At 72.3% G+C, this 57,671-nt stretch carries 48 protein-coding genes (2 of these 48 running past the window's edge); 17 read left to right on the top strand and 31 right to left on the bottom strand.

Annotation, left to right across the window (positions count from 1 at the left end):
• From ABD841_RS03775 to ABD841_RS03755, 5 genes are all read right to left on the bottom strand, one after another.
• Window positions 1–830: part of a thiamine pyrophosphate-binding protein coding region (locus ABD841_RS03775; protein WP_344967845.1), annotated on the bottom strand (this coding region is incomplete at its 3' end). The annotated region extends 316 nt beyond the left edge of the window; the window shows 830 of its 1,146 annotated nt.
• A complete protein-coding gene (locus ABD841_RS03770) occupies window positions 827–1,591 on the bottom strand; it encodes an ABC transporter ATP-binding protein (RefSeq protein WP_344967869.1) in 765 nt (254 codons plus the stop codon). The genes ABD841_RS03775 and ABD841_RS03770, both read right to left, overlap by 4 nt.
• Window positions 1,584–2,429 (bottom strand): ABC transporter permease, encoded by an 846-nt coding sequence (locus ABD841_RS03765; protein WP_425581941.1) that lies wholly within the window; start codon window positions 2,427–2,429, stop codon window positions 1,584–1,586. The genes ABD841_RS03770 and ABD841_RS03765 overlap by 8 nt, the downstream gene beginning before the upstream one ends.
• The gene (locus tag ABD841_RS03760; protein WP_344967843.1) at window positions 2,426–3,235 is read right to left on the bottom strand and encodes an ABC transporter permease; all 810 of its coding nucleotides are present in this window, start codon (window positions 3,233–3,235) and stop codon (window positions 2,426–2,428) included. Before ABD841_RS03760 ends, ABD841_RS03765 begins: the two co-directional genes overlap by 4 nt.
• Window positions 3,232–4,173 (bottom strand): ABC transporter substrate-binding protein, encoded by a 942-nt coding sequence (locus tag ABD841_RS03755; RefSeq protein WP_344967841.1) that lies wholly within the window; start codon window positions 4,171–4,173, stop codon window positions 3,232–3,234. Before ABD841_RS03755 ends, ABD841_RS03760 begins: the two co-directional genes overlap by 4 nt.
• A 235-nt stretch (window positions 4,174–4,408) precedes the next feature.
• Between ABD841_RS03755 and ABD841_RS03750 the strand changes: the two genes are divergently transcribed.
• The 5 genes from ABD841_RS03750 to ABD841_RS03730 all read left to right on the top strand — a co-directional run bounded on the left by ABD841_RS03750 (window position 4,409) and on the right by ABD841_RS03730 (window position 9,330).
• Window positions 4,409–5,590, top strand: a complete 1,182-nt coding sequence (locus ABD841_RS03750) for a thiolase family protein (RefSeq protein WP_344967839.1) — start codon at window positions 4,409–4,411, stop codon at window positions 5,588–5,590.
• A 149-nt stretch (window positions 5,591–5,739) separates the two neighbouring features.
• A complete protein-coding gene (pcaB, locus tag ABD841_RS03745; RefSeq protein WP_344967837.1) occupies window positions 5,740–7,083 on the top strand; it encodes a 3-carboxy-cis,cis-muconate cycloisomerase in 1,344 nt (447 codons plus the stop codon).
• Window positions 7,080–7,478 carry a 4-carboxymuconolactone decarboxylase gene (pcaC, locus tag ABD841_RS03740; RefSeq protein ID WP_344967835.1) on the top strand — a complete coding sequence of 133 codons (399 nt, stop codon included), beginning with the start codon at window positions 7,080–7,082 and terminating at the stop codon, window positions 7,476–7,478. The genes pcaB and pcaC overlap by 4 nt, the downstream gene beginning before the upstream one ends.
• The gene (locus ABD841_RS03735) at window positions 7,462–8,268 is read left to right on the top strand and encodes an IclR family transcriptional regulator (RefSeq protein ID WP_344967833.1); all 807 of its coding nucleotides are present in this window, start codon (window positions 7,462–7,464) and stop codon (window positions 8,266–8,268) included. The genes pcaC and ABD841_RS03735 overlap by 17 nt, the downstream gene beginning before the upstream one ends.
• A 72-nt stretch (window positions 8,269–8,340) precedes the next feature.
• Window positions 8,341–9,330 carry a LacI family DNA-binding transcriptional regulator gene (locus tag ABD841_RS03730; protein ID WP_344967831.1) on the top strand — a complete coding sequence of 330 codons (990 nt, stop codon included), beginning with the start codon at window positions 8,341–8,343 and terminating at the stop codon, window positions 9,328–9,330.
• Window positions 9,331–9,375: 45 nt separating this feature from the next.
• On the opposite strand, the gene ABD841_RS03725 is transcribed toward ABD841_RS03730, so the two are convergent.
• Window positions 9,376–11,469: a hypothetical protein gene (locus ABD841_RS03725; protein WP_344967829.1), complete on the bottom strand. Its 2,094-nt coding sequence runs from the start codon at window positions 11,467–11,469 to the stop codon at window positions 9,376–9,378.
• Window positions 11,470–11,762: 293 nt separating this feature from the next.
• Window positions 11,763–13,040 carry an MFS transporter gene (locus ABD841_RS03720; RefSeq protein WP_344967827.1) on the bottom strand — a complete coding sequence of 426 codons (1,278 nt, stop codon included), beginning with the start codon at window positions 13,038–13,040 and terminating at the stop codon, window positions 11,763–11,765.
• Between the two features lie 66 nt (window positions 13,041–13,106).
• Between ABD841_RS03720 and ABD841_RS03715 the strand changes: the two genes are divergently transcribed.
• Complete coding sequence (locus tag ABD841_RS03715) at window positions 13,107–14,093, top strand: ArsR/SmtB family transcription factor (RefSeq protein ID WP_344967825.1); 987 nt, start codon at window positions 13,107–13,109, stop codon at window positions 14,091–14,093.
• On the opposite strand, the gene ABD841_RS03710 is transcribed toward ABD841_RS03715, so the two are convergent.
• The 5 genes from ABD841_RS03710 to ABD841_RS03690 all read right to left on the bottom strand — a co-directional run bounded on the left by ABD841_RS03710 (window position 14,068) and on the right by ABD841_RS03690 (window position 21,348).
• Window positions 14,068–14,985, bottom strand: a complete 918-nt coding sequence (locus ABD841_RS03710) for a carbohydrate ABC transporter permease (protein ID WP_344967823.1) — start codon at window positions 14,983–14,985, stop codon at window positions 14,068–14,070. The genes ABD841_RS03715 and ABD841_RS03710 overlap by 26 nt on opposite strands.
• Entirely contained in the window at window positions 14,982–15,860 is an 879-nt protein-coding gene (locus ABD841_RS03705) for a carbohydrate ABC transporter permease (RefSeq protein ID WP_344967865.1), read from the bottom strand. The genes ABD841_RS03710 and ABD841_RS03705 overlap by 4 nt, the downstream gene beginning before the upstream one ends.
• A gap of 68 nt (window positions 15,861–15,928) precedes the next feature.
• The gene (locus tag ABD841_RS03700; protein ID WP_344967821.1) at window positions 15,929–17,224 is read right to left on the bottom strand and encodes an ABC transporter substrate-binding protein; all 1,296 of its coding nucleotides are present in this window, start codon (window positions 17,222–17,224) and stop codon (window positions 15,929–15,931) included.
• 261 nt (window positions 17,225–17,485) lie between these two features.
• A complete protein-coding gene (locus ABD841_RS03695) occupies window positions 17,486–18,262 on the bottom strand; it encodes an AMP-binding protein (protein ID WP_344967819.1) in 777 nt (258 codons plus the stop codon).
• 614 nt (window positions 18,263–18,876) lie between these two features.
• Entirely contained in the window at window positions 18,877–21,348 is a 2,472-nt protein-coding gene (locus ABD841_RS03690; RefSeq protein ID WP_344967817.1) for a tetratricopeptide repeat protein, read from the bottom strand.
• A gap of 335 nt (window positions 21,349–21,683) precedes the next feature.
• On the opposite strand from ABD841_RS03690, the gene ABD841_RS03685 reads away from it, so the two are divergent.
• Window positions 21,684–21,902: a hypothetical protein gene (locus ABD841_RS03685; protein WP_425581940.1), complete on the top strand. Its 219-nt coding sequence runs from the start codon at window positions 21,684–21,686 to the stop codon at window positions 21,900–21,902.
• Here ABD841_RS03685 and ABD841_RS03680 read toward each other — a convergent pair.
• The 3 genes from ABD841_RS03680 to ABD841_RS03670 all read right to left on the bottom strand — a co-directional run bounded on the left by ABD841_RS03680 (window position 21,890) and on the right by ABD841_RS03670 (window position 24,854).
• Window positions 21,890–23,329 (bottom strand): peptidoglycan D,D-transpeptidase FtsI family protein, encoded by a 1,440-nt coding sequence (locus tag ABD841_RS03680; RefSeq protein ID WP_344967815.1) that lies wholly within the window; start codon window positions 23,327–23,329, stop codon window positions 21,890–21,892. The two genes, ABD841_RS03685 and ABD841_RS03680, sit on opposite strands and share 13 nt — an antisense overlap.
• A 306-nt stretch (window positions 23,330–23,635) precedes the next feature.
• On the bottom strand, window positions 23,636–24,037 hold the full coding sequence (locus tag ABD841_RS03675) for a MerR family transcriptional regulator (protein WP_344967813.1): 402 nt from the start codon (window positions 24,035–24,037) through the stop codon (window positions 23,636–23,638).
• A gap of 160 nt (window positions 24,038–24,197) precedes the next feature.
• Window positions 24,198–24,854, bottom strand: coding sequence for a TetR/AcrR family transcriptional regulator (locus ABD841_RS03670; RefSeq protein WP_344967811.1), 657 nt, complete (start codon window positions 24,852–24,854; stop codon window positions 24,198–24,200).
• Window positions 24,855–24,949: 95 nt separating this feature from the next.
• On the opposite strand from ABD841_RS03670, the gene ABD841_RS03665 reads away from it, so the two are divergent.
• Complete coding sequence (locus tag ABD841_RS03665) at window positions 24,950–26,251, top strand: GH1 family beta-glucosidase (protein ID WP_344967863.1); 1,302 nt, start codon at window positions 24,950–24,952, stop codon at window positions 26,249–26,251.
• A 158-nt stretch (window positions 26,252–26,409) separates the two neighbouring features.
• On the opposite strand, the gene ABD841_RS03660 is transcribed toward ABD841_RS03665, so the two are convergent.
• Together ABD841_RS03660 and ABD841_RS03655 are read right to left on the bottom strand one after the other, a co-directional pair.
• A complete protein-coding gene (locus ABD841_RS03660; RefSeq protein ID WP_344967809.1) occupies window positions 26,410–26,982 on the bottom strand; it encodes a Pycsar system effector family protein in 573 nt (190 codons plus the stop codon).
• Between the two features lie 254 nt (window positions 26,983–27,236).
• Entirely contained in the window at window positions 27,237–28,049 is an 813-nt protein-coding gene (locus ABD841_RS03655; protein WP_344967807.1) for an aldo/keto reductase, read from the bottom strand.
• Between the two features lie 577 nt (window positions 28,050–28,626).
• On the opposite strand from ABD841_RS03655, the gene erm reads away from it, so the two are divergent.
• Complete coding sequence (gene erm, locus ABD841_RS03650; protein WP_425581943.1) at window positions 28,627–29,373, top strand: ErmE/ErmH/ErmO/ErmR family 23S rRNA (adenine(2058)-N(6))-methyltransferase; 747 nt, start codon at window positions 28,627–28,629, stop codon at window positions 29,371–29,373.
• A 91-nt stretch (window positions 29,374–29,464) separates the two neighbouring features.
• Here the strand turns inward: erm and ABD841_RS03645 are convergent, their stop codons facing one another.
• The 6 genes from ABD841_RS03645 to ABD841_RS03620 form a co-directional block, all read right to left on the bottom strand.
• Window positions 29,465–29,905 (bottom strand): hypothetical protein, encoded by a 441-nt coding sequence (locus ABD841_RS03645; RefSeq protein WP_344967802.1) that lies wholly within the window; start codon window positions 29,903–29,905, stop codon window positions 29,465–29,467.
• Window positions 29,906–29,998: 93 nt separating this feature from the next.
• Entirely contained in the window at window positions 29,999–30,847 is an 849-nt protein-coding gene (locus ABD841_RS03640; RefSeq protein ID WP_344967799.1) for an ABC transporter ATP-binding protein, read from the bottom strand.
• A complete protein-coding gene (locus tag ABD841_RS03635; protein ID WP_344967797.1) occupies window positions 30,844–31,863 on the bottom strand; it encodes a FecCD family ABC transporter permease in 1,020 nt (339 codons plus the stop codon). Before ABD841_RS03635 ends, ABD841_RS03640 begins: the two co-directional genes overlap by 4 nt.
• A complete protein-coding gene (locus ABD841_RS03630; protein ID WP_344967795.1) occupies window positions 31,860–32,849 on the bottom strand; it encodes a FecCD family ABC transporter permease in 990 nt (329 codons plus the stop codon). The genes ABD841_RS03635 and ABD841_RS03630 overlap by 4 nt, the downstream gene beginning before the upstream one ends.
• Complete coding sequence (locus ABD841_RS03625) at window positions 32,839–33,675, bottom strand: siderophore-interacting protein (RefSeq protein WP_344967793.1); 837 nt, start codon at window positions 33,673–33,675, stop codon at window positions 32,839–32,841. The genes ABD841_RS03630 and ABD841_RS03625 overlap by 11 nt, the downstream gene beginning before the upstream one ends.
• Complete coding sequence (locus ABD841_RS03620) at window positions 33,672–34,670, bottom strand: ABC transporter substrate-binding protein (RefSeq protein WP_344967791.1); 999 nt, start codon at window positions 34,668–34,670, stop codon at window positions 33,672–33,674. Before ABD841_RS03620 ends, ABD841_RS03625 begins: the two co-directional genes overlap by 4 nt.
• Before the next feature lie 155 nt (window positions 34,671–34,825).
• Between ABD841_RS03620 and ABD841_RS03615 the strand changes: the two genes are divergently transcribed.
• The 4 genes from ABD841_RS03615 to ABD841_RS03600 all read left to right on the top strand — a co-directional run bounded on the left by ABD841_RS03615 (window position 34,826) and on the right by ABD841_RS03600 (window position 39,030).
• Window positions 34,826–35,632, top strand: a complete 807-nt coding sequence (locus ABD841_RS03615; protein WP_344967789.1) for a helix-turn-helix transcriptional regulator — start codon at window positions 34,826–34,828, stop codon at window positions 35,630–35,632.
• Window positions 35,633–35,753: 121 nt separating this feature from the next.
• Entirely contained in the window at window positions 35,754–36,398 is a 645-nt protein-coding gene (locus ABD841_RS03610; RefSeq protein ID WP_344967787.1) for a TetR/AcrR family transcriptional regulator, read from the top strand.
• 135 nt (window positions 36,399–36,533) lie between these two features.
• Window positions 36,534–38,291 (top strand): serine/threonine protein kinase, encoded by a 1,758-nt coding sequence (locus ABD841_RS03605; RefSeq protein ID WP_344967785.1) that lies wholly within the window; start codon window positions 36,534–36,536, stop codon window positions 38,289–38,291.
• Between the two features lie 376 nt (window positions 38,292–38,667).
• Entirely contained in the window at window positions 38,668–39,030 is a 363-nt protein-coding gene (locus ABD841_RS03600) for a nuclear transport factor 2 family protein (protein ID WP_344967783.1), read from the top strand.
• 122 nt (window positions 39,031–39,152) lie between these two features.
• Here the strand turns inward: ABD841_RS03600 and ABD841_RS03595 are convergent, their stop codons facing one another.
• Window positions 39,153–40,064 carry a coiled-coil domain-containing protein gene (locus ABD841_RS03595; protein WP_344967781.1) on the bottom strand — a complete coding sequence of 304 codons (912 nt, stop codon included), beginning with the start codon at window positions 40,062–40,064 and terminating at the stop codon, window positions 39,153–39,155.
• Window positions 40,065–40,490: 426 nt separating this feature from the next.
• Between ABD841_RS03595 and ABD841_RS03590 the strand changes: the two genes are divergently transcribed.
• The gene (locus tag ABD841_RS03590; RefSeq protein WP_344967779.1) at window positions 40,491–41,924 is read left to right on the top strand and encodes an aldehyde dehydrogenase; all 1,434 of its coding nucleotides are present in this window, start codon (window positions 40,491–40,493) and stop codon (window positions 41,922–41,924) included.
• A 222-nt stretch (window positions 41,925–42,146) separates the two neighbouring features.
• On the opposite strand, the gene ABD841_RS03585 is transcribed toward ABD841_RS03590, so the two are convergent.
• From ABD841_RS03585 to ABD841_RS03575, 3 genes are all read right to left on the bottom strand, one after another.
• Entirely contained in the window at window positions 42,147–43,307 is a 1,161-nt protein-coding gene (locus ABD841_RS03585; RefSeq protein ID WP_344967777.1) for an acetate/propionate family kinase, read from the bottom strand.
• On the bottom strand, window positions 43,304–45,349 hold the full coding sequence (gene pta / locus ABD841_RS03580) for a phosphate acetyltransferase (protein ID WP_344967775.1): 2,046 nt from the start codon (window positions 45,347–45,349) through the stop codon (window positions 43,304–43,306). Before pta ends, ABD841_RS03585 begins: the two co-directional genes overlap by 4 nt.
• Window positions 45,350–45,425: 76 nt before the next feature.
• On the bottom strand, window positions 45,426–46,196 hold the full coding sequence (locus tag ABD841_RS03575) for an alpha/beta hydrolase (protein WP_344967773.1): 771 nt from the start codon (window positions 46,194–46,196) through the stop codon (window positions 45,426–45,428).
• Between the two features lie 364 nt (window positions 46,197–46,560).
• Between ABD841_RS03575 and typA the strand changes: the two genes are divergently transcribed.
• Window positions 46,561–48,414, top strand: coding sequence for a translational GTPase TypA (gene typA / locus ABD841_RS03570; protein ID WP_344967771.1), 1,854 nt, complete (start codon window positions 46,561–46,563; stop codon window positions 48,412–48,414).
• A gap of 174 nt (window positions 48,415–48,588) precedes the next feature.
• Window positions 48,589–49,305 carry a superoxide dismutase family protein gene (locus tag ABD841_RS03565; RefSeq protein ID WP_344967769.1) on the top strand — a complete coding sequence of 239 codons (717 nt, stop codon included), beginning with the start codon at window positions 48,589–48,591 and terminating at the stop codon, window positions 49,303–49,305.
• Window positions 49,306–49,355: 50 nt separating this feature from the next.
• Here ABD841_RS03565 and ABD841_RS03560 read toward each other — a convergent pair whose 3' ends face one another.
• Window positions 49,356–52,040, bottom strand: a complete 2,685-nt coding sequence (locus ABD841_RS03560) for a LuxR C-terminal-related transcriptional regulator (protein WP_344967767.1) — start codon at window positions 52,038–52,040, stop codon at window positions 49,356–49,358.
• A 217-nt stretch (window positions 52,041–52,257) separates the two neighbouring features.
• Between ABD841_RS03560 and ABD841_RS03555 the strand changes: the two genes are divergently transcribed.
• Entirely contained in the window at window positions 52,258–55,059 is a 2,802-nt protein-coding gene (locus ABD841_RS03555) for a LuxR C-terminal-related transcriptional regulator (RefSeq protein ID WP_344967765.1), read from the top strand.
• 5 nt (window positions 55,060–55,064) lie between these two features.
• Here ABD841_RS03555 and ABD841_RS03550 read toward each other — a convergent pair whose 3' ends face one another.
• The 3 genes from ABD841_RS03550 to ABD841_RS03540 all read right to left on the bottom strand — a co-directional run.
• The gene (locus ABD841_RS03550; protein ID WP_344967763.1) at window positions 55,065–56,063 is read right to left on the bottom strand and encodes a TolB family protein; all 999 of its coding nucleotides are present in this window, start codon (window positions 56,061–56,063) and stop codon (window positions 55,065–55,067) included.
• A complete protein-coding gene (locus tag ABD841_RS03545; RefSeq protein WP_344967761.1) occupies window positions 56,060–57,277 on the bottom strand; it encodes an MFS transporter in 1,218 nt (405 codons plus the stop codon). The genes ABD841_RS03550 and ABD841_RS03545 overlap by 4 nt, the downstream gene beginning before the upstream one ends.
• Before the next feature lie 133 nt (window positions 57,278–57,410).
• Window positions 57,411–57,671 carry the 3' portion of a discoidin domain-containing protein gene (locus ABD841_RS03540; RefSeq protein WP_344967758.1) on the bottom strand. Its footprint extends 1,071 nt past the window's final position, so the window shows 261 of its 1,332 coding nt (coding positions 1,072–1,332); the start codon falls outside the window, past its right edge; the stop codon is at window positions 57,411–57,413.

Here is a 57,671-nt window from a genome sequence, read left to right as displayed (position 1 = left end):
GGGTGGTCCTGGGGGAACCCCGCACGGGCGCCGAAGGACTCCTGCCAGACCGGGCAGCGCAGCAGCTCCGCGAGCGCGGTCAGCGCCTCCCACGCCGCGGCCGAGTCGGCGCCCGCGCCCACGACCAGGACGGGTGAGCGGGCCGCGGCGAGCCGGTCGACGAGCGGGGCCAGGTCGGTGTCGGCGACGGCCACCGGCCGGACGACCCGCGCCGCCGCCGCGAGCACCTCGCCTTCCGCGCCGTTCCCGGCGGGGGCCGCCCGGCCGGGAACGGCGCGGGAGGACGAGTCCGGGCCGGGGGGCGGGCCGTCGCCGGGAACGGGCCGGGCGTCGCCGGCGGGGGCGGACCAGTCGTCCATGGGGACGACGACGATCGCGGGGCCCCGGGCGGTGACCGCCTCGTGGCAGGCCCTGGCCACCGCGCCGGGCACGTCCTGGGCGCGGACCGGCTGGTCCGTCCAGACCGGGTAGTCGCCGGCCAGCCCGCTCAGGCGCCCGGTGAGGAACGGCTCCAGCGCCAGGTGCCTGCGGTCCTGCTGGCCGACCAGCACCACCAGCGGCGCCCGGTTCACCCGGGCGGTCGCGATGGCGCCGACCGCGTTGCCGAGCCCCGCGGTGGTGTGCAGCAGGACCAGCGCCGGCCGCTCCCGCGCGACGGCCCAGCCGGTGGCCATGCCGACGACCGAGCCCTCGTGCAGGGCGAGCACGAACTCCAGGTCGCCGGGGAGCCCCGCGAGCAGGGACACCTCGGTCGACCCGGGGTTGGCGAAGATCGTGGTCAGCCCGGTGCGGCGGAACACGTCGAAGGCGGCGTCCCTGACGGTTCTCATCGGTCTCCTCGCGCCCGCTGGATCTGGGCGTAAAGATGACCGCGCAGATCGGCGAAGCGCGGCAGGGACCGGGTGGTGAGCTGGTCGCGTTCCGGCGGGAGGTCGATCTTCAGGTCCTCCAGGACGACGGTCGGCGAGGACGACAGCACCACCACGCGCCGGCCGAGGTAGACGGCCTCGTCGATGTCGTGGGTGACGAACAGCGTCGTCATCCCGAGGTCGCGCCAGAGCGTGAGGATCAGGTCCTCCAGGTCGGCCCGGGTCTGGGCGTCCACCGCGGCGAACGGCTCGTCCATCAGCAGCACCTGCGGCTCGTACGCGACCGCCCTGGCGATCGCCACCCGCTGCTGCATGCCGCCGGAGAGCTGCCAGGGGTGGGCGTCGGCGGCGTCGGCGAGTCCGACGGCGGCCAGCGACCCGCCCACCAGTTCCTCCCGCCGCCCGCGCGGCACCTTCTTCTCCTTCAGCGGCAGCTCGACGTTCTGCCGGACCGTCATCCAGGGGAACAGGCTCCGGCCGTACTCCTGGAAGACCACGGCCATCCGCGGCGGCGGGCCGGTCACCGGCACCCCCGCCACCCGCACCGACCCGGCGGTGGGGCGCAGCAGGCCCGCGACGCAGCGCAGCAGGGTGGTCTTGCCGCACCCGGAGGGGCCGACGACGCAGACCAGTTCCCCGGTGTCCACCCGGAAGGTCAGGTCCCGCAGGGCCTCGACTCCCCGCCCCTCGTAGACCTTCCTCAGTCCGGAGACCTCAAGCACGGTCACCCCCACGGCCGTAGTACCAGTAGAGGACGCGGCGTTCGAGCCGCCGGAACAGGACGGCCAGCGTGTAGCCCAGCAGGCCGAGCAGGAGGATGCCGCTCCACATCTCGGGGATCGCGAACCCGCGCTGGAAGAGCACGATCGTGAAGCCCAGGCCGCTGCTGCTGGCGAACATCTCGCTGATGACCATCAGGATGATCCCGACGGAGAGCGCCTGCCGCAGGCCCGCCATGATCTGCGGGCCGGCGCCGCGCAGCACCAGGTGGCGCAGGCGCGAGGCGCCCCGCACGCCGTACATGCGGCAGGTGTCGGAGAGGACCTCGTCCAGCGCGCGGACGCCCTCGACGGTGTTGAGCAGGATCGGCCAGACGCAACCGGAGGCGATGACCAGCACCTTCATCCCGTCGTCGATCCCGGCCAGCAGCATGATCAGCGGGACCAGCACCGGCGGTGGGATCGCCCGGAAGAACTCCAGGACCGGTTCGGCGGCGGCACGCAGCCGGGGCGAGAGCCCGATCGCCACGCCGAGCCCGACCCCGGCCAGGGTGGCCAGCGCGTACCCGGCCAGCAGCCTGACCACGCTCGGCAGCGCGTCGTCCACCAGGCGGGAGGAGAACCACGTCTCGGCGAACGCCCGCGCCACCCGGTCGGGGCCGGGGACGTAGAAGCTCGCCGACACCGTGCTGTGGATCCACCAGACGAGCACCAGCAGCACGGGCACCCCGGCCGCGGTCAGCGTCCGCCGCGCGGCGCGGCGGACACCGGCCGCGACCCGGCCCGGCCCGGCCGGGGTCTTCCGCTCCGGGGGTTCGGTCGCCCGGGGATGTCCCGTCACGCCGCGGCCTCCCGCCTGATCGAGGGATGCCAGGCCAGGACCCGCCGCTCCAGCAGGCGGACCGCGAGGTTCACCCCGATGCCGACCAGGCCGGCCAGCACCACCAGGGCGTACATGGTGGCCACCGCGCCGCCGGACTGGGCGACCTGGATGGCGAGGCCCAGCCCGGGGCTGCCGATGACCAGCTCCGCGGTGACGGCGAGGATGAAGGCGACGGCCGCGGCCAGGCGCAGGCCGGTCATCACGTACGGCAGGGCGGTCGGCCAGGCCAGGTGCCGGATCCGGGACCAGGCCGACAGCCCGTACGACCTGGCCGTGTCGTGGGCGACGGCGTCGACGTCCGCCACCCCGTACAGGACCTGGATGAGCACCTGCCAGAACGAGGCGTAGACGACCAGGAGCAGGGTCGAGCCCAGGGAGGCGCCGAACAGCAGGGTGGCCAGCGGGATCAGCGCCACCGAGGGGATGGGGCGCAGGAACTCGATCGTCGAGCGCGTGGCGGCCCGCAGGCCCGGTACGACGCCGATCACCACGCCGGCGACCACCGCCGCGCAGAACGCGATGGCCAGGCCGAGCGCCCACCCCCACATGGTCTGGCCGAGGGCCGCCCACAGCTCCGGGGTGGCCAGCTCGGCCGCCAGGGTGGCGAGGATCTCCGAGGCGGGCGGCAGGTGGCGGGGGTCGACCAGGCCCAGCCGGGGCACCGCCTCCAGCAGGGCCAGCAGCGCGCCGAGTCCGGCGGCGCCGTACGCCGCCCGTGAGAACTCCGGCGATCCGGGGGAGTCCGGGGAGCGGTCGCGGGTCACGGCAGCAGCGCGGCCACGTCGGCCTTGTTCTTGAGCACGCCGTCAGCCCGGGCCAGGTCGGCGATCGCCTGCACGGACTCGCGGTTGATCTCCGTGCCCCACCGGGGCAGGTTGATCTTGGCGATCACCTCGGGGGCGATCTTCGTGTACGACTTCAGGATCTCCCGCGCCTCGTCGGGGTGGGCGTCGGCGTAGGCCAGCGACTCGTTCATCGCGGCGGTGAACCGCTTGACCAGGTCGGGGTCGGTCTTGCCGTTGGTGAAGTACATCGCCACGGTCAGGTCGTCGACCGCCTCGGCGAAGTTCCACGACACGGCGCGGGCGCCGTGGGAGAGCGCCTGGCTGACGAACGGCTCGACCACCCAGATCGCGTCGACCCGCCCGTTGTCCAGCGCGGCGGGCGCGTCGGGGAAGGCCAGTTCCACGAACTCGATCGCCGAGGGGTCGCCCCCGGCCTTGCGCACCGAGGCGCGGATGGTGGTGTCGCCGATGTTCTTGAGCTGGTTGACGGAGACCTTCTTGCCCGCCAGGTCCTTGGCCGTGCGGATCGGGCTGTCGTTCTTGACCAGCACGGCGCCGAAGTCCTTGCCCGGCTCGCCGGTGGAGGAGACGCCGTTGGCCACGACCTTCACGTCGAGCCCCTGCTCGCGGGCGGTCAGCAGGGAGGTGGTGTTCGCGAAGGCGAACTGGAACTGGTTGCTGACGGCACCGGAGACGCTGGCGGCACCGCCCTGCACGGGAGTGATCGTCAGGTCGATGTTCTGCCTGTCGAAGAAGCCCTTGGCCTTCCCCAGGTGGATCGGGGCGGTGTCCACGATGGCGATCACACCTGCGTTGACCTTGTCCTTGCCGTCTGCGGCGGGCTGCTCCGCCGATCCGCACGCGGGCAGCGCGGTCAGCGCCAACGCGGCGGTGAGAGCGGCGATGGGGCGGCGCATATGACCTCCCGAGGGAGTTGTGTTGGGGGGGCGTTCGTTATACGCACAATGATTCTGTGAACGAACGGCATGTATCGCGGAAGTTACGCCGCGAATATCAACCATGTCAAGGAATCATGATCGCCGATTTGACCATCCGGACGGGCGGTCATTATGTTCACATCAGGAACGTTCGTTCGTATAACGAACAACGGGGAGGGGGTCCGATGGCCACGGTGGAGAGGAATTCCTGATCATGAACGACGTCTACGTCCTCGACGCGGTCCGCACCCCCATCGGCCGCTACGGCGGGGCGCTGTCCGGTGTCCGCCCGGACGACCTGGCCGCGCACGTGGTGGGCGCGCTGACCGGCCGCTCCCCCGACCTCGACCCGGCCGCGATCGACGACGTGTTCTTCGGCGCGGCCAACGGCGCCGGGGAGGACAACCGCGATGTCGCGCGGATGGCCGTCCTGCTCGCCGGGCTGCCGGTGACGGTGCCCGGCACCACCCTGAACCGGCTGTGCGGTTCCGGCCTGGAGGCGGCGATCGCCGCCTCCCGCGCCGTGGCCGTGGGCGACGCGTCCCTGGTCGTCGCCGGCGGCTCGGAGTCGATGAGCCGGGCACCGTGGGTGATGCCCAAGCCCGCGCGCGGCTTCGACCGGGGGGCGCAGACCCTGCACGACACGGCCCTGGGCTGGCGGATGGTCAACCCCCGGATGCCCGCGCAGTGGGCGGTCGCCCTCGGCGAGGGCGCCGAGATCCTCGCCGACCGCTACGGGATCGGCCGCGAGGCCCAGGACCGGTTCGCGCTGCGCAGCCACCGGCGTGCGGCGGACGCCTGGGAGCGCGGCGTGTTCGAGGCCGAGGTCGTCGCGCTGGAGGCCCTCGACCGCGACGAGTGCGTCCGGGCCGACTCGACTCCGGAGTCCCTGGCCAGGCTGAAGCCCGTCTTCCGCCCGGACGGCACGGTCACGGCGGGCAACGCCTCCCCGCTCAACGACGGGGCCGCCGCCCTGCTCATCGGCGACGAGGCGGGGGCCGCGCGGGCCGGCCGCACCCCGCTGGCCAGGATCGTCTCGCGCGCGGTGGTCGGGGTCGAGCCGCACCTGTTCGGCATCGGCCCGGTCGAGGCCGCCCGCACCGCGCTCAAGCGCGCGGGCATCGGCTGGTCCGACCTGAGCGTGGTCGAACTCAACGAGGCGTTCGCCGCCCAGTCGCTGGCGTGCCTGGCCGAATGGCCCGACCTCGACCCCGAGATCGTCAACGTCAACGGCGGCGCCATCGCCCTGGGCCACCCCCTCGGCTCCTCGGGCGCGCGGATCCTGGGCACTCTCGCCCACGAGTTGCACCGCCGCGGCGGCGGGTACGGCCTGGCCGCCATCTGCATCGGCGTGGGCCAGGGACTCGCCGTCGTGCTGGAAGGGGCCCGGTCCTGACCGGGCACGGCGGCCCGTCCCCCTCGGGCCCGTCCCCTCGGGCCGGTTCCCCTGGAACGCCGGCGAGCCGGTTCCCGGCGGATCGCGCCCGTTCACACCGGACGCCGGTCACGCGGACCACGCGACCACGCGACCACTCGGAGGCGACCATGACCCATTCCGCGGGTGAAGGACTGTTCTCGGGAATGTTCGCCAGGGGCGGAGCCTCGGCGGAGGTGACGGACGCGGCGTGGCTGGCCGCCATGCTGGACGTGGAGGCGGCGCTGGCCGCCGCCCAGGCGGGGATCGGCCTGGTGCCCGCCGGGGTGCCCGCGGCGCTGGAGAAGGCCTGCCGCCCCGAGCTCTACGACGTCGCCGGGCTGAGCACCGCGGCCGCGCGGTCGGGCAACCCCGTCATCCCCCTGGTCGCCGCGCTGCGGGAGCGGGTCGACCCGGGCCTGCGGAGGTTCGTGCACTACGGCGCCACCAGCCAGGACGTCAACGACACCGCGGCGATGCTGGTCGCCGGGCGTGCCCTGGCCCCGATCCTGGCCGACCTGTCCGCCTGCGCCGGCGCGTGCGCCCGGCTGGCGGACCGGCACCGCGGCACCGCCATGGCCGGGCGCACCGTCCTGCAGCACGCGGTGCCCGTCACCTTCGGGCTGAAGGCGGCGCTCTGGTTGAGCGCGCTGGACGGCGCGCGGACCCACCTGGCGGGGCTGCTGCCGCTGCCCGTCCAGTACGGCGGGGCGGCCGGCACGCTGTCCGTCCTCGGCGGCCGGGGGCACGAGGTGCTGCCGCGCCTGGCGGCCGAACTGGGGCTGGCCGAGCCGGTCGTGCCCTGGCACACCGACCGCGCGCCGGTGGCCCGGCTGGCCTGCGCGCTCGGCACGGCCGCCGGGACGCTCGGCAAGGTGGCGACCGACGTGAAACTGCTGGCCCAGACCGAGGTGGCGGAGGTCGCCGAGCCCGCCGAGCCCGGCCGGGGCGGCTCCAGCGCCATGCCGCACAAGCGCAACCCGGTCGGCGCGATGTCCGTGCTCGCCTGCGTCCAGCGCGTCCCCGGACTGGTCGGCTCGGTGCTCGCCGGCATGGTCCAGGAGCACGAGCGCGCGGCCGGGCCGTGGCAGGCCGAGTGGGAGACGCTCGGCGAACTGCTCCGGCTCACCGGCAGCGCCGCCTCGTGGCTGCGCGAGGTGCTGGAGGGTCTGACCGTGGACGCCGATCGGATGCGCGCCAACCTCGGCGCGACCCGGGGGCTGCTCATGGCGGAGCAGGTCGTCTCCCGCCTCGGCGGCACCCCGCAGGCCCGGCGGGTGGTGGACGCCGCCTGCGCCCGCGCCGCCGACGGGGGCCTGGCGCTGCGGGAGGTCCTGCTGGCCGACCCCGCCGTCCCGCTGGAGCCGGAGGAGATCGACGCCGCCCTGGATCCGGCGGGCTACCTGGGATCCGCCGCCGTCTTCGTCGACCGGGCGCTCACCGCCCACGAGAACACCGTAGGAGCTGACCGATGAGCGTGTGGGAGGCCGGGGACGCGACGCGCCGGGCCGTACTGGGCGACGAGCACGTGGACCGCGCCACCGCGGGCGCCACCCCGTTCACCGCCGACTTCCAGGAGTTCATCACCAAGTACGCCTGGGGCGAGATCTGGACCCGGCCGGGCCTGGACCGGCGCACCCGGAGCTGCATCACCCTGGCCATGCTGGCCGCGCTCGGGCACGAACACGAACTGGCCATGCACGTGCGGGCGGCCCTGCGGATCGGCCTCACCGAGGAGGAGATCAAGGAGGTGCTGCTGCAGACGGCGATCTACGCGGGGGTGCCGGCGGCCAACCGGGCGTTCGCGGTGGCCAGGACGGCGCTAGAGTTCGACCGGAACGAGGAGGACGGAGATGGTCGACCCCGCTGACCGTGGCTCTGACCACGTGCAGTCGCTGGCCCGGGGGCTCTCCGTGATCAGGGCGTTCAGCGCGACGAGCCCCGAACTCACGCTGAGCGAGGTCGCCCGCGCGACCGGTCTGACACGCGCTGCGGCCCGGCGCTTCCTGCTGACGCTCGTCGACCTCGGCTACGTCAGGACCGACGGGCGGCTGTTCGCGCTCTCCCCGCGCGTGCTGGAGCTGGGGTACGCCTACCTGTCGAGCCTGACGCTGCCCGAGGTGGCCGAGCCGCACCTCGAACGGCTCGTCGCCGAGGTGCACGACTCGGCGTCCGTCGCCGTGCTCGACGGCGAGGACGTCGTCTACGTGGCCCGGGTGGCCACCAGCCGGATCATGCGGGTGACCATCAACATCGGCACCCGCTTCCCGGCCTACTGCACCTCGATGGGCAGGGTGCTGCTCGCCTGGCTGCCCCCGGACGAGCTCGACGCCTACCTCGGCCGCGTCGAGCTGCGCAGGCTCACCCCCCGGACGATCACCTCCCCGGCCGCGCTCAGGGCCGAGCTGGAGCGGGTCCGCTCCCAGGGGTGGGCGATGGTCGACCAGGAGCTGGAGGAGGGCCTGCGCTCGATCGCCGTGCCCGTCCGGGAACGTTCCGGCCGGGTGACCGCCGCGATCAACATCTCGTCCCACGCGAGCCGGACGACCCCCGAGTCCGCCCGCCGCAACCTGCTCCCGCCGTTGCTGGCCACCGCCGCCCGGGTGGAGGCCGACCTGCACGCGACGGGCACGCGGGGCGGCCTGCTCTCCCACCGGTGAGATCGGGTGTCCCCGACGCCGCCCGCCATGACAACGTTGTCAACCCGGCGGGGCGTAGGCGATGATCGGGCGATGACAGAGAGCGCGAAGGGCCGTCCCACCATGAAGGACGTCGCGGCCGAGGCCGGGGTGGCGCTCAAGACCGTCTCCCGGGTCGTCAACGGCGAGGCGGGGGTCGCCCCGGCCATGGCCGAGCGGGTCGGGGCCGCCATCGAACGGCTGGGCTACCGGCGCAACGAGAGCGCCCGCGTGCTCCGCCGGGGCCGGACCGCGAGCATCGGCCTGGTGATCGAGGACGTGGCCGACCCGTTCTACTCCGGGATCAGCCGCGCGGTCGAGAACGTGGCGCTCCGGCACGGCTCGCTGGTGCTCAGCGGCTCCTCGGGCGAGGACCCGCGGCGCGAGCGGGAACTGGTCCTCACCTTCTGCGCCCGCAGGGTCGACGGCCTGATCATCGTGCCCGCCGGGTCCGACCACGCCTACCTGCGGCCCGAGCTCGACGCGGGCATCGCCGCCGTCTTCGCCGACCGGCCGGGCGGGCTGGACGTCGACACCGTGCTGTGCGACAACTCCGGCGGGGCCCGCTCCGGCGTGGCCCACCTCATCGCGCACGGCCACCGCCGCGTCGCCTTCCTCGGCGACAGCGCGTCCATCTACACCTCCGGCGAGCGCCTGGCCGGCTACCGCCGCGCCCTGCGGGAGGCCGGGCTGCCCTACGACGCCTCGCTGGTCGCCACCGGCCCCGCGGAGCAGGCGGGCCCCGCGCTGGCCCGGATGCTCACCGGGGACGACCCGCCCACCGCGGTGTTCACCGGCAACGGCCGGATCACCGTGGCCGTGCTGCGCGCCGGTCACCGCCCGGCCCTGGTCGGCTTCGACGACTTCGAGCTGGCCGACCTGCTGGTGCCGGGGGTGACCGTGGTGGCCCAGGACCCGGCCCGGCTCGGCGCGACAGCCGCCGAGCTGCTGTTCCGCCGCCTCGCGGGCGGCCGGGGCGCCCCGGAGCGGGTGGAACTGCCCACCCGCCTCATCCCTCGCGGCTCCGGCGAGCTCCGCCCGTGACCGCCGGGTGACCGACCACCCGGCGGTCAGGGGGCCAGGGGTGCGTCAGGCGCAGGTGACGCTGTAGGAGACGGGCTCCGACACCGCCGTGTTGGGGGTGAGGACCTGCAGGTAGCCGGTCACTTTCCCGCTGGTCTTGACCGCCCGCCAGTTCTTCCACTCCACGGTCTTGGTGAGCGGGCCACCCGAGGGGAACTCGACGCTCTGGATCGGGCTGGAGGTGTCGTTGTCGAACTGCCAGACGTACTCGACCGGCCCGGAGATCGGCGCCGACACCGTGATCGTCGCACTGGCCTTCAGGTCCACCGGGCAGGGGCCGGTGTGGGCGGACGGCGTGATCGTGGGGTTCGTCACCGACAGGATCTTGCCACCGGGGTTCGGCGCGGGCGGCTTGCCGTCGCAGGTCACCGAGTACTCACCCGCCTCGCCCTGGACCCGGGCGGGGGTGAGGACCTCCAGCCACACCTTGGCGGCCTTGCTCCGGGAGGCGCTCCACCGGTGGGCCGCCCGCTGGGTGCCCGGTTCGGTGAACGTCAGCTTCTCCTCGTGCCAGTAGCCGCCGTCGTCCCACCGCCACCGGTAGGAGACGGTGAGCGGGTAGGTCATGCCCTTGGGCGCGGTGACCATCGCCGCGGCGGTGAGCTGGTAGGGGTTCTGGGTCGTGCAGGGACCCGGGTCTCTGCTCCACGTGGTGACCTTGGCCTCGGACACGGTGATCCCGTCCGGCTCGGCCGCCTTGCAGGTGACCGACCAGGTGATCGGCGCGGACTCCTTCCACGTGCCGTTGTAGCCGTCGGCCGTCGCCGCGTGGAAGGCGGTGGACCCGGTGGAGGTGGCGCCCACCGGCCAGTCCATGGTGAAGGTCTTGCTTCCCGAGATCACCTCAGCGCGGGCGGAGGTCCCGGGGTACTTCCAGCCGTACCAGACCGCCGCGGAGCCCCCGGTCACGGTGACCGTGGCCGTGGTCCGCACGGTCACGGGGCAGGTCCCGGTGTACGGCTGGGCGGGCGAGGCCACCTTCGCCTCGGAGATCGTGAGGGTCACACACGTGATCGCGAACTTCACCGGGGCCGTCGTCACGTTGCCCGGCGAGGTGATCTGGACCCGCGCCGACCCGCCGCTGACCTTGGTGGGGTCGGCGACCTGCCAGGGGAGGCTGATGATCTTCGTCAGGTCGCCGTCCCTGAGGTCCGCCTCGCCGGGAACCGTCGTGCCGTCGCTGCGGATCCACTTGTAGGTGACCTTCGTCGCCTTCGAGGCGGAGATGACCGCCTTGAACGTGAACTCCAGCGGCCTGACGCACTCACCCTGGTAGGTCTCCGGGCTCACCCAGAGGTCGGACACCGTCGCGGTGGCCGGGGGAGGCGTCGGGGTCGACGGCGGCGTGCAGGTCACCCGGTAGGGGGCCTTGCCCGAGGTGCTCAGGACCTTGCCGTCCGGGTCCAGGATCTCGATCCACCGCGTGCCCGACTGGCCGGCCAGGAAGGTGCGGCTGGAGGTGACCGTACGCCGGGTGGAGTCCTTGGCCGAGAACCAGAGCCGTTCGGTGCCGAGCGCGCCTCCGTCGCTGTCCACCCAGCGGTAGGTGACGGCCGCGGGAACCCGCGAGACCCGGACCGTCCCGGTGAAGGTCAGGGTCCGGCCCGGGGTCGGGCAGGTTCCGGAGGAACCGCTCACCGTCACCTCGGCCGAGGCCTTCGGGGGCGCCGGTTCCGTCTTGGGCCGCACGACGACGACGCTGTCGCCCGGCCCGCCCTCGCAGGTGACCGAGAAATAGGCGCGCTTGGAGGTCAGCTTCTTCGGGCTGAGCACCTGCACGGCCTGCCAGCCCCGCGTGGTGCCGGTGAAAGTCCTCTGGTCCCGCACGGTGACGCTCGCTCCGGCCCGGACGGTCTTGACCGCCCCCTTGCTGCCGTCGCTGCGCACCCACCGGTAGGTCAGCCGGGTCGCGCCCTTGACCGAGACGGTCGCGGAGAACACCGTCGAGGCCGGGCACGACCCCGTGTACCGGGCGGGTGACGCCTTGACGGCGGCGACCTTGACCGCCGGTGCCGCCGCCTGGGCGGGACCGGTGAGGGCACCCGCCGAAAGGGAGAGGGTGGTGATCGCCGTCAGGGCGACCTTCCACCATGGTTTCAATGAATTCTTCACTTATTGCCCCGTTTAATCGGACTATCAGCGCGCGCAGTATGGTCCGGGTAACTTGTAGTTGACTGGAGATCTCTGGGAGTTTCTGCAACCAGTTGGAACCGGTGCAGTTCACCTGATTCCGGGCTCCCGCCTCGGTACCCCCGGGAGCGGCTCTCGGATGACGGTCCCGACCATGGCGAACGGGACCGCACGAGGCCGGTGCGGCTCCAGGTCCCCGCGTTCGTGGCGGGCGTGTGACGCGGCGGCTTCTGTTCCCCGGGACGGCCCGATCGGCGCCCCGATCATCCCCGCAGGTGGCGGCGGAGGGCCAGGGAGCAGGCGACCGTCGCGGCGCCCGCCAGGGCGATGGCGGCGTGCGGAGAGGTCAGCTCGGCGGCCAGGCCGACCAGCGCGGTGCCCACCGCCTGTCCGGTCATGCTCCCCGCCCCCAGAAGACCGAAGCCCTGGCCCGTGACCCGCTCGGGCACCGCCTCGACGAACCGGCGCTGCAGACCGAGCGTGTAGCAACCACCCGCCGTGGCGAGCAGGACGATCAGCGCCGCCTCCGCCACCCCCGGCCGGAAGGCGAACGCGAGCAACGGGACGCCCGCCAGGACGGCGAGCGGCGCGGCCAGCCGCTCCCGCCGCGCGGGTGAGGCGAACCGGCCGAGGACGAAGTTGCCGGCCGCCAGGCCCGCGGACGCCGCGGCGAGCGCGATCCCGGCGGTGCCGCCCAGGTAGGGGACGAGCATCGCCTCGGCGCCGGTCACGAACGAGATCGGCAGCCACTGGGCGAGCAGCAGGCCGCGCACCCCCGGATCCGCCAGCAGCATCCGGTTGACCCGCAGCGTCTCCCGTACGGTTCCGCGCGCGCCGTCGCCCCGGGCGGGGAAGTCGGGCAGCCCCAGGCGCAGCACCGCGGCGGACGCCGCGGCCAGCGCGGCGGTGACGGCCAGCGTCCCTGCCGGGCCGACCGCGGCCATGACGCCGGCGCCCACGGCCAGCCCGCCCACCTGCGCCCCGGCCGACGTGACCGACAGCACGGACCTGGCCAGCACGAACGAGTCCCCCGGCAGCAGATCGGGCAGCAGGGCACCGCGCGCCGCCCCGAAGACCGGGGAGAACAGCCCGGTGACGAGCACCAGCGTGAGCATCGCCCAGACGGGCAGCCCGGCGAAGGCCATCAGCAGGCAGGTCACCACCCTGAGCAGTTCTCCGGCGACCATCAGCGCACGCGGCCGCGCCCGGTCGGCGAGCGAGAGCAGGAACATCCCGCCGACGACGTAGGGCAGGAAGCCCAGCATGTAGGCCGCCGCCGCCAGCCCCGGCGACCCCGTCCGCGCGTAGACCAGCGCCGACAGGGTCAGCATCTTGACCTGGTCGCCGGTCACCAGGAGCGTGAAACTCACGAACAGCACCCGGAACTCCCGGCTCGCGAAGACCTCCGCGTAGGTCGCGCCGCGCTCCCGGGCGACACCGCGCCCCCGTCCGGCGCCCGCCCCCACCCCGGTCTCCGTCCCCGCGCCCGCCTCCGTCCCGGTTTCGGTCCCCGTCCCGGCGCCCTGTTCTCGTGTGGTCATGCACACGATGCTGGGGACGCCGGGGCACCCTGACTAAGCTTTCGGATATAACCGAAAGGTCATCCGATGGTGTATCGCATCGAGGTCAGCCCCCAGGACGTCGTCGCCAGCAGGTTCGCCATCTCCCCGCTCATCGTGACCCACCACGCGCTCTGGATCCTGTCCGGTCGCAAGAGCGCGAGCGTCTGGCACTCCTGGGCGGAGCGGATGCGGGAGCCGTACCGGAAGCTGCTGGCCCGCCACCCCGGGGTGGGCGCCACGGTCGCGCTGTTCCGCGAGAGGCACTACAACGTCGACTTCTGCGCCCCGCCGCCGAGCGGGGTGAACGTCCCGTTCGAGGTGGAGCTGGCGGTGGTGCGCGCCACCCCGGCGGCGCAGGCCCACGAGGAGATCGCCAGAAATCTGGAGGGCATGCCCCGACCCCCGGAGGAGATCATGTCTGTGCTCTTCTCCCCCGGCGTGGTGACGTTCTTCGCCGACGCGCTCCAGGCGGTCTGGGACGAGATCGTCGCCCCCTCCTGGCCTCGCTTCCACGCCATCCTGGAGCGGGACGTGGTCCAGCGGGCGGGCCGGCTGGCGACCCACGGCTGGGCGGCGGCGCTCAACGACCTCGACCCGAAGGTCCGCTGGCACCCCTCCGGCGTGATCGAGGTCGAGGGCTCCGGCCCCGACCGGACGCACACGCTCGGCGGGCGCGGGCTGCTCTTCGTGCCCACCGTCTTCCCCGCCGGGCTCGGCTCCTACCTGGAGGAGCGCTGGCCGTACGCGATCAGCTACCCGGCGCGGGGCACCGGGATCCCGCACGAGGTGCCGGACGGCCTGGCGGGGCTGATCGGCCGCGCCAGGGCCCGCCTCCTCCTCGAACTGGCCGTCCCCGCGACGACCACGCAGCTCGTCGCGCTGCTCGGCCTGAGCCTCGGCACGGTCGGCGGCCACCTCGGCGCCCTGCGCGGGGCGGGCCTGGTGACCGGGAGCCGCACCGGCCGCAGCGTCCTGTACCACCGCACCACGCTGGGCGACCTGCTGATCAGCCCTTCAGCGCACCGGCCATGAGGCCGCGCATGAAGAACCGGCCGAGCAGGACATAGATGATCATCGTGGGGACGGACGCGAGCAGCGCCGCGGCCATCTGCTGGCTGTAGGGGACGGTCTGGGCGCCGGCGATGTTGTTGAGCATGACCGTGGTGGGCCAGCTCTGCGGTCCGGTGAGGAAGACGGCGAAGAGGAAGTCGTTCCAGAGCGAGGTGAACTGCCAGATGACGACCACCGCGAAGGCGGGACCGGAGACCGGCAGGACGACCGACCGGTAGGTCCGCAGCATCCCCGCGCCGTCCACCCGCGCGGCCTCGATGATCTCGTCCGGGATGGTGACGTAGTAGTTGCGGAAGATCAGCGTGCAGATCGGGATGCCGTAGACCACGTGGGCGAGCAGCAGCCCGGGGATCGCGCCGTAGAAGACGCCCGGCACCCCGGTGAGGTCCCGGGTGATCTCGTTGAGCTCCACCAGGAGCTGCACCAGCGGGATCATGACGCCCTGGTACGGGATGAACATGCCGAACAGGAACAGTGTGAACAGTACGTCCGCCCCGGGGAAGCGCCACTTCGACAGCACGTAGCCGTTCATGGAGCCCAGCGCCGCCGAGATCAGCGAACCGGGCACGGCCAGCAGCACGCTGTTCCAGATGCCCGGCGCGAGCTTCTCCCAGGCCACCCGCCACGGTTCGAACGTCCAGACCTCCGGCAGCGACCAGGCCCTGCCCGGGTCGGCCTCGGTCAGCGGCTTGAAGCTGGTGACCAGCAGGACGTAGATCGGGATCAGGAAGACCACCAGGAAGACGAGCAGCACCGCCAGCCGGAGGCCGCGCGAGAGGCGGGCCCGCCGTCTGGCCCGCTCGCCGGGGTCCGCGCCCCGGGCGGGCGCGGGGGTGGTCGCGGTCGCCGTCATGAGCGCCTCTCCCTGCGAAGGGTCCACACCAGGTAGGGGATGACGAAGATGCTGACCGCGAGCACGATGTAGGACGCGATGGTGGCGCCCTTGGCCGGGTCGTGGGAGTCGAAGACCGCGACCCACATGAACACGGCGGGTACGTCGGTGATGACCTGCTTGCCGGAGACGGCGACGATCAGGTCGAAGACCTTCAGCGAGATGTGACCGAGGATGATCAGAGCGGACAGGGTCACCGGGCGGAGCAGCGGCAGCACGATGTGCCGGTAGACCCCCCACTCGGTGCAGCCGTCGACCCGGGCCGCCTCCCGCAGTTCCTCCGGGACGCCCCGGAAGCCCGCCAGGAACAGCGCCATGACATATCCCGACATTTGCCATATAGCAGGAATCGCCATGGCCGCCATCCCCCAGTCGGGGTTCCGGAACCACTCCCACTGGAGTGCCCCCAGCCCGAGGCCGTCGAGAAGCCGGTTCAGCCCGACCGCCCGCTCCCCCCGGCCGGAGTTCATCAGCCAGCGCCAGACGACCCCGGTCGCCACGAAGGAGATCGCCATCGGGAACAGGTAGATCGCCCGGAAGGTCCCCTCGCCCCTGATCCCCTTCTCCATCAGCAGCGCCAGCAGCCAGCCCAGCAGCAGCGCCCCGAAGACGAAGACGACGGTGAAGACGATCGCGTGGTTGACGGAGATGCCCCAGCGCTTCTGGTCCCAGAGCGTGACGAAGTTCTCCAGCCCCACGAAGTTCCCCTCGGACACCTCGTCGTGCTTGTCGGTCATGGCCAGCCGGAAGTTCCAGCCGAGCATGCCGTACACGAAGACCGCGATCGCGACGATCGACGGTGTGACCAGCAGGAGACCGGGCAGCCATCTGCGCATCCGTGTCACGGACACCCCTTTTCGCGGGGCACGGCCCGCGGGTCGCGCGGGCCGTGCCGTGCGTGAGATCACTGTCCGGAGTTCTTGGCGGCCTCGGCCAGCGCCGCCTGGAGCGCGGCCACGTCCTTCTCGGCGTGGAACAGGCCGACCGCCTCGTTGATCGCGGCCCGCCAGGCGTCGTTCACGACGACGCCGTGCTGGATGGACCCGGCGAGCTTGTCGTTGCTCCAGTCCTTCAGGGCGTCGGCGAGGTAGTCGGTGTAGAGGCCGGTGTCGGCGTCCTTGCGGGCCGGGATGGACCCCTTCTTCGGGTTGAAGGCGTCCTGGCCCTCCTTGCTCGCCGCCACCTTCAGCCAGGCCACCGCCCCGTCACGGTTCGGCGCGCCCTTGGGCAGGGTGAAGCTGTCCGACAGCCACATGAAGGTGCCGGCCGTGCCGGGTGAGGGGGCCCAGTCGAAGTCGGTCTTGGACGTCTTGCCCAGGCCGCCGTCCGGGGGGTTGTGGAAGTAGCCGTAGGCCCAGTCGCCCATGATGGTGAACGCCGCCTCGCCGTCGGCCACCTGCTTGGCCGCGGGCTGCCAGTCGTCGGCCGGGTCTCCGGCGTAGGACAGGATCGTCTTGAAGTCGTTGAGCGCCTTGGTCATCGCCGGGCCCGACCAGTCGGAGCCGGCGGTCCACAGCCCGTTGTAGGCGTCGGTGCCCAGGGAGCCGAGCAGCACGCTCTCCAGCAGGTGGACCATGGTCCACTCGGAGCCGATGGAGAGCGGGATCTTGCCGGCCTTCTTCACCTTCTCCAGCGCCGCGACGAACTCGTCGATCGTCTTCGGCACCTCGGTGACGCCCGCCTCCTTCAGCACGGCGGGGTTGAACCACATGACGTTGGAACGGTGGATGTTGACCGGGACGGAGTAGATCTGCCCCTGCACGCTGATCTGGTCGATCAGCTGCTGCGGGAGGACCTCCCTGAGCTTGAGCTCGTCGTAGAGGAAGTTGACCGGTTCCAGGTCACCCGCCTTGATGTAGCCCTGCAGTTCGGCGCCCGCGTGCCCCTGGAAGGTGTCCGGTGGCGTGTCGGCCTGCAGCTTGGTGGAGAGCAGGGCGCGCGCCTTGTCACCGGACCCGCCCGCCACGGCCGCGTCGAAGAACTCAAGCCCTGGGTTCTGTTTCTCGAAGATCTCCCTCATGGCCTTCAGGCCGTCGGCCTCGCCCGGACCCGTCCACCAGGAGAAGACCTCGACCTTTTTCTTCGCGTCGGCCTGCGGGCTTCGCGCGGCGCCGTCACCGTCGCCGCCACCGCCGCAGGCGCTCAGGGTGAGCAGGCCCGCCACGGTGACCGCGACGGCCGCCATCCACTGTCGTCGCACAGCTTTCCATCCCTTCGGGGTCGAGGTTGTACGGATCCCCCAAAACATGACAACGTTGTCAACAATGCAATAAAGCCACCTCACATAAATGGTGTCAAGGCCGTGCGGATAACGTCTCGGCATCCCAAATCGCGCTTACTAAAATGCTGCTTACGGAATGACCGATAAACGAGTGAACAACCCAGAAAGGGAGACGGAGCGTTTTTCAAACGCCCGAAAGGCAGTATCCGGTCACCTGACCGGGAAGTTCCCGGGGCCTCGCTACAGGCGCTGGACGGCCCCGTCCGGCAGGGCCACGACCGTCACGCCGAAGTCATGGATGGTGGCCGCCAACTCCGCGGGTGAGAGGTCGGGGGTCACGACGACCAGGGAGCCGCGCATCAGGGCCAGCCCGACGAGGGTCGTCACGGCCACGCTGCGCTCCAGCGGCCAGGTCACCAGCAGGACGTCGGACTTCCCCAGCTCCACGGACCGGTCGAGCCCGTGCATCCGCACGATCAGGTCCTGGTGGGTGAGCACGCTCCCGTCCTCGGTCAGCAGGGCGGGCTGGACCGTCGGGTCGAGGAAGGGCAGCGGGACGGGTTCGAGCAGCAGCAGGTCGGCGAAGTCGACGGTGTCGCGGGCCTGGCCGAACGCGATCACCTGCCGGACCCGGGAGCTCTCCACGGCCCGCAACGACGCCTCCGCCAGCCGCGGGGTGGTGATGAGCAGCCGGGCGTCCCACTCGGCGAGCAGGTCGGCCATGTCGTCGCTCCCGGAGGTGATCGGCGCCGCCACCCCTCCGGCCGCGATGACGGTGTGCACGGCCAGCGTCTGCGCCACCGCGCCGTCCACGTGGATGCCCGCCACCTGCCGCCGCCTGGCGCCCCGCCTGACCAGCCCCGAGGCCCCTCGCATCACCTCCCCGGCCAGCCGCCGGTAGCCGTACGCCACCCCGGCGCCGAGGTCGATGAGAGCGGGCTGATCACCTCTCCCGTGCGCGCAGCCGAACACAGCCTCGGTGAGCGTGCAGCTGGTGGGCGGGGAGGTCTGTCTCATTCCGCCGACGCTACGGCCGGCCTGCCCTCCCCGGCATCGGCAGATGTATGTAGATGACTGTGTATTCAGCCCCGGACACGGCCCCGCCATGCCCGGGGCCGCGTTCGGGGCCGTGCCGAAGCCGGGTTCACGCCCGCGTTCGACACCGTGCTCAGGGCCGTGGCCGGTTTCGTGTCCCCCGGGCGAGGAGGGTGCCCGGGGGACGGCCAGGGGAACGCCCGGGAGACGGCCGCGGGGGGTGCCCCGGGCGGCGGCGGCCCGGGGTGGGAGGGGTGGGGACGGCGGGAGCGCGGGCTCGAGCCCTGCGCAGCTCGAGCCCGCTGTCGCGTGACCCGTGACCCTGGTCCCCACCCCTCCGAGGAGACCTCGGCCTTCGGATGGGACACGCGACGTCCGCAAGGTGCTCGACCGAGACGCCTGGGATGGTGTGGGCCTGCCGTACCGGACCGGCTTCATCGCCGGGACGGTGCGGAAGGCAGGACGTCATCGGTCGAACACCAGGAAAACGTACGGGGCGCGGCGTGACCTGCGCATGCTTCGGACTGAGTATCCCGGGGTGTAGCTACCCGGCCGCTCATGTGTAGATCCGGTATGTAGGCGTCCTTTGCAGGAGCTCAGGTGCGGTTCTGCTCGATGACCCAGGTGGCGACCTGGGTGCGGGAGGAGAATCCGAGCTTGGCGAGGATGTTGGCGACGTGCCGGGCGGCGGTGGCCGGGCTGATGAACAGTTCGTCGGCGATGGCCTTGTTGCTCATGCCCCGGGCGATGAGCTGGGCGATCTCCCATTCCCGGCAGGTGAGCGTGGTCAGCGGGGTGGCGGCCGGGTGCTTGCCGAGCAGGGTGGGTGTCTCGAACGACTCGTCGGACTGGAGCGCGTAGCGAACCGCCTGCTCCTGGGTCATCTCCTGGCCGTGCGCCCACAGCTGGGCGACCACCGCGTCCCCCAGGCGCATGCGGGCGGGCTGGAGCAGCTCCTCCATCCGGGCGCCGAACCCGGGGGGCAGCACGGCCCCGCTCATCGCGCTGCGGATCGCGGCGGAGGCACCGGCCAGGCGCACCGCCCGGTGGTCGTCCTCCTCGGCGAGCGCGAGCTGGGCGAGCGTCTCGATCCGCCGGGCCACCCCGAGCCGCTGGCCGGTGCCGAGGCAGAGCCGCAGGCTCTCGACGAGCCTGGCCCGCGCGGTGACCAGGTCGCCCTGGGCCAGGGCGATCCTGCCCAGCCCGGCCAGGCAAGTGATGGCCTGCCAGTGGGCGGTGATGTCCTGGAGCATGCCGAGGGCGCGCTCGTAGTGGGCGCGGGCCTCCGCCAGGTCACCCCGGAGCCAGGCCACCTGGGCCAGGCCGATGAGCGCGACCGGCGCGGCCCAGTGGTTGTCGAGCTCGTGCGCGATGGCGAGCGCGGCTTCGAAGGAGCGCTGGGACTCCTTGGCCCTCCCCTCCGACAGCGCGAAGGTGCCCTCCATGGAGCGGATCACCGTCTCGTGCCACGGGTCGTCGACCGTGTGCACGGCCTCCAGCGCCTGGTCCAGCAGGGACCTGGCCAGCTCGGGGCGGCGCTGGTAGATCGCCACCCAGGCGAGGACGGCCAGCGCCCCGCTGAGCGGCCCGTTCAGGCCCGTCTCGCGGCACAGCTCGACCGCGGCCGTGCAGGCGACCCGCGCGCTGTCGGGGTCGCCCTGCCCGAAGGCCACCTGGCCGCGCAGGGCGAGCGCGTCGGCGCGCATCGACGGGGTCAGCTCGTCCGCGGCGGCGAGCAGCCGGTCGAGCCACTCGTCCGCCGGGGTGAACCTGCCGCCGGCGATGATCGGCCAGCGGAGCAGGACGAGCAGGCGCAGCGCGCTCTCCGGGTCACCGGTCTCGGCCGAGAAACGCACCGCCGCCCACACGTTGGCCTGCAGCTCGTCCAGCATGACCAGCATGGGACGGATCTCCGTCCAGGCCGGGCGGGGCCGGCGGACGATCGTCCGGTGGATCCGGGCGGCGACCTCGATCATGTGGTCGCGGTGCCGCCGCCGGAACCCGGGCTCCTCGCCGGAGTCGCCGAGCTGCTCGGCGGCGTACTCGCGGATCGTCTCCAGCATGCGGTAGCGCGTCTGGCCGGCCACCTCCGCGTCGGCCAGGACCAGGGACTTGTCGACCAGGTCGCAGAGTACGCCCAGCACGTCGTCGGCCCTCAGCGCGCCGCCCGCGCAGACCTGCTCGGCCATGTCGAGCGTCCACCCGCCGGTGAACACCGCGAGCCTCCGCAGCAGGACGCGCTCGGGCTCGTCGAGCTGCTGGTAGCTCCAGTCGACGGTCGCCCTGAGCGTGCGCTGCCTGGCCGGGGCGGTCCTGTCACCGGCGGACAGCAGCCGGAACCGGTCGCGGATGCGGGCGTTGATCTGCTCCACGGTCAGCACCCGGCACAGCGCGGCGGCGAGCTCGATGGCCAGGGGCATCCCGTCGAGCGCCTCACAGAGACCGGCGATGTCGGCGGCGTTCTGCTCGGTCACGGCGAACCCGCGCGAGGCGGCGCGGGCCCGGTCGACGAAGAGCCGGACCGCCTCGCTGGTGGTCGGATCCTGACCGGGACTCCTGGGCAGGGAGAGCGGGGGCACCCGCCACACGGTCTCGCCGGCCACCCGCAGCGGCTCGCGGCTGGTGGTGAGCACGCGCACCCGCGGGCAGACGGTGAGCACGGCCCGGCAGAACCTGGCGGACTCCTCGATGGTGGACTCGCAGTTGTCGACGACCAGCAGGATCCGCCGGTCACCGAGCACTCCGAGCAGCGTGTCGGTCAGCGCCCGCGACGGCTCCGCCTGCACCCCGAGCACGGCGGCCACCCGGGGCTCGACCGGGTCACCGCGGACCGCGTCGGCCAGCTCGACCAGCCAGACGCCCCCGGGGAACTCCCCCGCCACCCGGGCCGCCACCCGGACCGCCAGCCTGCTCTTGCCGATCCCGCCCGCCCCGCACAGGGTCACCAACCGGGCGACGGCCAGCAGGTCGGTGAGCTCTTCCACATCGGCCTCGCGGCCCACGAAGTCGTTGGGCTCCAGGGGCAGGTTGCCGCCGGCGAGGGGGACGTGCGCGGTGTCCTGGGTCATGGGCTCTTGTAGAGGTCGCGGGGTACAACCATCACGGAAAGTGTGACATCAATTACTGAACCATGCCCAGTCTTACTTCTTTTCGGACGCCTGGATCAGGGGGACCGTCGGATCACCGGGCTGTCCGAAACGCCGGATCACCGAGGCACCGGGCGCCGGACTCCGCCGCCCCGGCGTGACGCCCCGCCGCGGGCGGCGATCCGGTGACCGGACGGCGCCGGCCGTCACCGGTCATCCGATGGCGGAGCCCCGGCGCACGGCGCACACTGCGGGTATGGCCGGCTCCCCCACCGACGCCCCCGACCGGACCGGCTCCCCCACCGACACCGCCCGGGGTGCTGCCGGCGATGGGCACGGTGCGGATCCGGGAGCACGCCGACGGCCGGACCGTCCTGCTGATCGCCCATCGGCTGGCGAGCGTCCGCTTCGCCGACCGGATATACGTCCTCGACCACGGCAGGGTCACCGAGCACGGCACCCACGAGGAGCTCATGGCGCTCGGCGGCCTCTACGCCGAGTTGTACGGCCTGCAGGCCGGCGCCTACTCCGCTTGATCGTCCAGTACGGCCCGCAGGACCGCGCGGGCGACGGGCGCCGCCACCCGGCCGCCGAACCCGCCGCCCTCGATGAGGACCCCCACGGCGACCCGTGGGGAGGCCGCGGGCGCGAAGCCGGTGAAGACCGCGTGGTCCCTCCCGGAGGCGGCGTTCTCCGCGGTGCCGGTCTTGGCGGCGACCTCGACGCCCCGGACCGCCGCGGCGGTGCCGGTGCCTCCCCGCCGGGTGACCTCGACCATCATCTCGGCGAGCCGGTCGGCGTCGGCCGGGCGGAGCGCGTGGCGGTACGGTGCGGGCTCGGTCTCGTCGATCACGCGGCCGTCGGGCAGGCGGACGTCCTCGACCAGGTAGGGGCGCATCAGCGTGCCGCGGTTGGCGACCGCCGCCGCCATCATCGTGATCATGAGCGGGGTGGCCCGGTTGTCGAACTGGCCCAGCGCCGACATCGCGGTCTGCGCCCGGTCCATCCCGAGCGGGTAGACACTCCTGGCCACCGGCATGGGCACGTCGAGATCGGCGTTGAAACCGAACCTCTCGGCCTGCTCGCGTAGCGCGTCCTGGCCGAGGTCGATCCCGATCTGCGCGAACGGGGTGTTGCACGAGAGCTTGAACGCGTACCGCAGCGACGGGGTGCCGTCGCCGCAGGCGGCGCCGCCGGTGTTGCGCAGGTAGGTGGCCGTACCGGGCAGGCGGAGCACGGCCGGTGCGCTGACGGGCGTGTCGGGCCCGAACCGCCCGGAGTCGAGCGCCGCGGCGCCAGTGATGATCTTGAAGGTGGACCCGGGCGGGTAGTTCCGCTGGATCGCCCGGTTCAGCAACGGGTCGCCGGGGTCGGCCCGCAACCGCTTGTCCACCCGGTCGAGCCTGGCCCTGTCGAAGGTCACGTACAGGTTCGGGTCGTAGGAGGGGTAGGACACCATGGCCAGGATCGCGCCGGTGGCGGGTTCCATCGCCACGACGGCGCCGGGTCGGCCGATGCCGCGCAGCCCCTCGTAGGCGGCGCGCTGGGCGGCCCGGTCGATGGTGAGCCTGAGCGTGGCGCCGCCGCGGGTGCCGTCCATCAGCCCGTGCATCTTCACCCGGGGCTCGCTCCCGGACAGCAGGGCGTCCTCGGCGCGCTCGACGCCGGCGATGCCGTACAGGGAGAAGTGGCCGGTGACGGCCGCGTAGAGCGGCCCGGCGGGATAGACCCGCCGGTACCTGAACACGCCGTCCTCGGCCCTGAGGCTGGTCGCGATGACCGTGCCGTCACGAAGCAGGATGTCGCCCCGGGGGCTCGCGAAACGGGCGAGCATCATCCGCTGGTTGCGCGGATCCTCGGCGAACCGCTCGGAGTCCAGCGCCTGGAGGTAGGTCACGTTGGCGAGCAGCGCGAACAGCATCCCGCCGCACATGATGGAGACGTGCCGAAGCGGAATGTTCATACGCCGTGCACGCGGTGCGACCATGACCCCTCCCCCGACCCCGATACCGGTTTAACAGCCGGACCGAAAAGGGCACATCGCTCGGGGGCAAAGCCGCCGTACGCTTCTGGCCACCCGCCTGCGCACGCCGTGCACCGCCACGCCGCGGCCGGGGATGCCGGCCGGAGAACGCGCCGGGGGAACCGCGGCCGGCGGTCAGGGGTCGCGGAAGACCCCGGCCCTCGACCGCACCGGGCGGCGGGCGATCACCCCGCGATCAGGGGTCGCGGAAGACCCCGGCCCTCGACGACACCGGGCGGCGGGCGATCACCCCGCGTTCCGGCAGGCCCCCGGCCCGTCGACCACCGAGTGGTAATAGTCGATCTTGTTGCGGATCGCCCGCTGCTTTTCGAGGAGGGTGTCGACCTGCTCCCGCACCCGCCGGTCGTGGGCTTCGAGCAGCGCGATCCGGTCGCGGACCGTGTGGTCGCCGGCCCGGGTCAGTTCCGCGAAGCGGAGCATCTCCGCGATCGGCATGCCGGTGTCGCGCAGGCAGCGGAGCATGCCGAGCCAGCCGACGTCCCGCTGCGTGAACCGGCGCTGCCCGGCCGCGTTGCGGCCGACGCGCTCCAGCAGCCCGATGCGTTCGTAGTAGCGAAGCGTGTCGAGGCTGAAGCCGGTCTCCTCCACCACCTGTCCCGGTGTGTACACACTCACGCGAGGCAGCATCCCACCTGGAGTGCGCTCCAGGTCAAGCTCCGGGTGAGGTCCCGGCCACGGTGCGGGCCGGGACGGAACGCCCCGGAACCGCCTCGCTCGACCTGGCGTGGACTCCGGGCCGCACGGTGATGCCCATGACTCACGTCCCCCTCACTCCGGACGGGGCCGGTCAGTCCCGGGACAGGTACGCGGCCAGGTAGCGGCGCACCAGGTGCTTGCATTCGGCGATCAGCTCGGGGTCGCCGTCGGGCAGGGAGCGGAAGGCGAGCTTGAGCACCGCGTCGGCGGCCTCGACGGCGACGAGCAGCGCCCGGTCCAGTTCGGGGCCTATCGGGGCACCGAGCAGTTCGACGGTGATCGCGCGCAGCCGGTCGGCCACCACGGTGTTGTTCTCCAGCGCGGTGTCGAGCATCCGCTCGGTCCCTCTGATCGCGGGACCGCCGGGCGCGACGAGCACCTCCCCGAAGTCGACGACCGCGAACCCCGGCGTGGTCCGCTTCATCGCGACGAACTCGTCGACCGCGAGGTCGACCATCTCCGTCCAGTCGGACAGCCTCGCCTCGGAGAGCCTGGCCGTGATCCGGGCGAGGAACGCTTCCAGGTTGCGCATCGCCAGCGCCCGCACCAGGCCCTGTTTGTCGGAGAAGAACTGGTAGAAGGTGCCGATCGGCACCTCGGCCCGGCGGGCGACCTCCTTGGTGGTCAGCGCCTCGTAGCCGACCTCGTCCAGCAGCCGCGCGCACTCGTCGAGCATGCGCTCGACCCGCTCCAGACTGCGGCGCTGGGCGGGGCGTCGGCGCAGCGTTACCCCCGAGACGTTCGTCATCGCTCCATCATCCCCTACCCCGGCCCCTCACCCCCTCCTGCCCCGGCCATCGCCGGGATAACATGAGCCATACTCATAACAATGGGGAGGTCACGATGTTCCTGTGGGGCACGGCCACCGCGTCCTACCAGATCGAGGGCGCCGTCGCCGAAGACGGGCGGGGGCCGTCGGTCTGGGACACCTTCACCCACGAGCCCGGCCGCGTCCGCGGCGGCGACACGGCGGACGTGGCCTGCGACCACTACCACCGCTGGCCGGAGGACGTCGCGCTGATGGCCGGCCTCGGCGTGAACTCCTACCGCTTCTCCATCGCCTGGCCGCGCGTCCAGCCCCACGGCAAGGGTGCGATCAACCAGGCCGGTCTGGACTTCTACGACCGCCTGACGGACACGCTCCGCGAGAAGGGCATCGTCCCCGCGGCCACCCTGTTCCACTGGGATCTCCCCCAGCCGCTGGAGGACGAGGGCGGCTGGCTGAACCGCGACACCTCCTACCGGTTCGCCGAGTACGCCGCCGCCGTGGCCGACCGGCTCGCCGACCGGATCCCGCTGTGGATCACCCTGAACGAGCCCTTCGTCCACATGGTCTACGGCTACGCCCTGGGCACCCACGCCCCCGGCAGGACGCTCGTCCTGGACGCGCTCCCGGCCGCCCACCACCAGCTCCTCGGGCACGGGCTCGCCCTGCGGGAGCTGCGGGCGCGGAACGCGGAGAAGGTGCTGATCACCAACAACTGCACCCCCGTCTGGCCCGCGTCGTCCGACCCCGCCGACCTCGCCGCCGCCGACGCCTACGACGTCCTGCACAACCGTCTCTTCAACGACCCCGTGCTGCTCGGCACCTATCCCGACCTGTCGGCGTACGGAGTGGAGATCGACTGTGTCCGTGACGGCGACCTGGACCTGATCGGCGCCCGCCTCGACGGCCTCGGGATCAACTACTACAACCCCACCCGGATCACCGCGCCCACCGGGGAGGGCCTCCCCTTCGAGGACGCGGGGATCACCGGCCACCCCACCACCGCCTTCGGCTGGCCCGTCGTCCCGGACGGCCTGCGCGAGCTCCTCGTCGGCCTCAGGGCCCGCTACGGCGACGCCCTGCCTCCGGTCTACGTCACCGAGAACGGCTGCTCCCAGCCCGACGAGCCCGGCCCCGGCGGGACGGTCGACGACCAGGCCAGGATCGCCTTCCTCGACGGGCACATCGGGGCCGTCGAGCAGGCGCGGGCCGAGGGCGTGGACGTGCGGGGCTACTACGTCTGGTCCCTGCTGGACAACTTCGAGTGGGCCGAGGGCTACAGCCAGCGCTTCGGCCTGGTGCACGTCGACTTCGCCACCGGGACGCGCACCCCGAAGGCGTCGTACCACTGGTTCCGGGAGCGGATCTCGCGGCGCTGAGAGCGGATGCCGCCGATTCCGCGGGCGGGGACGAGCGGCGACCGTGGCGGGCGCGGTCACCGCCGGCCGCGCGGCTCGACGGCCGTGGTGATGACGTGGTGACGACGTGTCCGATGCGTTGACACCCCGGCCGTCCCGACCGGAGGTTCACCTCCCCGTCAGGACAGCAGCCACCCGGCGACGACCGAGCCGACGCAGCAGAACAGCGCGCCGAGCAGGAGAAGCATTCCACGGCGGATGAACATGTATTTGACGTCGACGATGACGCCCAGCCGGCGGACCTGCTCGCCGAGGAGATCGGCGTTCTCGCGGGCCGCCCCCGCCAGCCCTCTCCGCTCGATTCCCGAAATCGCTCTCTCGGTGAAATCACGAAGGTAGACGGGCTGGGACGCCGTCCGCTTCACCGCCTCCGCGGAACGCGGATAAATCACCTTTCCGAGGCAGAGGACACCGAGGGTGCAAAGTCCCACGCCGACCCACCAGAGCCATTCCGCCGAGTTGGATATGTCGTCCGGCTTCCATCGCCCTCCGAGCACCCCGCCGATGACCGCGCCGACGGCTACACCCACCGCGGCCAGCAGGATCGCCGCCTTCTGGTCGGCACGGCCGATCTCGGCGCGGACTTCGGAGAGAAGCGCGAGCAGCAGGTCCAGCGACTCGCCCTCCGCCTTTTCCGCCGAATTACGCCCCACCCCGAATGCCGGACCGAAAATCCTTTCCAGCCACGTCATGCACACATCGTACAATCGCAAAACTGGCACTGAATATAGATTTGTACACACTGAGGGGCCTGCCGGGAGGCACACCGGAAGACGCCGCGACCGCCGGCGGGTCACGAGGCGGTCGCCGGCACCCGGGGATCAGAGTGCGGCCCCGGAACCGGCGCGGCACGACGCCCGGAGCGGTGTCCCGTCCGAGCCGTCCGAGGCGGAGCACCGCGCGTGCCGCGGGGGTGGAACCCCCGCGGCACGCGCCTGCGCGGTGTTCAGCGGTTGAAGGTGTCCGGGTCGGGCCCGATGCGGGTGCCGTTGTCCAGGGCGGCGATGGCCTTGATGTCGTCCTCGGTGAGGGAGAAGTCGAAGATGTCGATGTTCTCCTTGATCCGGGACGGGGTGACCGACTTGGGGATCACGACGTTCCCCAGGTCGAGGTGCCAGCGCAGGACGACCTGCGCCGGGCTCTTGCCGTACCGCTCGGCGAGAGAGGTGATCACCGGGTCGTCGAGCACGGCCCCCTGGGCGAGCGGGCTCCACGCCTCGGTCACGATGCCGTGCCGGGCGTGGAACTCGCGCAGCTCGGCCTGCTGCAGGTTGGGGTGGAGCTCGACCTGGTTGACCGCCGGGACGACACCGCCCTCCTCGATGAGGCGCGTCAGGTGGGCTGGCTGGAAGTTGGACACACCGATCGCGCGGACGCGGCCGTCGGAGAGGAGCCTCTCCAGCGCCTTCCAGGTGTCGGCGTACAGGTCCCTGGCCGGCGTGGGCCAGTGGATGAGATACAGGTCGAGCCGGTCCAGGCCCAGCTTCTCCATGCTCTCGTCGAAGGCGGCGAGGGTGGAGTCGTACCCCTGGTCGCTGTTCCACACCTTGGTCGTGACGAACACCTCGTCACGGGGAAGGTCGGAGGCGGCCAGCGCCTGGCCCACCTCGCGCTCGTTGCCGTAGAGCGAGGCGGTGTCGATGCTCCGGTATCCGGCTTCCAGCGCGGCGGTCACCGCCTGGACGGTCTCCGCCGGCGGCACCTGGAACACGCCGAAGCCGAGCTGCGGCATGGACACGCCGTTGTTCAGAGTCGTCATCTGTGGTTGTCTCCTTGAGCGGTCGCCGAGGGCGGACCAACGAAGTACAGGCGTATGCATTATTTGCGAACGCCAGATATTTCAGCACGTCAACGCGGGAAGCGCCAAAACAGGCGGCGTGCCCGAGCGGTCAGGCCCGAGCGCCCCCGGCCGTCTCCCTGCCCACTCCCGGCCAGCCGTAGTCCGGAAGGCGTGCCCCGGCTCCGGCGCCGCGTCCTCCGACCGGCGGAAAATCCGTTGCACCCCGACGAGACGGCCCGTACCGTCCAGACCCATGTGCATGTTCTTCGCCCCCATGACGGTGGGCTACGTGATCCGTCCCCGCAGCGGCCAGGCTCTGGCTCGCTAGGGGCGCATCGCCTTCCTCCGTTCCCGATGCGTCGCCGACGCGTCTGCCCAGGGCCTCCGAGACCTCTTCCACCTCGGACCCGAAAGGGCGACAGCTGTGGCGCACTCCTTCGCGCACGGAAACCATTCACACTCCCGGCGACAGGCCGGCGACCGGGGCGGCCGGAGCGGCCGCAGCGACCGCGACCGGGGCGACCACGACCGGGGCGGCCGCAGTGCCCGCGACCGGATCCGGCGCACCCTCTCGCAGAACTTCCTCGTCGATCCGTACGCCGTCCGCCGGGTGGCGGGGGCCGCCGGAGCGCACGAGCTGGTCCTGGAGCCGGGCGCGGGAGAGGGTGTCCTCACCCGCGCCCTGGCCGAGAGCTGCGCCAGGGTCGTGGCCTACGAGATCGACCCGCTGTACGCGGGCAGGCTGGCCGCGAGCACCCGCGGCGACGACCGGATCGAGGTGGTCAGGGGTGACTTCCTGACCACGCCGGTCCCGCGCGAACCGTTCGCGGTCGCGGGGAACATCCCGTACTCGATCACCTCCGGGATCGTCCGCTGGTGCCTGCGCGCCCGCGCGCTCACCTCGGCGACGCTGGTGACCCAGCTGGAGTACGCGCGCAAGCGCTCGGGCGGCTTCGGCCGCTGGAGCAGGCTGACCGTGCTGACCTGGCCCGGCCACTCCTGGGAGCTGGCCGGCCGCATCGGCAGGGAGAGCTTCCGGCCGGTGCCCTCGGTCGACTCGGCGATCCTCCGGATCGTGTCGCGCCCCGTCCCGCTGCTCACCGGCGGGCGGCTCGCGGCCTGGCACGAGTTCGTCGAGTACGGCTTCACGGGCCTGGGCGGTTCGCTGCACGCCTCGCTGCGCAGGCGGTACCCGGCCCACCGGGTCGACGCCGCGTTCGCCGAGGCCGGGCTGGACCGCGGCACGGTGGTGGCGTTCGTCCACCCCGACCGGTGGCTGACGCTCTTCGAGCGACTCCGCTGAGGCGATCCCACGGTGCCCGGGGTCCGGCCGGGCCCCGGGCACCACCCGGAACCCGGTTTTCCGCGTCGGTTGCCCGGATCGGCGTACCGGGTCAGTTCGCGAGGTCCTCGTCCCTGGTGGTCCCGACCCGGCAGTGCGAGAGCGCGTTCCGCTTCGGCTGGTAGACGCAGACCTTCAGGTCGACCCTCCTGACCGCGCCCCTGGTCTCGAAGAGGAAGCCCCGGTAGCCGGAGGAGGCGCAGGACCAGCGCACCGGCGACCAGGCCGACCCGCCCTTCCGGTAGTGGAACTTGGCGCGGACCCAGGCACAGTGACCGGGGTGGCGGTCACGGTCGTAGATCCTGCCGTACGCGGTGAAGTACTCCTCGTTGAAGGGGGTGACCCACAGGTGCGCCTTGGCGTACCCGGAGTGCCCGGAAGCGGACCTGACCGTCCCCAGGTAATAGTCGTCCTGAGCCGTCGCGTGCGCCGCGGCGGGCAGGCCCAGCACGAGTACGCCGGCCAGCGCGAGTCCATGGACGATCTTGCGCATCGCCTCTCCTCTTCTCCGCTCAGGTGGTTCGTCGCCAGTGGAACCAGTACAGGGGTAGAGGCTTGGAACCCCCTTGCAAACCACTGCCGCGGCTCAGGACGGCGCCGCGACCGGGTCGGCGGGCAGCGGGGCCGGCTCCCCGCCCCGGTCCTGCGCCGCGCGGGGGCCGCACGTCGGTACCACCATGGGGGTGCCGGTCACCGGGTCGGGCACGACGATGCTCGGCAGGTCGAAGACCTGCCGGATGAGTTCCGCGTCGACGATGTCGGCGGGCGCTCCCTCGGCGACGATGCGACCGTCCTTCATGGTCACGAGGTGGTCGGCGTACCGGCAGGCCTGGTTGATGTCGTGCAGGACCGCGACGACGGTGCGGCCCTCGTCGCGCAGGCGCGCGAACAGGCCGAGCAGCTCGTACTGGTGCGTGATGTCGAGGAACGTCGTGGGCTCGTCCAGCAGGAGGTAACGCGTCTCCTGGGCCAGCACCATCGCGACCCACACGCGTTGACGCTGTCCTCCGGACAGTTCCTCGACCGGCCGCTCGGCCAGGTCCGCGACACCGGCCGCCGCCATGGCCTCGTTCACGGCGCGCTCGTCCTCGGCGGACCAGGTGGACAGCAGCGACTGGTGCGGATAACGGCCACGGGCGACGAGCCGCCTCGCGACGATGTTCTCCGGAGCGACGAGACCCTGGGGCAGGAAGCCGATCTCCCGGGCGATGGCCTTCGGCTTGTAGTCGGTCATGTCACGGCCGTCGAAGCGCACCGCTCCGGCCGTGGGCTTGAGCAGCCGGACGAGGGCACGCAGGAGCGTCGACTTCCCGCACCCGTTGGCGCCGACGATGGCGGTGAACGCGCCGTCGGGGACATCGAGGCTCACGCGCGTCGACACCACCCGGTCACCGTAGGTGAGGGTGATGTCCTGGGCGGACAGGCGCGCTGTCACGGTCGCTTCACTTCCTTGAAGAGCAGCCAGATGAGGTAACACCCGCCGATCACGGTCGTCACGACACCGACCGGCAGCGCGATCGGGGCCAGCAGCATCTGCGCGACGAGATCGGCGGCCGAGAGCAGCACCGCGCCGGTCAGCGCCGCGGGCAGGAGAGCCACACCGGCCGAGCCGGCGAGCCGGCGGCCGATCTGCGGCGCGGCGAGTGCGACGAACGCGATCGGCCCGGCGACCGCCGTCACGGTGGCGGTGCAGCCGACGCCGGCCAGGACGATCAGGAGCCGGTGCCGGTTCAGGCCCACGCCCGACGTGACGGCGATCTCGTCGCCGAGCGCGGCCTGGTGCATGGCGTGCGACAGCGTGACGAGCAGCAGCGTGAGCGCGCCGATGATGAGAAACGGCAGACGTACTTCGTCCCAGTCGACACCGTTCAGCGAACCCGCGCTCCATCCGGTCACGGCGATCGCGACCTCAAGCTCCGCGCGCAGCACGATCCAGGAGTTGACCGCGGTCAGGATGGCGTTCACGGCGATCCCGATGACGACCAGCCGCAGGCCGCTGAGCCCGGAGTTCAGCGACAGGAGATAGATGACCGCCGCGGCCAGCAGCCCGCCCGCCACCGAGCCCACGGCGAGCTGCGCGGCGGTTCCGCCCAGCACCGTGATCGCGAACAGCGCGCCGGTGTAGGCGCCCGCGTCGAGGCCGATGACATCCGGGCTGCCGAGGGAGTTACGCGTGAGGTTCTGGAAGGTCGCCCCGGCGAGCCCCAGCGCGGCGCCGAAGACGAGCGCGGCGGTCACGCGGGGCAGCCGCCACTCCCTGATCACCAGGGCCGAGTCCCCGTGACCGGCGAGCGCCGAGAACACCTCCGCCGGCGTGGCCCAGGAGGCACCGTGGCAGAGGCCGAGGACGGCGAGGACCAGCGCGACGGCGAGCAGCGCGGCCGACGTCAGAATCGTTCGCCGCTCGATCCTGACCGAGTACGAGCCGGCACGCAGCACGACGGCGCTCACAAGGACACCGCCCCGTAGCGCCGGACGGCCCAGATGAGCACCGGGCCGCCGAGGAAGGCGGTGACGACGCCCACGGGGACCTCACCCGTCGGCAGCAGGACGCGCGATGCGATGTCGGAGACCAGCAGCAGGATCGGCCCCAGCACCATCGTGTGGGCCATGAGCCAGGGCACCGACCCCCCGGCCGCCCGGCGGGCCAGATGCGGGACCATGAGGCCCACGAAGGCGACCGGTCCGGCCACGGCCGTGGCGGCGCCGGCGAGCAGGGTGACGAGCACGAGGACGCCGAGCCTGGTCCGCACGGTGTGGCCGCCGAGCGCCTGGGCGACCTGCTCGCCCAGGACCAGGGCGTTCAGCGGCCTGGTCACGGCCATGGTGCCGATCAGGGCGAGGGCGATCACCAGCAGCGGGACGGTGAGGGAGACCTGCTCACGGCCGGCCAGCGACCCGACGGACCAGAAACGGAACTGGTCGAGAACCTCGGGGAACAGGAGGCGCATGCCCAGTGAGAGGCCCGCGAGAACGGAGGTGAGGGCGATGCCGGCGAGGACGAGCCGCAGCGGGGAGGTCCGGCCGACGGCGTAGACCACCAGCGCCGAGAGTACGGAGCCGGCGAACGCGAGACCCAGTTGCGCGAACTGCGACGCCGCGAGACCCAGTGCGCCACCCATGTTGATCGCGAAGCCGGCCCCGGCGGTCACCCCCAGGAGGCCGGGTTCGGCCAGCGGGTTACGCGTCAGCGTCTGGACGAGCGTGCCCGAGGCGCCGAGGGCGGCGCCGACGCAGATGCCGAGGATCACGCGCGGCACGCGGACCTCACGGACGATCAGGTGATCGTCCGTGCCGGCGTAGTCGGCGAAGGCACGCCAGATCTCGGCCGGTGCGACCGTGTGGGCCCCGATGCTCACACCGGCACCCGCCACGACGACGAGCAGGGCGGCGGACGCGACGAGGATCGCGCTCCGCCTCGGAAGGTCAGTCTTCAAGCCCGGCGACTCCGCGCTTCCAGTAGCCGGTGAACAGCGAGTCGAGCCGCCCCGCGCTCCACGGGCGCAGCGGTCTGATGTCGCCCGCCTCGCCGGCCGCGAACAGGAAAGTCCGCTCCGCGGGCAGGGGCAGGGACCGCACTGTCGCCGCGAGCGAGGAACGTGTGCCCTCGCGGACGAGCCAGACGACCTCCACCCCGTCGCGTGGCGCGAGCGGGTACCCCTGTTCGGCGGCGTCGTCGGTCTCGATCACGACATGGGCCGAGACGTCGGCCGGGGACTCCTCCAGCCAGCGTGCGACGGCCGGCAGCGCGGTGGTGTCGACCGCGAAGACGTAGTGGTCGTAGGTGTGGGGGAAGGCCTTGGCCCCGGGTGGGCCGGCGATCGTCACCTCGTCACCCACCTTGACGGAGGCCGCCCACGCCGACGCGATCCCGCCCTCGTGGAGCACGATGTCCAGGTCGAGCTCGCGGGCGCCGGCGTCGAACCGTCGCACGGTGTACTTCCGTGTCGCGGGCGGCGGCTTCGGCCAGTCGAGGGTCAGGTCGTCGTTGGCGACCGGGTCGCGGCGCGTGCCGTCCGGATCGGGGAAGACGATTTTGATGTGATCGTCGGCCTGGTAGGTGTGGAATCCGTCGAGTCCCGGGCCTCCGAGGGTCAGCCGCACCATGCGCGGGGTCACGTACTCCCGCGCGAGGACCGGGACGGTGCGGACCCCGATCGGATATCCGATGCGCACCGTGCCGCTCCCGGTCCGGTGGTGGGAGGCGACGCGGCCCCGCGGGTCGTGGCGGTCGGCGTTCATCGGCCGGGCAGCGGCGCTCACCGGTCGAGCAGCGGCGCGAACGCCTGGTCGATCGCGTCCAGCGTCCTGAGCCCCGAGCTGTACGTCACCGCCTCGGTGTACCGCAGCGGGAAGACCTTTCCGGCCTTGACCGCGGGCAGGTTCTTCCACAGCTTGGAGTCGAGCACGTACTGCACCGCCTCGCTCACCGAACCGTCGGGGTTCAGCGAGTACGTGACGGCGTCGGCGTCGCCGAGGCTCTTGGGCAGTTCCTCGATCGAGGGGTACTCCGAGACGTCGAGCCCTCCGCCGCCCTTCTTCTTGACCTGGCCGTAGTAGGTGACGCCGACGTCCTGGGCGATGTTGGTGCCCCACGACCCGGCGAACTCGCGGTGGAACGTTCCCTTGGCGATCTCGCCGTAGGAGCCCACGTGACCGAAGTCCACGCCGGCGAGCGCGTCCTTGTACTTGGCGGCGAGCCCGGCCGCCTTCCTCTCGTACTCGGCCTTGGTGGCCTCGAAGGCGCTGAGGCGGCCCGCGGCGTCGGACTGGCGCCGCGACAGCTCGCGCCACGCGGAGGGAGAGGTCGGGCCGATGGCGACGACGGGGGCGATGGACTTCAGCCGGTCCATGTCGATGTCCGCGAGCACCGGCCGCGGGACGCCGATGACGATCAGGTCCGGCTTGGCGGCGGCGATGGCCTCGTAGTTGGTCTCGGCGGCCGTCTCGCCCGCGACCTTGGCGAGGCCGTTGTACGTCGCGAGGTCTTCGTCGGTCATCAGCGCCAGACCGCGTTTCCAGGTGGAGACGCCGACCAGGGCGGCGTCGGCCTCGATGAGCGCCGGCACCGCGTATCCGGTCGCGACGACGCGCTTGGGGTCGACGGGGATCGTGACGTCGCCGTTGTCGGCGGCGAAGACGCGCGTCGCGACCGCGGCACCGGATTTCTCGCCGGTGTCGGTGGAACCGCAGCCGGCCACCAGAGCGAGCGTGAGAGCCAGAGCGCCGGCGAGACGCCAGGGCCGTCGAGAGGACATGAACGTGTTCCTTCAGGGTGGTTCAGAGTGGTTCAGAATGTTTCGGGGGCGGAAGGATGAGCCGGTCTCATCAACAAAGTGAGCTTAGGCTACCCTTACCTAAGGCTTTTCCGATGTCGCCGGGAGGCCATCCGATGTCGATGAGGAGTCACTCTGTGGCGGTCGCACACCACCTCGGGAAGGACCCGCTGCGGTGCGAGGAGTACGGCTACGGTCTGGGCCGGCCCACCGGCATCCTCGTTCTCAGGTACCGAGCGGCGGCCGTGCTCGAATTCGGCGAGAGCCGGCAGGACTTCCTGCACCAGTTCTACTGGTCACCCGACGGGGTGCTCTCGACCAGGCATGGCACCGAGGCGCAGTTCGTGGGACCGAAGGAGGCGTTCTGGGTCCATCGCGCCGTGAGCCATGAGGTACACGCGGCGGACCGGCAGACCGTGTACCGGGTCTGCCTGCGCGAGGTGCCCGCCACGCTCGCCGGGCTGCGCGCCGGCCCGGTGTCCATCGACGACGAGGCGGCGCGGCTCGTCCAGGCGATCGCCCGGCCGGGGTACGACGAGCACGAGGCGCTCGCCGCCCGCCGGCGCATCATGGCCGGGCTCGGCGCGTCGACCCGGGAGTTCGTCGGCCACCACGCCACCGGCACCGGCTTCGCGATGACGGTCGCCCGCATGCTGATGCACGACCCCGGCGACCCCGCCCGCCTCGACGAATGGGCCGAACGACTGCACACCAGCGTCAAGACGCTGCAGCGCGACTTCGTGCGCGAGTTCGGCATGCCCTACTCCCGGTGGCGTACCCAGCTGCGCCTGCGCGCGTCCCGGGTGCTGCTGGAGACCCAGCCGGTGGCCGAGGTCGCCCGCCGCGTCGGATACGCGACCCCTTCGGCCTTCATCGCCGCCTTCGCGAAGGAGTACGGGTGCACGCCCGGCCGGTACGCCCTCCGCGAGACCGACCCGGCCTGATGCCCGGGACGCGACGCTCCTGACCCGGCAGGTCACCCGGCCGATCGCCACCCGGCCGCGCGACGCCGTACCCGGATACGCGGGGCGCCGGGGAGATGTCCGGCTGCTCTAAGGTGAGTGAATGTCGAGCTCGTACCGGTTGCCCCGAGGGCGGAACGCGTTGCCGCCCGAAGAGGTGGAGCGGCTGCAGCGCGAGCGCCTCTGCCGGGCGATGGCCGAGGTCATGGCGGAGAAGGGGTATGTCGCCACCTCCGTCGAAGACGTCCTCAAACGCGCCCGGGTGTCGCGCCTGAGCTTCTACCGGCTGTTCGACTCCAAACTCGACTGCTTCATGGCCGCCTTCGACCATGCGTGTGAGCTGCTCTTCAAACGGGTCATGGGTGCGATCGAGACATCCGGCACGGGCGGTGACCCGATGGAAGGCTACGAGCGGGCCGTCACCGTCTACCTCGAAGCACTCGAGGCGGAGTGGCCCTACACCCGCGTCTACCTGGTCGAGGTCTACGCCGCAGGCCCGGAGGCCGTAGCCCGTCGCCGCGAGCTCAACGCGTTCATGGCCTCCTTCTACGCCGACGCCCTGGGGATCACCGACGATCAGGGCCTGCTGACCTGCCGCATGCTCGTCGCCGCCACCAGCGCTCTCGTCACGATCCCGGTCGCGGAGAACGACCGTGCGGGGCTGCGCGCCGTGGCCCCCCAGCTGATCGCCCATGTCCGCACCCTCTGGGACTGCGGCGCCTTCGGCGCGGGCACGGGCCGCGCCTGACCCGAGGGGCCGGGGCCGCTCCACCGGCGGGCTCGTGGCTTCGGATCCGCTCCGTCGACGGACTCGGCGCGTCTACGGCCTGTTGCCCATTTCAAAAAGACGATACTGTCTATTTGCTCTCCGAGCACGACCTTCGTGAGAGACGAGGTACGGCCGTGGTCCCACCGCCGCTGTGCGCCGGGCCCCGCGCAACCGCCGTTCAGAGGGTGGCCACAGCCAGGATCCCGCCCGTTCGACGCTGGAGGACATGTGCCCGAGTGGGTGACTCTGCTGCCCTCGGATGTGAAAGCGGTGGGGCCGTACCGTCTTGAGGGCCGGCTCGGCGTCGGCGGTCAGGGCACGGTTTACGTGGGTAGCGCGGCCCCGGGGCGGCGAGTGGCGATAAAGCTGCTCCACCCGCACCTGGCCATCGACGAAACGGCCCGGGCCCGCTTTCTGCGCGAGGTCGAAATCGCCAAGCGGGTGGCCCTGTTCTGCACGGCGAAAGTGCTCGACAGCGGTTTCGTGAACGAGCAACCCTACATAGTCAGCGAATTCGTGGACGGGCCGTCACTGCAGGAGTCGGTGCGCGACACCGGCCCGCGCAGCGGGGCGGCGCTGGAACGGCTGGCGCTCAACACCGCGACGGCGCTGGCCGCGATCCATCAGGCGGGTGTGGTCCACCGGGACTTCAAGCCGGGCAACGTCCTGCTCGGCCCGGACGGCCCGGTGGTGATCGACTTCGGGATCGCCCGGGCACTGGACGCCAGCCGGTCGATCATCACCAGCCAGGTCGTGGGCAGCCCCGGCTACATGGCGCCCGAGCAGATCGCGGGTGACGGGACCGGGCCCGCGGTCGACCTGTTCGCCTGGGGGGCGACCATGGTCTTCGCCGCCACCGGGAGAAGGGCCTTCGGCGGTGACTCGATCCCCGCGGTCATGCGGTCGATCCTCCAGGACCAGCCGGACCTCGACGGGCTGGACGGGCGGCTCGGCGCCATCGTCCGCGCCTGCCTGGCCAAGGACCCGGCCCGGCGGCCCACCGCCGCGGCGGTCGTGGACGGCCTGCGCGGCCTGCCCGGCCCGTCCTGGCAGACCGGCCCACCCGGTCCGGCCCGGCAAAGCGATCCACCCGGCCCCGCCCGGCAGACCGGCCCACCCGGTCCGGCCCGGAAAACCGGAAACCCGCCGGTCAGCGAGCCCGGCGACGGGGCGGGCCACGGAGACGGGGAGGACCGGACACCGGTCGGCGGCGTCGGACGCCACCGCTCTTCCGCCCTGGCCGGCGCCGCGGTCCTCACCCTGCTCGCGGCTCTGGGCATCGTCTACTCCGTCGTCCCCTCCGACCGGGGAGGGGGCGACTTCAACGCGTCACGGGTGCCGCGTTCCGGACCGCCCTCCGGTGACACCCCGGCGCCGCCCAGCCCGGCCGACACCACGGCGGGCCAGACCGAATCACCGTCCGCCCGGCCCCGGAAAACCCCGAAGGCCGACACCGGGCGGCAGAGCCCGCAACGCCCGGACGACACGCCGGCCCCGGAGCGCGCGAGGCCTTCGGCGTCCGGGAAGCGGCCCTCACCATCGGACACGGGGAACCCACCCTCACCGTCGGACGCGGGGAGGCAGCCATCCCCGTCGAACGCGGAGGAGCCGCCGCCATCGGACCCGGAGGAGCAGCCACGATCAGGCGGACGAGAACAGCCTCCGGGCCCGAAGGTGCTCGGAACCGTGTCCGCGAGCGACATGAACGGCTACTGCCGGAGTCAGGGATACGTCGGCGTCGGGGGCGGCCCGGGCAACTACTGGTGCTACGGCCCCGGTGGGACGCCGGTCAACATGGCGAACGTGTGCCAGTGGGCTTACCCCGGCCACCCGAACGTCCGGGCGGAGGGGACCACCTGCACGTCGTCCTGACGGGGCGGCACCTTCCCGGGCGCCGTTTCCACGGGCCGGAAGCCCGGCCGCCCAGACGATCGGGATCTGATCCGTCGTGACGGCCGGCCTGTGGTGATCACCTGACGCCCCTGCCGAGCCGCGCTTCCGGCGTTCGCGGGTTCTCATCGTTTCGCGCTTTTTCGTGCCCATGTGCCCTGGATGCGCCCTGCCCTCCTCGATCTGAGTGATTCCGAATGGCCACCGCGCCGGGCCCGACCACGATGCCACGCCACAGGTTCGGAGAACTTCGGCGAGCCTTGCGGCGATGAGATACCCACCTTGGCGATAGTTGCGCGTCGCCCTTCGCCCCGTATCGTCCCCACCAGTGATCCCGACCGTGTGAGGAAGGATCGGCATGACCGACGATGTGGTGCGCCGCGTTTTCCAGTCAGTCGACTCGTTCGACCCCGGCGGGTTCGTGCGGTTGCTGGCCGAGGACGCCACGCTGGTGTTCGGCAATGCCGAGCCGATGGCGGGACGCGAGGCCATCGCCGCCGGGTTGCGGGCGTTCTTCTCCACCATCGGCGGCCTGCGGCACCGGATCGTCAGGAACTGGCAGGTGGACGCCGACATCATCGCCGAGACGGAGGTGACCTACCGGCGGCTCGACGGCAAGGATGTCAGCGTCGTAGCCGTATCGATCTGGCGCACCCGTGACGACGGCCTGATCACGGACTACCGCATATTCGTCGACCTCGCCCCCGTCTACGCGGTCTAGGGCTCCGGCGAGGACCGCATGAGGCAGGCCGTCGAGGACGCGTGGGCGACGGGCCGATGTGCCCCGGATGTGCCCCGAGAACCATCCGTGACGGGATCACCGCAGGTCAGCGACCTACCGGTTCAGAACATCGAGATGTGCACGTGGTCGATGTGGTTGGCGGTGTTGCCGCCGCGGTCGGACATCATCCGCCAGCCGGCGCCGGTGCGCACGTCGTAGTACTTCTGCTGCCAGATGATGTACATGACGCCGAGGCGGTTGCCGTTGTCGATGGCCCACTGGGCGAGGCGGTTGCCACGTTCCAGGGCTTCCGCGGTGGGGACGCGGCCGCCGGTGCTCATCATGAAGTCGCAGGCCCGGCCGCTGCCGTGGTCGCCGGGGTCGCCGGGGCGCAGGCAGCCGTAGCCGTAGGGCATGGGAAAGCTCTGCAGCACCAGGTTGCGCATGGTGACCGTGCGGGGGGTCAGGCCCCCGTTGCCGCTGGGGGTCTGGAAGCCGTACTTGGCCAGGAGCTTCTCGATGCGGGCCCGCTGCTTCTTGAGGTCGGCGATGTCCTTCTTGAGCTTGACGATCTTCTCTTCGGCGGTCTTCTCCGCGGTCTCGGCGCGCTTGATGAGGTCCTTGACCCGATTGAGCTGGGTGGCGCGCTGGCTGGCCAGGTAGGACATGGTGGCGGCCTGGCTGAGGGCGAGGGAGGCGTCGCCCTGGAAGCTGAGCAGGTTGGCGCCGTCGAGGGGGCCGCCCATGTAGGTGGTCTGGGCGAAGCGCACGATGTCGGTCTCGGCGTTGGCCAGGGCCCTCTTCAGGCTCTTGGCGTTCGCGGTGGCCTTGCTCGCCTGGACGCGGGTCTCCTCCAGGCTCTGGACCTGGCCGCGATAGCGCTCGTTGAGTTTCTTGGCTTCGAGGGTCAGCTTCTTCAGCTCGGCCTCGGGGTTGAGTACGGCGGTGGACTGGGGGGCGGCCCCGGCGACGGCCGGGGACAGGACCAGTCCGGCGATCACGGCGAGCAGCATCGCTGAGCGAGCCGGTCTCACGCTTCGCTCACCTCCAGAGCCCCCTCGTGGACGGAGCGAAACTATAGAAGACGATCTTGATGCTCGCCACCGGAACAAGAGAACTCACGCACTATTGACGAACTATCCGCCAGTTTGGGTGTTTTAAGTAAATATTGCCTGACATATCACAACAGCAACTCTTGTCAATCCTCGCACATACCGTCACCGGAGTCGCCTGCGGTAGCGGGTGTCGGCACTATCGGCGCCCCCTCCCCCGGCCCTGCCGGGACCCAGCCCCGGCGCCATCCCCGGCGGACCTTGCCATCCCGGACAGAACATGATTCGGTCTCAACCAGCGGTAGGGCTTGTGGCGTCCCACCCCTCGGATGACACTTGTCCACATGGCATCAAGCAAGCATTCGCTCAAGTACTGACTCTGGCCCGCCCACCAGGAGGCAACACATCATGCGCCAGCACGACACGCTCTTCATCGGGGGCGACTGGGTGGCCCCCGCGGGCACCGGCACCATCGACGTCGTCTCCCCCCACACCGAGGAGATCGTCGGCCGGGTCCCCGACGGCACCGCCGCCGACATGGACCGGGCGGTGGCCGCCGCCCGCCAGGCGTTCGACCACGGGCCATGGCCCCGGATGACGATGGCGGAGCGCGCGGCCGTCGTCGGCAAGCTCGCCGAGATCTACGCGAGCCGCCAGGCGGAGATGGCCGAGATCATCACACTGGAGATGGGCTCCCCGATCACTTTCTCCCAGATGGCGCAGGCCCCCCAACCCCTCGGCATGCTGCAGTACTACGCCGGGCTCGGCGCGACGTTCCCCGTCGAGGAGGAGCGGCCCGGCACCTTCGGACCCGTGGTCGTCCGCCGCGAGCCGGTCGGCGTGGTCGCCGCGGTGGTGCCGTGGAACGTCCCGCAGTTCGTCATCATGATCAAGCTGGCCCCCGCTCTCGTCGCGGGCTGCACGCTCGTGATCAAACCCGCGCCCGAGACCCCTCTCGACGCGTACCTGCTGGCCGAAATGGTCAAAGAGGCGGGCATCCCGGACGGCGTCGTCAACATCGTCGCCGCCGGGCGCGAGGCGGGCGAGCACCTGGTCTCCCACCCGGGCGTGGACAAGGTCGCCTTCACCGGCTCCACCGCCGCCGGACGCCGCATCGCGGCGATCTGCGGCGAGCAGCTGAAGCGCTGCACCCTGGAGCTCGGGGGCAAGTCCGCCGCGATCATCCTGGACGACTGCGACCTGCCCTCCGCGATGGGCTTCCTGTCGATCGCCTCGCTGATGAACAACGGCCAGGCCTGCGTCGCCCAGACCCGCATCCTGGCCTCCCGGAACCGTTACGAAGAGGTCGTGGACGCGGTCGCGTCGATGGTCCGGGGCATGCCGGTGGGCGACCCGGCCGACCCGGCCACGGGCATCGGCCCCCTGGTCGCCAAGCGACAGCAGGAGCGCGTGGAGAACTACATCAAGATCGGTATCGACGAGGGCGCCAAGCCCGTCGTGGGCGGCCTGGAGCGCCCCTACGACCGCGGCTGGTACGTCGCCCCGACCGTCTTCGCCGGGGCGACCAACGAGATGCGCATCGCCCGCGAGGAGATCTTCGGCCCGGTCCTGGCGGTGATCCCGTACGAGGACGAGGCCGACGCGATCCGGATCGCCAACGACAGCGACTACGGCCTGGCCGGGACGGTCTGGACCGCCGACACCGAGCACGGCATGGAGGTGGCCCGCCAGGTACGCACCGGCACCTACGGCGTCAACCTCTTCATGATCGAGAACAGCTCGCCCTTCGGCGGCTACAAGAGCAGCGGCCTCGGCCGCGAGCTGGGCCCCGAGGGGCTGGCGTCCTTCCTGGAGTACAAGTCGATCGCCCGCATGGGCTGATCACGTCGATGTCCGGCCGCGGCCGGGCGAGGTGTGCTCGTACGGCTCGGCCCGAGCCGTACGAGCACGCCCGTGGGTGGACGGGCGACCCAGCGCGCCCCCGCGACGCTGGGCCGCCGCTCGACTACGCGAAGTATGTCCCACGGAAATCGCCGCGTGACGATCCGTGTCCCCTGGACTTCTCCCGGCGGTTCTCATCCATCCGCTGTAAGTAGACGAGTATTATCCGCCGTTGGTTCGAGATACGACCTCAAGAGTTTGGCGGGCGATCTCGAACTCCTCGTCCGTGCGGATCACCGCGACCTTGACGGCGGAGCCGTCGGCGGAGACGAGCCGTTCGTTCCGCGCGTTGCGGTCGGGGTCGACGCGGATGCCGAGGGCTTCCAGACCGGCCAGCGCCAGCGCCCTGACCTGCGCGGAGTTCTCCCCCACGCCCCCGGTGAAGGCGATGACGTCGACCGTGCCGAGGACCGCGTAGTAGGCGCCGACATACTTGCGGAGCCGGTGGCAGTAGACCGACAGGGCCAGCTCGGCGTCCGGGTCTCCGGCGGCCACCCGCGCCGTCACGGTGCGCATGTCGTTGTCGCCGCAGAGGCCGAGCATGCCGCTGCGGCGGTTGAGGAGATCGTCGATCTCGTCGAGCGACATCCCTCCCGCGCGGCCGAGATGGAGGATGGCCGCCGGATCCAGGTCGCCGCTGCGGGTACCCATGACGAGCCCCTCCAGCGGGGTCATGCCCATGGAGGTGTCGACGCACCGCCCGGCGGAGACCGCGGAGGCGCTGGCGCCGTTGCCGAGATGCAGGACGATCACGTTGGCCTCCGGCCCGCCCGCGAGCCGGGCCGCCTCGCGCGAGACGTAGGCGTGGGAGGTGCCGTGGAAGCCGTAGCGCCGCACGCCCAGCCGCGCGGCCACCTCACGGTCGATCGCGTACGTGGCCGCGGCCGGGGGGATGGTGGCGTGGAAGGCGGTGTCGAAGACGGCGACCTGAGGCAGGTCGGGACGGAGCCGCCGGGCGACCTCGATGCCCGCCAGGTTGGCCGGGTTGTGCAGGGGGGCGAGCGGGACGAGCTCCTCGATCCGCTCGACCACCTCGTCGGTGATCAGCGTGGGCCGGGTGAACGTCGTGCCGCCGTGCACCACCCGGTGCCCGATCGCGGTCAGCTCCGGGGAGTCGAGGCCGAGGCCCTCGCCGGCGAGCCGGTCGGCCACGGCCTCCAGCGCCGCCTTGTGGTCGGGCACCGGGGATCCGGGCTCGCCGATCCGCTCGACCAGGCCGGCCGCCGATCGCTCGACGGTGGCCGCGGTGAACCGCTCGTCTCCCGACAGGAGCTGGTACTTCACGGAGGAGGACCCGGAGTTGAGCACCAGGACACGACTCACGAGGCGACCTCCTGGGCCTGGATGGCGGTGATGGCGACGGTGCTGACGATGTCGGTGACCAGGGCTCCGCGCGACAGGTCGTTGACCGGCCTGCGCAACCCCTGCAGGACCGGCCCGACCGCGACGGCCCCGGCCGAGCGCTGCACGGCCTTGTAGGTGTTGTTGCCGGTGTTGAGGTCGGGGAAGATCAGCACGGTGGCCCGGCCGGCGACCTGCGAGCCGGGCAGCTTGGCCGCGGCGACCCGGGCGTCGACCGCGGCGTCGTACTGGATCGGCCCCTCCACCAGCAGGTCGGGCGCCCGCTCCGCGACCAGGGCGGTGGCGGCCCGGACCTTGTCGACGTCGGCGCCGCTGCCGGACTTCCCGGTGGAGTAGGAGAGCATCGCGATCCTCGGGTCGACCCCGAACCGTTTCGCCGTACGGGCCGAGGAGATCGCGATGTCGGCGAGCTGCTCGGCGTCCGGGTCGGGGTTGACCGCGCAGTCGCCGTAGACGAGCACCCGGTCGGCCAGGCACATGAAGAACACCGAGGAGACGATCGAGGTGTCCGGAACCGTCTTGATGATCTGGAAGGCGGGCAGGATCGTGGCGGCCGTGGTGTGTGCGGCGCCGGAGACCATGCCGTGCACGAGCCCGCGGTGGAGCATCATCGTGCCGAAGAAGTTGACGTCGGTGACGACGTCCATGGCCCGCTCCATGGTCATGCCCCTGTGCGCCCGCAGCTCGGCGTACTCCCGGGCGAAGGACTCCCGCAGCGGCGAGACCAGCGGGTCGACGACGGCCGCCTCCCCCAGGTCCAGGCCGAGGTCGCCGATCCGCCGCCGGACCACGTCCTCGCGGCCCAGGAGGGTGAGGTCGACGATGCCGCGCCGCAGGAGGACGTCGGCGGCGCGCAGGATGCGGTCCTCCTCCCCCTCCGGCAGGACGATGTGCCGCCGGTCGGCCCGCGCCCGTTCCAGCAGGGTGTGCTCGAACATCATCGGGGTGACCCGCTCGGACCGGGCCAGCTCGATGCGGTCGGCCAGGCCCGCGGTGTCCACGTGGGTCTCGAAGTGGCCCAGGGCCGTCTCGATCTTTCGGGGGTTGTCGGCGGTGAGCCTTCCCTCCAGCCCGGCGAGGGTGGTGGCCACGGTGAAGCTGTTCGCCTCGGCCGCCAGCACCGGGACGCCGGGGGCCAGGCTCGCCGTGAGCGCCCGCACCGACTCGGGGGGCTCCTCCCCCGCCGTCAGCACCACCCCGGACGGCCGGACCGTGCCGGCGGCCTCGGCGGCGAGCGAGACCAGCAGCAGGTCCGACCGGTCACCCGGGGTGATCACCAGCGCCCCGTCCACCAGATGCTCCAGGAACACCGGGAGCGTGGCCCCGCCGAAAACGAACCCGAGCACGTCGCGGCGGAGGCTGTCGTCGTCGCCCTGGATCAGCTTGGCGTCCACGGCCTGCGCCACCTGGCCGACGGTCGGCGCCGACAGCGAGAGGTGCTCCGGGATGACGTAGCAGGGCACCGGCAGGTCGCACTCGATGGCCACACCCTCCGGCACCCGGTTGGCCACCACCGCGAGCACCGTGCTGCCCAGGTCGGAGAAGACCTGGTAGCCGGTGCGCATCTCGGTGACGATCTCCTCGGCGCGGTCGCCGTGCGCGCCCACCACCACGATCACCGGGGCGCCGAACTCGGCGGCGAGGCGGGCGTTGAACGCCAGCTCGCGCGGGAGGTCGTCGGTGTCGAAGGAACTGCCCAGCACCAGCAGCGCGTCGCACTCGCGCTCCAGGGTGTGGAAGCGGGCGACCAGCCGGGAGACGAGTTCCTCGGCGCCCAGCTCGGCGTAGATCTCCGCGGCGTCCTCGGCGCTGACCCCCGCCGCCGAGGCGGCGGGGCGGTATCTGGCCGTGAGGAGTTCGAGCGTCCGGTCCTCGCCCACGCCGGTGATCGGCCGGAACACCCCGGTGCGGTCGACCCGCCGGGTGAGCAGCTCCATCAGCCCGAGCTCGACGATCTGTCTGCCATCGCCGCGCCCGAGGCCGGCCACGTAGATGCTCCGCATACGCAACTGCCCTTTCCCGTCACGGCGCACCGCCGTCACATCACCGCCGTCAACAGGAGTAAACACCTTCGGGGGGTCAGGCCCGGAGGCGGAGCCACCGCCCGATGCGGCGGATCAGCTCCGGCGTGGCCGCCGACTCCGCGTGGCCGTATCCGGGCTCGATCCACAGCTCCTTCGGCTCGGCCGCCGCCCCGTGGATCTGGTACGCGTGGTCGAGCGGGAAGAACGCGTCCGCGTCGCCGTGCACCACCAGCAGCGGCGTCGGCGAGATCCGCGCGGCGGCCTCGTACGGCGCCAGCGGCACCGGATCCCACGCGCCCTTCTTGATCCGTGTCCGCTTGCCCAGGCGCGCGGCCAGCCGCCCGGCGGGCCGTTCGATCGCCCAGTGCACCTGGCGCATCGGCCGGGTCCCCCGGTAGTACCACCGGGCGGGGGCGCTCACCGCCGCCACCGCGTCCACCCCGCCCAGCACCCCGGCGTGCCGCAGGGCGACCGCCCCGCCCATGGAGAAGCCGACGACGGTCACCCTGGCGTAGCCGATCGTCCGCGCGTGGCGCACCGCGGCGTCGAGGTCGAGGATCTCCCGGTCTCCCACGGTCGACTCGCCCCCGGAGCGGCCGTGGCCGCGGAAGTCGAACGAGACCACCCCGCCGAACCCGCTGAGCACGTGGGTGATCCGGCGCGTCGGACGCTCCCTGAGCGAGCCGGTGAACCCGTGGGCCAGGACGATCCCGAGGTCCTCCGCCCCGCGCGACGGGGTGTGCGCGGCGTCGATCCGCACGTTGTCATCGGTCCTGAGCGTGACGGGGAACGACGGCGCGAGGGGGGTGCGTCCGGGCTGCGGCATGCCTCCGAGCTTAGGGATCACGCGGTGGCCGGTCATGCCCCGCCCGTCCGTGACATGCCCGCCTTCACCCCCTTGCCGCGCCGGCGCACCCTCACCACACCTTCACCCCTCACCACGCCTTCACCCTTCAGTACGCCTTCACTCCCGCCGCGCCGGCACACCGTCACCGCGCCGACACGTCGACCGCGGATCGCGGCCGCCCCGGTCCGGCCACCTCCGTCCCGGCACGGTGCGCCGGCGTGACGGCGAGGTGAATTGGCGCACTTCCCACGGCGAGGGCGTGAGAGCGATTACACACATCAACTAAAATGGAGGGGCCGCACGTCCGCGGCCAGCCTCCACGATCACAGAGTGAGACTCCATCATGCCTCTGAACAGCCGCGATGACCTGCGGAACATCGCGATCATCGCGCACGTCGACCACGGCAAGACCACTCTCGTGGATGCCATGCTCTGGCAGTCCGGCGCCTTCCGCGCCAACCAGGACGTCGACGACCGTGTCATGGACTCCAACGACCTCGAGCGCGAGAAGGGCATCACCATTCTCGCGAAGAACACCGCGGTCAAGCACGGCGACATGACGCTCAACATCATCGACACCCCCGGCCACGCCGACTTCGGCGGCGAGGTGGAGCGGGGCCTGTCGATGGTGGACGGCGTCGTGCTGCTCGTCGACGCCTCCGAGGGCCCGCTGCCGCAGACCCGGTTCGTGCTGCGCAAGGCGCTCGCCGCCAAGATGCCGGTCATCCTGTGCATCAACAAGGTCGACCGCCCCGACGCCCGGATCAAGGAGGTCGTGGACGAGGTCTACGAGCTCTTCATGGACCTGGACGCCACCGAGGAGCAGATCGACTTCCCGATCGTCTACGCCTCGGCCAAGGCCGGCCGCGCCTCGCTGAACCGCCCCGAGGACGGCGGGATGCCCGACTCGGAGGACCTGGAGCCCCTGTTCCAGGCCATCAAGGAGACGATCCCGGCGCCGACCTACGACCCGTCGGCCCCGCTCCAGGCGCACGTCACCAACCTCGACGCCTCCTCCTACCTGGGCCGGATCGCGCTCTGCCGCGTCCACCAGGGCACCATCTCCAAGGGCCAGCAGGTCGCCTGGTGCCGCACCGACGGCACCATCCAGAGGGTGAAGATCACCGAGCTGCTGATGACCGAGGCGCTGGAGCGCAAGCCCGCCGAGTCGGCCGGCCCCGGTGACATCATCGCGATCGCCGGCATCCCGGACATCATGATCGGTGAGACGCTGGCCGACCCCGAAGACCCGCGCCCGCTGCCGCTGATCACCGTGGACGAGCCCGCCATCTCGATGGTCATCGGCACCAACACCTCGCCGCTGGTCGGCAAGGTCAAGGGCGCCAAGGTCACCGCCCGCATGGTCAAGGACCGCCTCGACAAGGAGCTCATCGGCAACGTGTCGCTGCGCGTCCTGCCGACCGACCGCCCCGACGCCTGGGAGGTCCAGGGCCGCGGCGAGCTGGCGCTGGCCATCCTGGTGGAGCAGATGCGCCGCGAGGGTTACGAGCTGACCGTCGGCAAGCCGCAGGTCGTCACCAAGACGATCGACGGCAAGGTGCACGAGCCCGTCGAGCGCCTGACCGTCGACTGCCCGGAGGAGTACCTCGGGGCCGTCACCCAGCTCCTGGCCGTCCGCAAGGGCCGCATGGAGCACATGACCAACCACGGCACCGGCTGGATCCGGATGGAGTTCGTGGTCCCGGCCCGCGGTCTGATCGGCTTCCGGACCGAGTTCCTGACCGAGACCCGCGGCACCGGCCTGGCGCACCACGTGTTCGAGTCGTACGAGCCCTGGTTCGGCGAGCTGCGCACCCGCAACAACGGCTCCCTGGTCGCCGACCGCTCCGGCCCGGTGACCGCGTTCGCCATGCTCAACCTGCAGGAGCGGGGCGTGCTGTTCGTCTCCCCGGGCACCGAGGTGTACGAGGGCATGATCGTCGGTGAGAACTCGCGCTCCGACGACATGGACGTGAACATCACCAAGGAGAAGAAGCTCACCAACATGCGCTCCTCCACGGCGGACGAGACCGAGAAGGTCATCCCGCCGCGGCTGCTCTCCCTGGAGCAGGCGCTGGAGTTCATCCGTGATGACGAGTGCGTGGAGATCACGCCCGAGACGGTGCGCATCCGCAAGGTCGTCCTCGACGCCGCGACCCGGGGCCGCACCGCGGCCCGCGCCAAGCGCGGCAGCTGATCCTCCCCCGGCCCCCGGACCGGGGGCCGGGCCCCACGGGTGGCTCACCCGGCGCGACCCGACGGTCACCCCCGGTATCCGGGGCGCCCGGTCGCCTTCTCATACTCGGAGGTGGGGGAACCATCGGGGTTCCCCTGCACCGCGGAAGGGCGAACGAGATCACGGGGGATTCTCATGACGCTTCGCACAACCCGTCTGGGGCTGGTCATCGTGCTGGGCGCGCTCGGCACGGGGATGGCCGGCGGCCCGATCATCTCGGCCGAGGCGACGCCGGGCCGCTCGGGCTCGCCGGCCCCGGCCGGGACACCGAGCCCGGCCGGGACACCGACCCCGCCGGCGACACCGAGCCCGCCCGGATCTCCGGGCCCGGCGGAGACGCGGAACCCGCCCGGGGCCTCCGGCCCCCGAGCCCGTGCGGTGATCAAGAACGCGGAGGGCGAGGAGGTCGGCAGGCTGCGCGTCAGGAGTCTGGAGGAGGGCAGGACGAGGGTCGCGGTCGTCGTCAGGGATCTGCCTCCCGGCTACCACGGCTTCCACATCCACGCCAAGGGCGTCTGCGACCCCCGGGCGACCGACCCGAAGACCGGAAGCCCCTTCCACAGCGCAGGTGATCATTTCAGCCTCCGTCCGGAAGACCACCCCGCCCACTCCGGGGACTTGCCCGACCTCCTGGTCAACGAGGACGGCACCGGCAGGATCGTCGCCGTGACCGACCGCTTCACGGTGGAGCAGCTCCTCGACGGCGACGGCAGCTCCATCGTCATCCACGCCCTGCCGGACAACCAGGCCAACATCCCCGAACGCTACGGTGAGGACGGCCCCGACGAGACCACCCGGAAGACCGGCGACTCCGGCGGCCGCATCGCCTGCGGAGTGATCACCGAGCGTTGACCGGCTCCGGCCCGGGGCACGCGAACGGAACACCGGCCGGATCGCTCCGGCTACCGGGGCCCGGTGGTGCCTGCGGCGCTCTCGCGGGCCGGGGACGGCGGGAGCGCGGCGCCGAGCTGCCGCCGGCTGCGCACGCCCAGCTTGTCGTAGGCCTTCGCCAGCAGGTTGGTCACGGTCCGCACCGAGACGCCGAGGTTCTCCGCGATGGCGGGGTTGCTGAGCCCCGCCGCCGCCAGCTCGCACACCTCCCGTTCCCGGCTGGTCAGGGAGGAGTTCCGGGAGGAGGACGGCGGGGACGACCCGGTGGGCGGCGGGAGCCACGGGGGCCGGAAGCCGTCGCAGCGTTCGGCGAGGTCGTCCAGGCGCCGCCGCGCCGCGCGACCGCCGCCCGGCGCCGCGCCCGCGGTCTCCAGGGCCAGTCCCGCATAGCCGAGTTCGGCGAACCGGTCGGCGAGCCCGCGCAGCGCCGGGCCGTTCCGCGCGGCCAGTGCCTCGGCGTGGTCGGCGAAGAGCTCGAAGAGCGGGCTGTCGCAGGCTCCCGCGGCCTCGCGGAGGCGGGCGGCCGCCCGGGGCGAGGGGCGGAGCCGGGCGTGGTAGTAGGCGCACTCGACGCCGGTGGTGAGCCGCGAGTCGCGCAGGTAGCGGTCGGCGAGCCGGTCGGCGAGGTCGGCGGCGTGGGCGGGCCGCCCGGAGTGGGCGAGCAGCCGGATCCGGCTGAACTCCAGCCTGTCACGCAGGCCGAGATCGTCGGGGATCAGCGCGCGGAGCTGGTCGAGCTCCTGGAACGCCTCCTCGGGGCGTCCGAGGACGGCGATGCACACGGCGTACTCGCAGAAGACGAAGACCCGCAGCGGGAACGGCGTGTGCTCGTCGACCAGCGCCCGGGCCTCGCGCAGCGGGGCGATCGCCCGTCCCGGCCGGCCCGCCCACATCCAGCAGTGGCCTCGCACGTGCCCGACGATGGCGACCTCGGATGGCTCCGCGCGCCGTACGGACTCCTCGTAGTAGGTCTCGACGAGAGGGAGTGCCTCGCGGAGCCTGCCCGCCAGCACGAGCGCGTGGACCTGGCAGGCCGCGGTCGACCCCCGCATGGCCGGCCACCGCGTCGGCAGTTCCAGCAGCCCGCGGTCGAAGGTCTCGGCCGCCTGCGCGGGTCTGCCGCGGAAGGTGAGCCGGTAGGCCCACAGCGCCGTGGCGGCATCGGCGACCAGCGGGTTCAGCGTCTCGCGGTCGGGCCGCGGCACAGGGTCGGGCCGCGCCACGGAGCGACCCCGCCGGGTCTCCGGCGGGGCAGGACCCCGCACGTCCGAGCGGCCGGTACCCCGCGTCTCCGGCGGGACGGTCCTGGTGAAGAGCGCCAGCGCGAGTTCGGCCACGCCGAGGTCCGCGGACCAGGTCGTGCCCGAAGCCCGTGCCCGCGCGATCTCCGCGTGCGCGTCGGCAGTCCGGCTGAGGCCCCAGAACAGGTTCAGCGAGCGCAGCGCGATCGTCTCGGCGCTGTCTCCCCCGTGGTCGGCCAGCAGGCGTTCACCGTCCGCCGCCCGTCCCCGGGCGATCAGCGACTGGGCCCGGAGGACCGCGCCCGGCGAGCCGGGAACGTGATGAGCGAGATCCTCGGCAAGTGCGGAATGCCCCGAGGCGAGCGCGAGCCGGCCCGCGGCGATCACCTGTGACGCCGGCACGTCGAGGCCGGCCTCCAGCCGCCACAGCACCGCGGCCGGGTCACCGGTGTCAGAGCCGCCCGCCTCGTCGGCGGCCACCAGCTCCCGGTATCTCTGCCGGCGGCGCAAGGGGCCGAGCCCGGCGAGCAGGGCCTGCCGGTGGAACGGATGGGACATGGCGACCTCGTCCGCTCCCCCTCGGGAGGTGAGGACGATGACGGCCCGGTGCGACAGGCCGTTGACGGTCTCCGGTCCGGCCAGGCGCTCGAAGGTCTCCCGCGGGAGGGAGCCCGCCAGGGCGACGTACTCCAGCGCCCTCGACTCCGTCCCGTCGAACGTGGCGAGGTCGGCGGTGACGAGCTCACGCAGGCGGGGGTGGCCGGCGGGTGATCCGCGCCAGCACCAGACCTCACGTACCCGGGCCAGGTCTCCGGTGTCGAGCCCCATGCCGACGGCACGCCGCAACAGCAGCGGGTTGCCGCGGGTGATCCGCCACAGCAGGTCGGCGGTGAGCCCGTCGACCGGACCGTCCAGGACATGGGTGAGCAGGCGGAGGACCACGGCGCGGGACAGGTTCGCCAGCGGCAGCACGGTCAGCGGCCCCCGGGCGAGTGGCTCGGCGAAGCGCGCGCCGGTGCGCGCGGTGAGCAGCAGCTTGGCGTCCAGGGTCCGGACGAGGTCTCCGACGACGGCCGCCGACGAGGCGTCGAGCTGGTCGGCGTCGTCGATGCTGAGCACGATCCGACCGGCCGGGGCACCGCCGGGAAGGCCGGGGAAGGGGCGGCCGGCCGGCCCGGCGGCGATGTGCAGGCCGGCGACCCCCACCCCGGGGATGTTCCTGGTGGCCTCGGTGGCGGCGCCGCGGACGATCAGGGCTCCCATCCCGGCGCACCGGTCGAGGACGAGATCCGCGAGGCGGGTCTTGCCCACCCCGGGCTCGCCGGTGAGGAGCACCCCCGACCCCGAGGGCAGCGCCAGCGCCGCCAGGATCTCGCGTGTTTCCTCCTCCCGGCCGACCACGGGCCATTCCGCGGCGTCCTCCCGGTCGGCGGCGACCCCGGTGCTCCCGATCATGGCCTCGGAACGGCCGGGTGCGTTCCCGTCCCCATCTGGCGGCTCCTTCGCCGATTGGTCTTTCCGTGCCGGGCCATGACGCGGTTGTGGTCCCGTACCCGCCGTCTTTCGGCGGTGTTCTCCCGGCGCTCGTGAGGTGGATTATTCATGTTCGTCGTCATTTTCGTGGGGAAAACCCGCCCTCGGGTTAACGTCCGGCGGTGATGAGGGAGGCCCTGTGCGTCTGTATGGCGACACGCGGGAGAGTCCGTACGACCACGCACGGGAAAGTCCGTACGACGACAGGTGGAAGGAGGAACCGCCGGACGAAGACGGCTGCGGCACCCGGACGGCCCGCTCCGTCTGGCCCTTCGTCGGGCGGGCGGCCGAGATCCGGGCCACCGTGGCCCAGCTCGGGCGGCAGGGCGAGCCCGGCGTTCTCCTCGTCGGCGAGGCCGGGGTCGGCAAGTCCCGGATGCTGGACTCGGTCGTGCTCCGCTGCCGCGGTGAGGGCATGCACGTCGTGGTGACGGCCGGGGCCGAGGCCTCGAACGGTCTGCCGTTCGCGACGATGGCGGCCCTGCTGCCCGAACAGATCCACCGGGACACGGCGAACGTCTTCGCCGCGGCCGCCGGCGCGCTGCGCGAAGCCGCCGGGGGCCGCCCGTGTGTCGTGGTCATCGACGATGTGCACCACCTCGATGACGTGTCCGTCGCCCTGGTCCAGCACCTGGCCGCCACCGCGGGAGCGCGCGTCCTCGCCGCGGCCAGGACCGGTTTCACGGACGCGCCGGCCGTCGTGGCGTTGCTGCGCCGGCCGTTCGTGCAGACGTCGGCGGTGGAAGGGCTGGATCGCGCGACGGCCGGCGCCCTGCTCACCGCGGCGCTGGACGGGCCGGTCGACGGGCTCACCGCCGACCGGCTGTGGCGTGCCACCCGGGGTAACCCGCTTTTCCTGCGGCACCTCGTGGAAGCCTGCCGGGCCTCGGGGACCTTACGCCGGGTCAGCGACGTGTGGCGGTGGAGGGGCCAGATGCCGGCCCAGCACCGGCTGCGCGACCTGGTCGCGGGCCTCCTCGGCGGTCGCGCCGGCGAGGAGGCCCGCGCGCTGTCGTACGTGGCGCACGCCGAGCCGGTCTCCCTCGAGGTGATCGAAACGCTCGTCGACACGTCCGTGCTGGTGGAACTCGAACAGCGCTCTCTGATCACGGTCGAGCGGGTCCGTCGTGACCTCGTGGTCCGGATGGGGCACCCGTTGTACGGCGAGGCCGTCCGGGCCCGTTCCGACGACGCCCGTCGCCAGGACGTCTACCGGGCGCTGGCCGGGGCGGTGACCCACGCTCACGCGGCGGACCGGGCACGGTTGCGCGCGGTGACCTGGCAGCTGGCCGCGGGGGATCCGGTGCCCGGCGACCGGGTCGTGGGCGCCGCCCGCGACGCGCTGGCGCGCTGCGACGCTCCGCTGGCCGAGCGGCTGGCACGCCACGCCGGCACCGCGGCAGGCGCCGACGTGCTGGCGCGGGCCCTGGTCGCCCAGGACAAGGCGGAGGAGGCGGAGGATCTGCTGAGCAGACGCATGGCCGACGGCGGAACGGACCCATCGAGCGAGTTCGCCCAGGTCGCGGCGTTACGCGCGCTCAACCTGTTCTGGAACCTGCGGCGCCCGGCCGAGGCCGGGGAGGTCGTCCGGCGGGCCCGCGCCGCCGGGCTCCTGGACGGCGAGGCCGCCGCCGAACTGGCCGTCGCCGAACTGGCGCTGGCCACCTTCGGCGACGGCGCGACGGATCTCTCCTCGGTCGACCTCTCCCCCCTGTCCGCCGGGGTGCGGGACGGCGTGATCGCGAGCGTCTGCGACCCTCTCCACGCCTACCTGACCATCTATCTCGGCCGGCCCGCGCAGGTGGCCGACGCCTACACTGCGGGACGGCTGGGCGCCCCGCGGGTGTGGGGCGTGATGGGGGCCGCCACGGCCGCCTGCCACGTGCAGGCCCTCGCCCTGGCCGGCCGGCTCGGCGAGGCGTTCGCCGCGGCCCGCTCCGGCTACCGGACGGCCGTCGAGCGGGAGGCCTCGGCCGAGGCGTCGCTGCTCGCCTTCGAGCTGGGCATCTGCGAGGTGTGGGCGGGGCGGCCGGGCCGGGCGCTGCCCCACTTCCGGGAGGCCCGCGCGCTCCTCGACGATCACGTGTCCTTCCCGATCCAGGTCTACGTCTTCGCCGAGTACGGGGCCTGCCTGGCCGCCGTGGGCCGGTTCGAGGAGAGCCGCCGGGTGCTGGACGAGATCACGCGCCGGCTGCCCGCCACGTCGAACCTGCACGGCCGTCTGGCCCTGGCGAGGATCCGCGTCGACGTCCAGGCCGGCGGGGGACGGGCGGAGGCCGCCGAGGCCGGCGCCTCGCTGGGCGCGCGCTACCGGTCGGCGGGGTGGTTCACCAAGGCGGTCGAGGCGTTCTACCTCTCGGTGCGGCTGCGCCCCTCCCGCCCCGTCGCGGAGGCCCTGCACGAGGCCGCCGGGCACTGCGACAGCGAGCTCTTCGTCCTGTTCGCCCGGCACGCCCAGGCGGCTGTCGGCGGGGACGTCGACGGCCTGACCGCCGCGGCGGACGCCCTGGAGGAGCGGGGATACAACAGCCTGGCCCGAGAGGCCGTGTCGACCGCGGCCGAGTTCGCCGCCGGGCGGGGCGACGACCGGCTGGCGGCCCGGCTGCGGATAAGGGGTCGCGACCTGACCCTGCTGTGCGAGGGGTACCGGCCGGCGTGGGCGGCGACCGCCGGGGCGCAGACGACGCTGAGCGAGCGCGAGCGCGAGACGTGCGAGCTCGCGGCCGGCGGCATGACCAACGACGCCATCGCCGAGCGTCTGGGCCTGTCGAAACGGACCGTCGCCAACCACCTGCAGCGCGCCTACGGCAAGCTCGGCGTCCGGAGCCGGGCGGATCTGCCGCAGGCCCTGGGCCTGCCCCGGCCGGTACCGCCGGTGGGCCTGACCTGGCTCATGGCGGATCCACCCCGCGACGGGACCGGACCGGGACGGCTCCCCTGACGGGATCAGCGCAGCGGAGCCGGGGACTCGGCATCGGGCACCAGCAGGCGCGGACGGCCTCCGCCGTCGGCCGGGACGGCCCAGACGTCGGCGTGGCGCGCGTCCCGCGCCACGCCGTACATCACGGTGCGGTCGTCGAGCCAGGCCGGCTGGTCGTCGACGTCGCGCGTCTCGGCCAGCGGGGTCTCGGACATGGTCGCCAGATCCAGGACGGCCAGGCGCCACGTCCCGCCGGGACGGGGTTTCTTGAACGCCAGCCGGGTGCCGTCGGGCGAGAGGGAGGGGCATTCCACGTTCTCGCGCAACGTCCGCACCCGCCGCGCCGCGAAGTCGCCCTCCACGAGGTACGGCCGGCCGCCGGTCGACATGGTCGCGTAGAAGCGGTTGTCGTCGGCTGCGAACGTGATCCCCCAGAAGTTCACGTCGGCGGCCTCGTACGGCCGCCCGTCGAGGGTGACGGCGAAGCTCTCCAGGGTGCCCACCACGGTGCCGGTGCGGGTGTCGAGGACGCCGGAGCGGGTGGAGAACCCACCGGTGCCGGCGTAGGAGTCGCCCTGGACGAACACGGTCCACGACACCATGCGCCCGCTCGCCGACACCCTGGCCCGGCTGGGGACCCCGGCGAAAGGGCTGGACCAGGTCTGCCGCAGGTCCGCGTCGAACACCACGGTCTCGTAGGAGCCGGGCGCGTCCACCTCCTCGCGCAGGCAGACACCGGTGCCACCCGCCGCGTACGCACGGACGCAGGACAGGTCGAGGACGTCGCGCCCGCCCGGCCCCGCGACGACGAGCCTGCCGTACTCCGGCCCGTCGGCGGTGCCGCGCGCCAGCACGCCGGGCCCGGCCGGCACCCGGGCGGCGGAGGCTCCCATGGACGCGGCCCCGGGCGGGGCCGCGGACGGGGCCGCGGCCGGCCGCGCACCGCCGGACAGCCACGCGAACCCGACCGCCACCCCCACCAGGACGACGGTGGCCACGACCGCGACGGCGATCCGGGCCCTCACCGCAGCCACCGCCCGCACAGCGGGAGCGCGAGCGCCGCACCACAGGCGGCGGCCCAGCAGGCGGCGGACGCCCCCCACACCTGCCAGACGGTGCCGAAGGCCGTCGAGGAGACCAGGTAGGCCAGCGCCTGCCCGGTCTGCACGACCGCCATCCCGCTGGTCCGCCACCGTTCGGGCACGACCGGCCCGGCACACGCCATCAGCACCCCGTCCGTCGCGGCGTAGAAGGTCCCGTAGAGCAGCAGGATCAGCGGGATGGTGCCGCCGCCCGTCGCCAGCAGCGCGTACACGCTCAGCAGTGCCGCGCATCCCACCATCACCGTCGTACCGCGGCCGACCCGGTCCGCGAGCCAGCCCATCGGCGTCGCCAGCAGCAGGTAGGCCAGGTTCGTCCCCACCGCCAGCAGGGGGAACCACATGATCGGCAGGTCCTCGCGGCGCTGCAGGAGCAGGTAGACGAACCCGTCGCCGACCGTGACCAGGCCGAGCAGGACGGCGGCCAGCCACACCCGCCGGAACCCCGCGGCTCCGAGCAGCCGCCACGGCGGGCTCCAGGTCCGCCGCTCCGCCCGCGGGACCGGCTCGCGCCGGTCGCGCACGAACAGCACCAGCAGCAGCACCCCGAGGGCCGCGGCGCAGAAACTCGCCACGAAAACCGCCGAGAACGCCTGACCCGAGCCGGCCAGCGCCAGCACCCCGAGCGCGGCGAGCGGCCCGAGGAAGGCGCCCACGCCGTCCATCGTGCGATGGACCCCGAAGGCCCGTCCCAGCAGGGGCGCCGGAACCGACAGTGTGATCAGCGCGTCGCGCGGCGGGGTGCGCAGCCCCTTGCCGATCCGGTCGGCCGCCAGCGCGCCGCCGATCCCCGCGGCGGACGGCCCCGCGGCGAGCAGGCCGAGCCTGGCCAGGGCCGACAACCCGTACCCGAAACCGGCGACCGCCTTGCGCAGGCGCCATCGGTCGGCCGCGTACCCGCCGCCGAGCCGGAACAGCGCGGTCATCCCGGCGTAGAGCCCGTCGACCATGCCGTACTGGACCATGCTGAAGTGCAGCCCCAGCACGAGATAGGCGGGCAGGACCGCGGTCACCATCTCGGCGGACACGTCGGTCACCAGGCTGACCATGCCCAGCGCGAGCACGTTGCCCGAGAGCAGGCGGCGGATCGGGCCGTCCGCCCGTGGCACCGGCGCGACCCTGGCGGTCGACAGGTACACGTGGAAATCCCTTCTCCATGAGTTCGGCGGATCCCGCCGGCCGGGCCGGCCGTGCGAAGCGGTGATCGGGCGGCCCGCGCCGGGGCAGGTCACGCCCGGTCGCGGCAGGCCTGCGCGGTCACCCGGGGGCGGATCAGTTACACGGGACCGGTCCCCCGCTGTCGAGGATCTCGCCGTCGTCCCGCACGAACTGCCACGAGTAGCTACCCGCGGCCAGGGTGAGCTTGAGGACCCCGTGTGCCTGCAGGCGCTTCTCGCTGTTGGCCCGGATCGTGCCGAAGGGCTTCGTCGAGGCGCCTCCGGTCCCGACGACGAACTCCCGGATCCCCGACGACGAGGCCTCGGCGGTCGGCTTCTGCTTCGCGAACCGCTCGTAGTCGTGGTCGTGGCCGTT

The organism is Streptosporangium fragile (assembly GCF_039534445.1).
Taxonomy (GTDB): Bacteria; Actinomycetota; Actinomycetes; order Streptosporangiales; family Streptosporangiaceae; genus Streptosporangium; species Streptosporangium fragile.
The sequence above is the reverse complement of the archived record's forward strand: the minus strand, read 5'-3'. Positions and strand labels throughout refer to the sequence as shown.

Coding starts and splice junctions, on each gene's coding strand:
- ABD841_RS03755 (WP_344967841.1), bottom strand. CDS start 4,173: ATGCGCCGCCCCATCGCCGCTCTCACCGCCGCGTTGGCGCTGACCGCG.
- ABD841_RS03750 (WP_344967839.1), top strand. CDS start 4,409: ATGAACGACGTCTACGTCCTCGACGCGGTCCGCACCCCCATCGGCCGC.
- pcaB (WP_344967837.1), top strand. CDS start 5,740: ATGACCCATTCCGCGGGTGAAGGACTGTTCTCGGGAATGTTCGCCAGG.
- pcaC (WP_344967835.1), top strand. CDS start 7,080: ATGAGCGTGTGGGAGGCCGGGGACGCGACGCGCCGGGCCGTACTGGGC.
- ABD841_RS03735 (WP_344967833.1), top strand. CDS start 7,462: ATGGTCGACCCCGCTGACCGTGGCTCTGACCACGTGCAGTCGCTGGCC.
- ABD841_RS03730 (WP_344967831.1), top strand. CDS start 8,341: ATGACAGAGAGCGCGAAGGGCCGTCCCACCATGAAGGACGTCGCGGCC.
- ABD841_RS03720 (WP_344967827.1), bottom strand. CDS start 13,040: ATGACCACACGAGAACAGGGCGCCGGGACGGGGACCGAAACCGGGACG.
- ABD841_RS03715 (WP_344967825.1), top strand. CDS start 13,107: ATGGTGTATCGCATCGAGGTCAGCCCCCAGGACGTCGTCGCCAGCAGG.
- ABD841_RS03710 (WP_344967823.1), bottom strand. CDS start 14,985: ATGACGGCGACCGCGACCACCCCCGCGCCCGCCCGGGGCGCGGACCCC.
- ABD841_RS03705 (WP_344967865.1), bottom strand. CDS start 15,860: ATGCGCAGATGGCTGCCCGGTCTCCTGCTGGTCACACCGTCGATCGTC.
- ABD841_RS03695 (WP_344967819.1), bottom strand. CDS start 18,262: ATGAGACAGACCTCCCCGCCCACCAGCTGCACGCTCACCGAGGCTGTG.
- ABD841_RS03690 (WP_344967817.1), bottom strand. CDS start 21,348: ATGACCCAGGACACCGCGCACGTCCCCCTCGCCGGCGGCAACCTGCCC.
- ABD841_RS03680 (WP_344967815.1), bottom strand. CDS start 23,329: ATGAACATTCCGCTTCGGCACGTCTCCATCATGTGCGGCGGGATGCTG.
- ABD841_RS03675 (WP_344967813.1), bottom strand. CDS start 24,037: ATGCTGCCTCGCGTGAGTGTGTACACACCGGGACAGGTGGTGGAGGAG.
- ABD841_RS03670 (WP_344967811.1), bottom strand. CDS start 24,854: ATGACGAACGTCTCGGGGGTAACGCTGCGCCGACGCCCCGCCCAGCGC.
- ABD841_RS03665 (WP_344967863.1), top strand. CDS start 24,950: ATGTTCCTGTGGGGCACGGCCACCGCGTCCTACCAGATCGAGGGCGCC.
- ABD841_RS03660 (WP_344967809.1), bottom strand. CDS start 26,982: ATGACGTGGCTGGAAAGGATTTTCGGTCCGGCATTCGGGGTGGGGCGT.
- ABD841_RS03655 (WP_344967807.1), bottom strand. CDS start 28,049: ATGACGACTCTGAACAACGGCGTGTCCATGCCGCAGCTCGGCTTCGGC.
- ABD841_RS03645 (WP_344967802.1), bottom strand. CDS start 29,905: ATGCGCAAGATCGTCCATGGACTCGCGCTGGCCGGCGTACTCGTGCTG.
- ABD841_RS03620 (WP_344967791.1), bottom strand. CDS start 34,670: ATGTCCTCTCGACGGCCCTGGCGTCTCGCCGGCGCTCTGGCTCTCACG.
- ABD841_RS03610 (WP_344967787.1), top strand. CDS start 35,754: ATGTCGAGCTCGTACCGGTTGCCCCGAGGGCGGAACGCGTTGCCGCCC.
- ABD841_RS03600 (WP_344967783.1), top strand. CDS start 38,668: ATGACCGACGATGTGGTGCGCCGCGTTTTCCAGTCAGTCGACTCGTTC.
- ABD841_RS03590 (WP_344967779.1), top strand. CDS start 40,491: ATGCGCCAGCACGACACGCTCTTCATCGGGGGCGACTGGGTGGCCCCC.
- pta (WP_344967775.1), bottom strand. CDS start 45,349: ATGCGGAGCATCTACGTGGCCGGCCTCGGGCGCGGCGATGGCAGACAG.
- ABD841_RS03575 (WP_344967773.1), bottom strand. CDS start 46,196: ATGCCGCAGCCCGGACGCACCCCCCTCGCGCCGTCGTTCCCCGTCACG.
- typA (WP_344967771.1), top strand. CDS start 46,561: ATGCCTCTGAACAGCCGCGATGACCTGCGGAACATCGCGATCATCGCG.
- ABD841_RS03565 (WP_344967769.1), top strand. CDS start 48,589: ATGACGCTTCGCACAACCCGTCTGGGGCTGGTCATCGTGCTGGGCGCG.
- ABD841_RS03560 (WP_344967767.1), bottom strand. CDS start 52,040: ATGATCGGGAGCACCGGGGTCGCCGCCGACCGGGAGGACGCCGCGGAA.